This window comes from Bradyrhizobium sp. UNPF46 (genome assembly GCF_006658625.1).
GTDB classification, from domain to species: domain Bacteria; phylum Pseudomonadota; class Alphaproteobacteria; order Rhizobiales; family Xanthobacteraceae; genus Bradyrhizobium; species Bradyrhizobium nitroreducens.
Map to the genome: position 1 here is coordinate 1 of NZ_LFJB01000005.1, position 55,529 is coordinate 55,529.

The 55,529-nt window shown below is 65.8% G+C and carries 53 protein-coding genes and 1 tRNA gene (1 of these 54 running past the window's edge); 23 read left to right on the top strand and 31 right to left on the bottom strand.

Annotation, left to right across the window (positions count from 1 at the left end):
• Positions 1-13: 13 nt before the first annotated feature.
• Positions 14-1,867 (bottom strand): alkaline phosphatase family protein, encoded by a 1,854-nt coding sequence (locus tag UNPF46_RS03340; RefSeq protein WP_142249028.1) that lies wholly within the window; start codon positions 1,865-1,867, stop codon positions 14-16.
• A 1,260-nt stretch (positions 1,868-3,127) separates the two neighbouring features.
• Complete coding sequence (locus UNPF46_RS03355) at positions 3,128-3,409, bottom strand: hypothetical protein (protein WP_142249029.1); 282 nt, start codon at positions 3,407-3,409, stop codon at positions 3,128-3,130.
• Between the two features lie 282 nt (positions 3,410-3,691).
• Here UNPF46_RS03355 and UNPF46_RS03360 point away from each other — a divergent pair, with 282 nt between their 5' ends.
• Positions 3,692-4,120 carry a hypothetical protein gene (locus UNPF46_RS03360; RefSeq protein WP_181769750.1) on the top strand — a complete coding sequence of 143 codons (429 nt, stop codon included), beginning with the start codon at positions 3,692-3,694 and terminating at the stop codon, positions 4,118-4,120.
• A gap of 3 nt (positions 4,121-4,123) precedes the next feature.
• On the opposite strand, the gene UNPF46_RS03365 is transcribed toward UNPF46_RS03360, so the two are convergent.
• Complete coding sequence (locus UNPF46_RS03365) at positions 4,124-4,966, bottom strand: GNAT family N-acetyltransferase (RefSeq protein WP_142249031.1); 843 nt, start codon at positions 4,964-4,966, stop codon at positions 4,124-4,126.
• Positions 4,967-5,067: 101 nt separating this feature from the next.
• Here UNPF46_RS03365 and UNPF46_RS03370 point away from each other — a divergent pair, with 101 nt between their 5' ends.
• The 4 genes from UNPF46_RS03370 (at position 5,068) to UNPF46_RS03385 (ending at position 7,898) form a co-directional block, all read left to right on the top strand.
• Positions 5,068-5,772, top strand: coding sequence for an SDR family oxidoreductase (locus tag UNPF46_RS03370; RefSeq protein ID WP_142249032.1), 705 nt, complete (start codon positions 5,068-5,070; stop codon positions 5,770-5,772).
• A 268-nt stretch (positions 5,773-6,040) separates the two neighbouring features.
• Entirely contained in the window at positions 6,041-6,865 is an 825-nt protein-coding gene (locus tag UNPF46_RS03375; RefSeq protein ID WP_142249033.1) for an outer membrane protein, read from the top strand.
• A gap of 152 nt (positions 6,866-7,017) precedes the next feature.
• Positions 7,018-7,404, top strand: a complete 387-nt coding sequence (locus UNPF46_RS03380) for an ArsR/SmtB family transcription factor (RefSeq protein WP_142249034.1) — start codon at positions 7,018-7,020, stop codon at positions 7,402-7,404.
• 2 nt (positions 7,405-7,406) lie between these two features.
• Positions 7,407-7,898, top strand: a complete 492-nt coding sequence (locus UNPF46_RS03385) for an SRPBCC family protein (RefSeq protein WP_100178803.1) — start codon at positions 7,407-7,409, stop codon at positions 7,896-7,898.
• A 171-nt stretch (positions 7,899-8,069) separates the two neighbouring features.
• Here the strand turns inward: UNPF46_RS03385 and UNPF46_RS03390 are convergent, their stop codons facing one another.
• Genes UNPF46_RS03390 through UNPF46_RS03405 form a run of 4 tightly spaced genes read right to left on the bottom strand, consistent with a single transcriptional unit; the run spans position 8,070 to position 12,424 of the window.
• A complete protein-coding gene (locus UNPF46_RS03390) occupies positions 8,070-9,290 on the bottom strand; it encodes an ABC transporter substrate-binding protein (protein ID WP_142249035.1) in 1,221 nt (406 codons plus the stop codon).
• Positions 9,291-9,309: 19 nt separating this feature from the next.
• On the bottom strand, positions 9,310-10,296 hold the full coding sequence (locus UNPF46_RS03395; RefSeq protein ID WP_142249036.1) for a Bug family tripartite tricarboxylate transporter substrate binding protein: 987 nt from the start codon (positions 10,294-10,296) through the stop codon (positions 9,310-9,312).
• 51 nt (positions 10,297-10,347) lie between these two features.
• Entirely contained in the window at positions 10,348-11,544 is a 1,197-nt protein-coding gene (locus UNPF46_RS03400) for a CaiB/BaiF CoA transferase family protein (RefSeq protein WP_142249037.1), read from the bottom strand.
• Between the two features lies 1 nt (position 11,545).
• The gene (locus UNPF46_RS03405) at positions 11,546-12,424 is read right to left on the bottom strand and encodes an IclR family transcriptional regulator (protein ID WP_142249038.1); all 879 of its coding nucleotides are present in this window, start codon (positions 12,422-12,424) and stop codon (positions 11,546-11,548) included.
• 212 nt (positions 12,425-12,636) lie between these two features.
• Here UNPF46_RS03405 and UNPF46_RS03410 point away from each other — a divergent pair, with 212 nt between their 5' ends.
• Entirely contained in the window at positions 12,637-13,479 is an 843-nt protein-coding gene (locus UNPF46_RS03410; RefSeq protein WP_181769751.1) for a hypothetical protein, read from the top strand.
• Between the two features lie 4 nt (positions 13,480-13,483).
• Here UNPF46_RS03410 and UNPF46_RS03415 read toward each other — a convergent pair whose 3' ends face one another.
• The 4 genes from UNPF46_RS03415 to mhpA all read right to left on the bottom strand — a co-directional run bounded on the left by UNPF46_RS03415 (position 13,484) and on the right by mhpA (position 18,398).
• Positions 13,484-14,695: an ABC transporter substrate-binding protein gene (locus tag UNPF46_RS03415; RefSeq protein WP_142249040.1), complete on the bottom strand. Its 1,212-nt coding sequence runs from the start codon at positions 14,693-14,695 to the stop codon at positions 13,484-13,486.
• A gap of 72 nt (positions 14,696-14,767) precedes the next feature.
• A complete protein-coding gene (locus UNPF46_RS03420; protein WP_142249041.1) occupies positions 14,768-15,970 on the bottom strand; it encodes an ABC transporter substrate-binding protein in 1,203 nt (400 codons plus the stop codon).
• A 46-nt stretch (positions 15,971-16,016) separates the two neighbouring features.
• Positions 16,017-16,868: a fumarylacetoacetate hydrolase family protein gene (locus tag UNPF46_RS03425; RefSeq protein ID WP_142249042.1), complete on the bottom strand. Its 852-nt coding sequence runs from the start codon at positions 16,866-16,868 to the stop codon at positions 16,017-16,019.
• Positions 16,869-16,892: 24 nt separating this feature from the next.
• Positions 16,893-18,398 (bottom strand): bifunctional 3-(3-hydroxy-phenyl)propionate/3-hydroxycinnamic acid hydroxylase MhpA, encoded by a 1,506-nt coding sequence (gene mhpA / locus UNPF46_RS03430; protein ID WP_142249043.1) that lies wholly within the window; start codon positions 18,396-18,398, stop codon positions 16,893-16,895.
• Positions 18,399-18,604: 206 nt separating this feature from the next.
• On the opposite strand from mhpA, the gene UNPF46_RS03435 reads away from it, so the two are divergent.
• Positions 18,605-19,753: an ABC transporter substrate-binding protein gene (locus UNPF46_RS03435; protein WP_142249044.1), complete on the top strand. Its 1,149-nt coding sequence runs from the start codon at positions 18,605-18,607 to the stop codon at positions 19,751-19,753.
• Positions 19,754-19,806: 53 nt separating this feature from the next.
• Entirely contained in the window at positions 19,807-20,991 is a 1,185-nt protein-coding gene (locus UNPF46_RS03440; RefSeq protein WP_142249045.1) for a cytochrome P450, read from the top strand.
• Between the two features lie 49 nt (positions 20,992-21,040).
• Here the strand turns inward: UNPF46_RS03440 and UNPF46_RS03445 are convergent, their stop codons facing one another.
• Positions 21,041-21,832, bottom strand: coding sequence for a DNA-binding transcriptional regulator (locus UNPF46_RS03445; RefSeq protein WP_142249046.1), 792 nt, complete (start codon positions 21,830-21,832; stop codon positions 21,041-21,043).
• A gap of 144 nt (positions 21,833-21,976) precedes the next feature.
• Here UNPF46_RS03445 and UNPF46_RS03450 point away from each other — a divergent pair, with 144 nt between their 5' ends.
• Both UNPF46_RS03450 and UNPF46_RS03455 read left to right on the top strand, forming a co-directional pair.
• A complete protein-coding gene (locus UNPF46_RS03450) occupies positions 21,977-22,960 on the top strand; it encodes a VOC family protein (protein ID WP_181769752.1) in 984 nt (327 codons plus the stop codon).
• A gap of 44 nt (positions 22,961-23,004) precedes the next feature.
• Positions 23,005-23,967: an MBL fold metallo-hydrolase gene (locus UNPF46_RS03455; RefSeq protein WP_142249047.1), complete on the top strand. Its 963-nt coding sequence runs from the start codon at positions 23,005-23,007 to the stop codon at positions 23,965-23,967.
• Between the two features lie 14 nt (positions 23,968-23,981).
• On the opposite strand, the gene UNPF46_RS03460 is transcribed toward UNPF46_RS03455, so the two are convergent.
• Complete coding sequence (locus UNPF46_RS03460) at positions 23,982-24,644, bottom strand: response regulator (RefSeq protein ID WP_100178817.1); 663 nt, start codon at positions 24,642-24,644, stop codon at positions 23,982-23,984.
• Positions 24,641-26,023 carry a sensor histidine kinase gene (locus UNPF46_RS03465; protein ID WP_142249048.1) on the bottom strand — a complete coding sequence of 461 codons (1,383 nt, stop codon included), beginning with the start codon at positions 26,021-26,023 and terminating at the stop codon, positions 24,641-24,643. Before UNPF46_RS03465 ends, UNPF46_RS03460 begins: the two co-directional genes overlap by 4 nt.
• A gap of 193 nt (positions 26,024-26,216) precedes the next feature.
• Between UNPF46_RS03465 and UNPF46_RS03470 the strand changes: the two genes are divergently transcribed.
• Positions 26,217-27,110, top strand: a complete 894-nt coding sequence (locus UNPF46_RS03470; RefSeq protein ID WP_142249049.1) for a DUF3280 domain-containing protein — start codon at positions 26,217-26,219, stop codon at positions 27,108-27,110.
• On the opposite strand, the gene UNPF46_RS03475 is transcribed toward UNPF46_RS03470, so the two are convergent.
• The 3 genes from UNPF46_RS03475 to UNPF46_RS03485 are packed head-to-tail and all read right to left on the bottom strand — an operon-like array spanning position 27,100 to position 30,137.
• A complete protein-coding gene (locus UNPF46_RS03475) occupies positions 27,100-28,131 on the bottom strand; it encodes an L-idonate 5-dehydrogenase (RefSeq protein WP_142249050.1) in 1,032 nt (343 codons plus the stop codon). The genes UNPF46_RS03470 and UNPF46_RS03475 overlap by 11 nt on opposite strands.
• Before the next feature lie 26 nt (positions 28,132-28,157).
• Complete coding sequence (locus UNPF46_RS03480; RefSeq protein WP_142249051.1) at positions 28,158-28,925, bottom strand: SDR family oxidoreductase; 768 nt, start codon at positions 28,923-28,925, stop codon at positions 28,158-28,160.
• 12 nt (positions 28,926-28,937) lie between these two features.
• Positions 28,938-30,137 (bottom strand): mandelate racemase/muconate lactonizing enzyme family protein, encoded by a 1,200-nt coding sequence (locus UNPF46_RS03485; RefSeq protein ID WP_174719078.1) that lies wholly within the window; start codon positions 30,135-30,137, stop codon positions 28,938-28,940.
• 178 nt (positions 30,138-30,315) lie between these two features.
• Between UNPF46_RS03485 and UNPF46_RS03490 the strand changes: the two genes are divergently transcribed.
• A complete protein-coding gene (locus tag UNPF46_RS03490) occupies positions 30,316-31,083 on the top strand; it encodes a GntR family transcriptional regulator (RefSeq protein WP_100178823.1) in 768 nt (255 codons plus the stop codon).
• A gap of 22 nt (positions 31,084-31,105) precedes the next feature.
• Positions 31,106-32,470: an MFS transporter gene (locus UNPF46_RS03495; RefSeq protein ID WP_100178824.1), complete on the top strand. Its 1,365-nt coding sequence runs from the start codon at positions 31,106-31,108 to the stop codon at positions 32,468-32,470.
• A gap of 67 nt (positions 32,471-32,537) precedes the next feature.
• Here UNPF46_RS03495 and UNPF46_RS03500 read toward each other — a convergent pair whose 3' ends face one another.
• The 4 genes from UNPF46_RS03500 to UNPF46_RS03515 form a co-directional block, all read right to left on the bottom strand.
• Positions 32,538-32,774, bottom strand: a complete 237-nt coding sequence (locus UNPF46_RS03500) for a hypothetical protein (protein ID WP_142249052.1) — start codon at positions 32,772-32,774, stop codon at positions 32,538-32,540.
• 97 nt (positions 32,775-32,871) lie between these two features.
• Positions 32,872-34,122, bottom strand: coding sequence for an arsenic transporter (locus UNPF46_RS03505; RefSeq protein ID WP_181769753.1), 1,251 nt, complete (start codon positions 34,120-34,122; stop codon positions 32,872-32,874).
• A 25-nt stretch (positions 34,123-34,147) separates the two neighbouring features.
• A complete protein-coding gene (locus UNPF46_RS03510; protein ID WP_142249054.1) occupies positions 34,148-35,422 on the bottom strand; it encodes an MFS transporter in 1,275 nt (424 codons plus the stop codon).
• 225 nt (positions 35,423-35,647) lie between these two features.
• The gene (locus UNPF46_RS03515) at positions 35,648-38,125 is read right to left on the bottom strand and encodes a hybrid sensor histidine kinase/response regulator (protein WP_142249055.1); all 2,478 of its coding nucleotides are present in this window, start codon (positions 38,123-38,125) and stop codon (positions 35,648-35,650) included.
• 221 nt (positions 38,126-38,346) lie between these two features.
• Between UNPF46_RS03515 and UNPF46_RS03520 the strand changes: the two genes are divergently transcribed.
• The 4 genes from UNPF46_RS03520 to UNPF46_RS03535 all read left to right on the top strand — a co-directional run bounded on the left by UNPF46_RS03520 (position 38,347) and on the right by UNPF46_RS03535 (position 43,001).
• Complete coding sequence (locus UNPF46_RS03520; protein WP_142249056.1) at positions 38,347-39,429, top strand: zinc-binding metallopeptidase family protein; 1,083 nt, start codon at positions 38,347-38,349, stop codon at positions 39,427-39,429.
• Positions 39,430-39,601: 172 nt separating this feature from the next.
• Entirely contained in the window at positions 39,602-41,617 is a 2,016-nt protein-coding gene (locus tag UNPF46_RS03525) for an acetyl-CoA carboxylase biotin carboxylase subunit (protein ID WP_142249057.1), read from the top strand.
• 221 nt (positions 41,618-41,838) lie between these two features.
• The gene (locus tag UNPF46_RS03530) at positions 41,839-42,705 is read left to right on the top strand and encodes an isocitrate lyase/PEP mutase family protein (RefSeq protein ID WP_100178832.1); all 867 of its coding nucleotides are present in this window, start codon (positions 41,839-41,841) and stop codon (positions 42,703-42,705) included.
• Complete coding sequence (locus UNPF46_RS03535; RefSeq protein ID WP_100178833.1) at positions 42,702-43,001, top strand: acylphosphatase; 300 nt, start codon at positions 42,702-42,704, stop codon at positions 42,999-43,001. The genes UNPF46_RS03530 and UNPF46_RS03535 overlap by 4 nt, the downstream gene beginning before the upstream one ends.
• A gap of 145 nt (positions 43,002-43,146) precedes the next feature.
• Here UNPF46_RS03535 and UNPF46_RS03540 read toward each other — a convergent pair whose 3' ends face one another.
• Positions 43,147-44,667 carry a PAS domain-containing hybrid sensor histidine kinase/response regulator family protein gene (locus UNPF46_RS03540; protein ID WP_100178834.1) on the bottom strand — a complete coding sequence of 507 codons (1,521 nt, stop codon included), beginning with the start codon at positions 44,665-44,667 and terminating at the stop codon, positions 43,147-43,149.
• A 142-nt stretch (positions 44,668-44,809) separates the two neighbouring features.
• On the opposite strand from UNPF46_RS03540, the gene UNPF46_RS03545 reads away from it, so the two are divergent.
• Genes UNPF46_RS03545 through UNPF46_RS03555 form a run of 3 tightly spaced genes read left to right on the top strand, consistent with a single transcriptional unit; the run spans position 44,810 to position 47,482 of the window.
• Entirely contained in the window at positions 44,810-45,367 is a 558-nt protein-coding gene (locus UNPF46_RS03545) for a GbsR/MarR family transcriptional regulator (RefSeq protein ID WP_100178835.1), read from the top strand.
• Between the two features lie 16 nt (positions 45,368-45,383).
• Positions 45,384-46,049 carry a DUF4166 domain-containing protein gene (locus UNPF46_RS03550; protein ID WP_142249058.1) on the top strand — a complete coding sequence of 222 codons (666 nt, stop codon included), beginning with the start codon at positions 45,384-45,386 and terminating at the stop codon, positions 46,047-46,049.
• Positions 46,046-47,482 carry a TIGR01777 family oxidoreductase gene (locus UNPF46_RS03555; RefSeq protein WP_142249059.1) on the top strand — a complete coding sequence of 479 codons (1,437 nt, stop codon included), beginning with the start codon at positions 46,046-46,048 and terminating at the stop codon, positions 47,480-47,482. The genes UNPF46_RS03550 and UNPF46_RS03555 overlap by 4 nt, the downstream gene beginning before the upstream one ends.
• Before the next feature lie 4 nt (positions 47,483-47,486).
• Here the strand turns inward: UNPF46_RS03555 and UNPF46_RS03560 are convergent, their stop codons facing one another.
• A complete protein-coding gene (locus tag UNPF46_RS03560; protein WP_142249060.1) occupies positions 47,487-48,341 on the bottom strand; it encodes a LysR family transcriptional regulator in 855 nt (284 codons plus the stop codon).
• Positions 48,342-48,454: 113 nt separating this feature from the next.
• On the opposite strand from UNPF46_RS03560, the gene UNPF46_RS03565 reads away from it, so the two are divergent.
• A complete protein-coding gene (locus tag UNPF46_RS03565; protein WP_100178839.1) occupies positions 48,455-48,877 on the top strand; it encodes a tautomerase family protein in 423 nt (140 codons plus the stop codon).
• Positions 48,878-48,920: 43 nt separating this feature from the next.
• On the opposite strand, the gene UNPF46_RS03570 is transcribed toward UNPF46_RS03565, so the two are convergent.
• Both UNPF46_RS03570 and lipB read right to left on the bottom strand, forming a co-directional pair.
• Positions 48,921-49,634, bottom strand: coding sequence for a DNA helicase (locus UNPF46_RS03570; RefSeq protein WP_181769754.1), 714 nt, complete (start codon positions 49,632-49,634; stop codon positions 48,921-48,923).
• A 198-nt stretch (positions 49,635-49,832) separates the two neighbouring features.
• Positions 49,833-50,570, bottom strand: a complete 738-nt coding sequence (gene lipB / locus UNPF46_RS03575; protein WP_142249061.1) for a lipoyl(octanoyl) transferase LipB — start codon at positions 50,568-50,570, stop codon at positions 49,833-49,835.
• A gap of 115 nt (positions 50,571-50,685) precedes the next feature.
• On the opposite strand from lipB, the gene UNPF46_RS03580 reads away from it, so the two are divergent.
• Both UNPF46_RS03580 and UNPF46_RS03585 read left to right on the top strand, forming a co-directional pair.
• Positions 50,686-50,928, top strand: coding sequence for a FliM/FliN family flagellar motor switch protein (locus UNPF46_RS03580; RefSeq protein ID WP_018647371.1), 243 nt, complete (start codon positions 50,686-50,688; stop codon positions 50,926-50,928).
• A gap of 163 nt (positions 50,929-51,091) precedes the next feature.
• Positions 51,092-51,176: transfer RNA gene (locus UNPF46_RS03585), tRNA-Leu, on the top strand.
• Positions 51,177-51,284: 108 nt separating this feature from the next.
• Here UNPF46_RS03585 and UNPF46_RS03590 read toward each other — a convergent pair.
• The 6 genes in view from UNPF46_RS03590 to UNPF46_RS03615 are tightly spaced (at most 29 nt apart) and all read right to left on the bottom strand, a layout consistent with a single transcriptional unit that may run on beyond the window.
• On the bottom strand, positions 51,285-52,259 hold the full coding sequence (locus UNPF46_RS03590; protein ID WP_142249062.1) for a tripartite tricarboxylate transporter substrate-binding protein: 975 nt from the start codon (positions 52,257-52,259) through the stop codon (positions 51,285-51,287).
• A 24-nt stretch (positions 52,260-52,283) separates the two neighbouring features.
• Positions 52,284-53,000 (bottom strand): GntR family transcriptional regulator, encoded by a 717-nt coding sequence (locus UNPF46_RS03595; protein ID WP_097658863.1) that lies wholly within the window; start codon positions 52,998-53,000, stop codon positions 52,284-52,286.
• A 23-nt stretch (positions 53,001-53,023) separates the two neighbouring features.
• A complete protein-coding gene (locus UNPF46_RS03600; RefSeq protein WP_100178844.1) occupies positions 53,024-53,764 on the bottom strand; it encodes an SDR family oxidoreductase in 741 nt (246 codons plus the stop codon).
• Between the two features lie 24 nt (positions 53,765-53,788).
• Positions 53,789-54,559 carry an SDR family oxidoreductase gene (locus UNPF46_RS03605; protein WP_142249063.1) on the bottom strand — a complete coding sequence of 257 codons (771 nt, stop codon included), beginning with the start codon at positions 54,557-54,559 and terminating at the stop codon, positions 53,789-53,791.
• Positions 54,560-54,574: 15 nt separating this feature from the next.
• Positions 54,575-54,955 carry a carboxymuconolactone decarboxylase family protein gene (locus UNPF46_RS03610; RefSeq protein WP_028140570.1) on the bottom strand — a complete coding sequence of 127 codons (381 nt, stop codon included), beginning with the start codon at positions 54,953-54,955 and terminating at the stop codon, positions 54,575-54,577.
• Between the two features lie 29 nt (positions 54,956-54,984).
• Positions 54,985-55,529, bottom strand: the 3' end of a protein-coding gene (locus UNPF46_RS03615) for an ABC transporter substrate-binding protein (protein ID WP_142249064.1). The gene runs 694 nt beyond the window's last position; 545 of the gene's 1,239 nt are visible here — the last part of the coding sequence; its start codon lies beyond the right edge, outside the window — the gene reads right to left on this strand; its stop codon occupies positions 54,985-54,987.

Below are 55,529 nucleotides of genomic sequence, written 5' to 3' on the forward strand. Positions count from 1 at the left end.
CGAAGCGGCGGGGTTATTTCCCCGCCGTTTTTTGTTTGCCGGCGTCCGCCTCGAGGCCCAGCGTGCGGCCGGGGAAGCCGGCGGCGTCGAAATAACGCTGGCTGCCGACGCGCTGGAAACTCAGTACGGTGGTCAGGCCGCCCTCGGCGGGCTTGGACTTCATCGTGCCGGCATAAGCCTTCGGCACGACACCGTTGGGCAGAGCCTCCGACATCACCCGGCCGACGAGGCCACCGTTCTGCGAGGCGCGCAGGCCCATCAGCCGGGCGGCCGTCATGCCGACGTCGGCATTGCTGACCGGGATCTCGCTGACATAACCGGCTTTGAAGTCCGGACCGATGGCGGCCATGAAGTTCATGGTGTCGCCGCGGCTGAAGCTGCCATGCATGCCCTGGCCCTGGCGCAGCACGGTATCGGCGACCTGCACCGAACAGTTGGTCGGCGCCTCGCCGCAATCGCTGGCATAGGAGCGGAAGTTGACGACGATCGACGGCGTCGGCGTCGCCGCGCTGCCACGCAGATTGATGCTCGACAGCGGCAGCGTACCGGGGAAGCGGCCGAGCGAGTCCTCGACGAACAGGCCGGAGACATAGTCCTGCGCGAGCAGCGCCTTGATGGTCTTCGCGGCGAGCTTCTTGTCCTTGTTCGGGAGATAGACGAGGTCGGAGCCGCCATTGGTGGCGACGACGAGATCGGGCTTGGTGGGATCCTTGCCGAGCACGCCGTTGCCGGCCTTGGGATGCTTGTTGCCTTCGACCTTCGCGTTCTTGTCGTTGGGGTCGAACAGCGGCAGGTCCAGGGCCTTGGCAAGATCGAGCGCCAGGAATCCCATGGGGAGGAAATCCTTGGGCGTGTCGTCATAGCTGACCTTGGCCGAGGGGCTGGTCTTGCTTTCCTTGGAGATCGTCGAGAAGCCGTGGTCGGCCGAGACGATGATGTTGGTCGAGGCGGCGAGGCCGAGCTCGTCGAGCGCCTTGCGGAGCTGGGCGAGGTTGTTGTCGGCGTTCTTGATGCCGGCCATCGAGGTCGGCCCGTTGATGCCCGGCATGATCTGGTTGAGGCTGTCGCCGGTGTTGTGCTGGCTGCCGTCGGGATCGCGCGACCAGAACACCAGCACGAACGGCTTGTTGCGCGCCTTGAACATCGGCAGCACCACCTTGGCGGCGACGTCGGCGAAATAGGCCTGCTGCGCGACGTTGGCCACAATCGTGCCCGGCGTCTTGGCATCACCCGCCTTGGAATTGTCGCCGCGCGGCGGGGTGGCGGTAGGCAGGCCGGCCTTGGTCAGTGCGTCCTTCACCTCGTCCGACAGGGCGACACCGTTCTTGCCGCCGGTGGAGTCGTCGAACACGACCGAATGCAGGCCGGCCTTTTCGGGCTTGTCGGTATGGTCGAACTGGTAGGTCGGGCCGACCTTGCCGATCGCCGCGGTGCTGAGGCCCTTGTCGCGGGCCAGCTTCAGGATGGTCTCCTCGTTGAGATAGTCGCCCTTGAAATGCTCGTCGATGTCACCGAGCACGGCATCGTTCTCGATGAAGGGGACCACGGTGTCGCCGGCGGGGGCGGAGGTGTAGCCGGTCCAGATCGTGTTGGAGAACACGCCGGTGTCGCCGAGATAATGGCCGGTCGACATCGCCGAGCCGTTGGCCATGGTGAAGGTCGGGAACAGCGAGTGCGGGTTCTTGAAATTGACGCCCTTGTCGCGGACCTCGGCCATCGCGGGCGCCGTGTCGGGGTTCACCTTCAGCGCGCGCAGGCCGTCCGGGATGAACAGGATCAGGTTGTGGGGTGTGTTGTTCTGGGCAGAAGCAAGTCCGGTGGACAGCACGGTCAGTCCGGCGGACAGCAACAGCAGTGAACGGCGCATCGAAATCTCCCTGCGAGGCGGCTCGGCCGCAACCCGCGGCCCCCGGGCCGCAACTCGCGGTCCCCGGTTCGTTTAGTTTCGCTACATGACCGTTTTGTTACAAGGCCCGTCGCCGATGCAAGAGGGTTGGGGAGGGGGGGCTTGTTAGTCTCGTGTCCCGGACGCGCTGCAACGCTCTTGGCGTTGCTGCGCAGAGCCGGGACCCAGCGGGCCACACGGCTCGCACCGATGCATGGACCCCGGCTCTGCAGCGCATCGTCGAAGAGACGCTGCGCTGCGTCCGGGGCACGCGAGCGTGGCTTTCGCGCACACTGCCTCCACATCGTGATTGCGAGCGCAGCGACTTGTCTGCCGAAGCCTTGGCGAAGGCGGGAGCAATCCTGAATCTTTCCGCGGTGACGATGTCGATCCCGTCATCCTGAGGTGCGAGGCGTGCGATGCGAACGCATCGCATGCGGAGCCTCGAAGGATGTGCGGCCGAGGTGCAGCCGGGCTGTCGCCCTTCGAGGCCTCCGCTTCGCTCCGGCGCCTCAGGGTGACGGTCACAGATGAGAGCTCGCAGCATCATCATTGCTGACACACGTCCGCATCCTCGCGGCTCATCTCGCCCGAGCTTTGCTTGATCTCCTCACCCTCGATTGAAAAAGGGCGCAGGGAAGACCGGGCGCCTGCTGGCACCCGCGGTCCACTGTGCGAATCCTGCGTAACGAGAAGCTGCACAGCGGCATACAGGTGTAGCCAGGACATCCCGGCCTTCCCTGCGCAGTGGCTTGACGGCTTATGTCGTGCTCTCCCCGGGGAGCGTTGCACTATTGCCCCCGTCGCCTTGCGGATGGCTGACGCGCTTGCCCGGTTGAGCAATACACATCACCACAAGACTTGGCGCACAGACCCCCGGGCGCCAGGACCACACGATTTTGCCGTACGCCGATCACAGCGGTCGTATGCGCCAGGTGTTTCGCTCACGGTTGCCCGCCCTGCAAAATCCTTTGCGCCGATGTGACCTGCGTCCACCGCCGCCCAGCCCGCGTTCGTGACGATCGCGATACGCCCCTCTTCGTTGGGCCGGGTTGCGGCGATGCATACGCCCTTTCCGAATTTCGGTAAAGTAGAATATTTTCGGTCGCGTGGATTGACCGACCAATTGGGTGTTCTGCCTGTCGGGCAACGCAAGGGATTGTGGCCCGGTCGAACCGGCCGTCGGCACAAACGAAAGGCCCACCGTTCGTGACGAACGGTGGGCCCGATCGCGGGCGGTGCTTACCAGCGATAGCCGCCGGTCAGCGTGCCGTTGTTGTTGCCCTCAGGGCCGACATCGCCCTGTGTCGAGCTCGGGGTCGGATGGTTGGTGCCGTTGAGCGCGCCATAGGGCCCCGCGACGCCAGGATAGTATGCGCGCGGCTGAACCGGTTCGTAGGCGGGCGCGGTGCGGTCCCAGCCGGCGCGTGAGCCGTTCCAATCATAGCCCTGCGCCGAGGCTGCCGCCGTGCCGGCGACGAGTGATGCCGTGATCAGGCAGAGGAGTTTTGACTTGTTCTGCATGCGAGATGCTCCTTGCTGTCTCGGGAGCCAACGGTTGCACTGCGGGGGCGTTCCGGAACCGGGCCGGCGGGCGCGATCAACTCCGATCAACTGGTTATGAAGCGCGGGCACCGAACGAAGCGACGTGAGCGGTCGGTCGCGGGCGTTCTTGCCGCACCGGTTCCCGCGTTAATCCCGTGCCTTAACCAATAATTAATTATAGGTTTGCGGGTGGGTGACAGCCCGGCCTAGCGTAGCTGCGGGGAGCCGCGATCGCTTAAGCCAAACGAGTTGGTGCGTATCATGACCTATCGAATGCATGGGGCCTTGCTCGCCTCTTTCAGCGCAGCCGCGCTGCTTCTCAGTTCCACTGACAGTTTTGCCAGACCCGGCGGCCTTGCGGCTGCGCCGTCCGGCCCTGTCGCGCGTCCGCCGATTGCGCCGGGTGCCCGGTTCCACCGGCGCAACCCCTTCGTGTACTGGCCTGGCGGCGGCGGCTTCTACTACGACGGCGCCGGCTACAGCCAGCCGTTCGTCGATGCGCAGCCGCCGGTCTCCACCGACGTCCGCTATACCTACACCTATGACGTCCCGTGGGACTGGTCGCATCGCTTCCCGCCGAACGTCGTGCCGTCCGACCGGCCCTATGTGCCGAGCTGCCCGACGGAGCAGGTGACGGTTCCCGGCCGCGGCGGGGTCGAGCACACCGTCAACATCACGCGCTGCTACTGAGATCTAGCCAAGTTCAAAGCTGGTTACGCCGAAGACCCGGTCGATGCGCAGCGGCGCGATCGGCCCGGTGTACATCCGCGCCGTCTCGAACACGGGCTTGAGCCCGAGCGTGGCTGCGAGAGCGATGGCCTCGGGATTGACGGCGGGGACATCGAGGAAGACTTCGCCGCCACCAGCACTCGGCAGCAAGGCCTGCACGATCGCCTCCGCCGCCGCGCGGTCGTCGGCGACGAGCGGCCCGATCTTGCAGCCGGTCCGGCAGGGCCGGATCACGCCCCATGCTTTGAGCTTGCCGTCACGCAGAAGCGCGCGGCCGACATGGCCCGAGGTGTTGATCCAGGCGCGCAGGAAGGTGCTGCGCCGGGCCGGGAAGACGGTGGCGTCGTCGGTCTCCACGAGCGCAAGAGGGATCGTGTCGAGCGTGACGACATCGGCGGGCGGCTTCACGGGCGCGGCGGCGATGCCGCCATAGCGGATATTGGCATAGGCCAGCTGGAAGCCGGACTTTCTGTAATTGTCCTGCTGTGCGACGACGCCGTCGAGTCCGATCACGCGCGCGCCGGCATGCGCGATCGCCGCGTTCCAGATGCGCAGGCCGTGGCCGGAGCCGCGAAAGTCTTCGCGCACGATGTAGAAGCCGAGGAAGGCGAAGCGCTCGTCGTAATTGACGCAGGAGACGGTCGCGACCGGCTCGCCGTCGATCTCGCCGACGAAGAAGCCTTGCGGGTCGGGAGTGGCAAAGCAGGCGGCGTCGGCAAGGCCTGGATTCCAGCCTTCAGCGGCGGCCCAGTCGACGGCGAGGGAGATCTCCTCGGGGCGGAGATTGCGGATCAGCAAATCACTCATGACGGATCCCTTCGACCATGGACCTGCTGACAGGTCTGGCGGTAGAAGGCCCCATGATAGGCCGGGCCGGCGGCTCGCCTCAACACAAGGGATGATCGGTCATGGCAGCAGAGAAGGTCGCGCTCGTCACCGCGGGCGGCAGCGGCATGGGGTCAGGGGCTGCGCGGCGGCTGGCGGCCGACGGCTTTCGCGTCGCGATCCTGTCGTCCTCCGGCAAGGGCGAAGCGCTCGCCGCCGAGCTCGGCGGTTTCGGCGTCACCGGCTCGAACAAGTCGAATGACGACCTGAAGCGTCTGGTCGACGGCGCCATGACGAAATGGGGACGCATCGACGTTCTCGTCAACAGCGCCGGCCACGGGCCGCGCGCGCCCATCACCGAGATCACCGACGAGCAATGGCACACCGGGCTCGATACCTATCTGCTCAACGTGATCCGTCCGACGCGGCTGGTGACGCCGTTGATGCAGGCGCAGAAGGGCGGCGCCATCATCAACATCTCGACGGCCTGGGCGTTCGAGCCGAGCGCGATGTTTCCGACCTCGGCGGTGTTCCGTGCCGGGCTCGCCGCCTTCACAAAAATCTTCACCGACGCCCATGCGGCCGACAACATCCGCATGAACAACGTGCTGCCGGGCTGGATCGACAGCCTGCCGCAGCAGGATGCGCGCCGCGACAGCGTGCCGATGAAGCGCTACGGCACGGTCGAGGAGATCGCGGCGACGATCGCGTTCCTGGCCTCCGACGGCGCGGCCTACATCACCGGCCAGAACATCCGCGTCGATGGCGGCCTGACGCGCTCGGTCTGAGCCGGGAGATTTGAATCGCGTTCGCGCCTCCTTGTCGTGATGCGACAGGGGCGCGCGTGGTGCGTCGCCGATCAAGGGTGAGGCGTGGCTCTCGGGGCACACTCCTCATCTGTTCGCATGAGGTAAGGCGCACACTACGCCACAGTCCCTATGAACTTCGTCGCTGCCCAAGACGAGCCGCGGCGCTGGCCCTATGCCCTCACTGCGCCGGTTTCTATCGGCGCGCATTCGAAACGCGAGGTCAATCGCGTGGGGCAAGGAGATTGGAATGAACAAGTTTTGGCTGGCGATCGCGTCGGTTGTACTGGGTGCCGCATCCGCGCAGGCGGCCGACCTTGCGGCGCATTACACCAAGGCGCCGGTGATGGCGCCGGTCTATAACTGGACCGGCTTCTACGTCGGCGGCAATGTCGGCGGGCAATGGGGCAGCGCGAACCCGGAGACCACCACGCTGTTTCCGGTGGCCGCCTATTTCGCGAACTCGAGCGTGCCCGCGATCGCGGCGGTCGGCGCCCAGCACATCAACAGCTCCGGGGTGACCGGCGGCTTTACCGCCGGCTACAACTGGCAGGTCAACAACGCCGTGCTCGGCCTCGAAGGCGACATCAACTATTTCGGCTTCAAGGGCAGTGCGAGCCGCACGGGGGTGTATCCCTGCTGCGCGCCTGATAATTTCACCATTAATTCCTCGGTCTCGGCCGATTGGCTCGCCACCATTCGCGGCCGCATCGGCTTCCTCGCGACACCGAGCTGGCTGATTTACGCCACCGGCGGTGCCGCGATCGCCGAGGTCAAGGGCAATTTCAGCTTCACCGATAGTTTCGCGGGCGCGACCGAGTCCGGAACGATCCGCGACACCCGCCTCGGCTGGACGGCAGGCCTCGGCGGCGAATACGCCGTGGGCAACGGCTGGTCGTTGAAGGCCGAATATCTCTACGTCGATCTCGGCCGCAGCAGCGTGACCAGCAACAATCTCAACGTCGGCGGGCCGTTGCCGGCCCAGACCTTCACACATTCGGTCGATCTCAAGTCGAACATCGCGCGCGTCGGCGTGAACTACAAGTTCGGCGGACCCGTCGTCGCCAGGTACTGATCTGTCCCGGTCCCATCCTGGTGCGGAAAGCCCCGGCTCGGCCGGGGCTTTTCATTTTGCAGCTCGGCTCGCGTGCGAAGCCGGCAGATACAAACTAAGCCAATCAGCTAACAATCATTGACGCACGCCGCACGGCGTGTATAGTTAGCTTCATGGCTAACCAATTATCCCAGCTCGACCAGATCTTCGCGGCCCTTGCCGATCCTACGCGACGGGCGATCGTGATGCGGTTGTGTGCCGGCGAGGCTTCCGTCGGCGAGCTCGCCGATCCCTTCGCCATGGCGCTGCCGAGCTTCATGAAACACATCCACGTGCTGGAGACGAGCGGGCTCGTTCAATCCGAGAAATCCGGCCGTGTGCGCACCTGCCGGCTCAGTCCGGATGCGCTGCTCGGTGCCGAAGACTGGTTCCAGCAGCAGCGCGCGATCTGGGAGGCGCGGCTCGACCGGTTCGAAGCCTATGTGATGAAGCTGAAGAAAGAGAAGGAGCAGGCGGCCGGCCGACGGCCGTCCCGCACAATCAAGAAGAAAGGTTCCTGACGATGACGAGTTCCGCCAATCCCGCTCTGTCGCAATGGTCGCTCGACCGCGAGATCGTGATGTCGCGCGTGATCGACGCACCCCGCGATCTGGTGTTCGAGGCGTGGTCCGATCCGAAGCATCTGCCGCAATGGTTCGGGCCGAAGGGATTCAAGGTCGAGACCTTCGAGATCGACGTCCGCGTCGGCGGCGTCTGGCGCTTCAACATGATCGGCCCCGACGGCACGGTCTATCCGAACCGCATGCGCTTCCGCCGCATCGAGCGGCCGTCGCTCATGGAGATGGATCACGGCACCGACCAGGACGACGATCCCGGCATGTTCCGCTTCACCGTCACCTTTGCCGAGCAGAGCAACGGCAAGACCGTGCTGATGATGCGTCAGCTGGCCTCGAGCACCGCGCAGCGCGACGGCATGATCGGCTTCGGCGCCGTCGAATACGGCTATCAGACGCTGGACAAGCTCGCGGCCTATGTGGCTGGCATGAAGCGGTAAGCCAAGGTCTTGGTCGTCATGCCCGGGCTTGTCCCGCCTGCGCGGCCGAAGCCGCTTCGGCGAGGCGAAGGCCCGGGCATCCACGTTATTCGTGCTGCGCGGTTGGGCGTGGATGGCCGGGACAAGCCCGGCCATGACGAGAGGAGTGGGAACGGCGCCTAACCCGCAAACTCACTCCTTCGCCTCGTCCGTCACGATGTCCCCGAGCTTCTGCCAGCGCTGGCCGTCGAACTGCACCATCTGGAACTGCTTGTTGACGCGATAGTCGGTCGGCGTGGTCGTGACCGAGATCCCGGGAAGGGTGAGATCGAGCACGACGTTCTTGAGGCTCGCTGCCTGCCGCATCACGTTCTCGCGGGTCAGATCGTCGCCACATTGCTTCAGCACCTGCACCAGGAGCTGGGCTGTGATGTAGCCATAGACGTTCAGGTTCGAATCCTTGTCGCCGTCGGGATAGTATTTCGCCATGAAGGCGAGATAGCGCTTCATGCCGGGATCGTCCTTCCATTCGGGATCGGCGGCGTCCTTGACGTAACCGACGCTGATGACGCCCTTGGAATTGTCTAGACCCGCCGGCTTCAGCACGGCGCTGAGCGAGGAGGCGTTGATGTCGATGATGTGCAGCACCTTCCAGCCGATCTCCGCGACCTTCTTGATCGCCTGTGCCGCCTGTTTCGGCGTCGTGGCGCTGAACAGCACGTCGGCACCGGCATCCTTCAACCGCAGAATCTGCGAGTCGATGGTCGGCTCGGTGATCTCGTAGGACGTCTCGGCCACGATCATTTTCGCCTTGTCGCCGAGGCCCGCCTTGAGCCCGGCGAGATAGTCCTTGCCGAGGTCGTCATTCTGGTAGAGCACGCCGATCTTCGCGTTCGGGTGGTTCTTCAACAGGTACTGCGCGTAGATCCGGCCCTCGACGAGGTAGGACGGGTTGAAGCCCATGGTCCAGGGAAAGTTCTTCGGATCGGTGAAGCGCGCTGCGCCGGTCGCCGCGAAGAGCTGCGGGATCTTCTTGGCATTGAGATATTTCTGCACGGCGACGTTCGGTGCGGTGCCGATGATCTGGAACGTCAGCAGCACCTCGTCGCTTTCGACCAGCTTGCGGGTCTGCTCCACGGTTTTCGGCGGCGAATAGGCATCGTCGTACTGGATCAGCTCGACCTTGCGGCCGTTCACGCCGCCCTCGTCGTTGATCATCTTCATATAGGCGGCCTGGGTCTTGCCGATCACGGCATAGGCCGAAGCGGGACCGCTGAGCGGCACGGTCTGCCCGACCTTGATCGCGGTGTCGGATGCTCCGACATCGTATTTCTTCTGCGCCTGCGCGGCCGAGATCGACAGCGCGAGGAGCAGCGCGGAGGCTGCGATGTGCTTGATGGAAGCGCTTGTCATGTCCGGTCCCTCCCGATTGTCATTCGCCCTTGAGACCGGCGTCGCGGATCAGCTTGGTCCACTTCTCCGTCTCGGCGTCGATGAACTGGCCGAACTCGGCCGCGGTGCCGGCACGCACTTCGAGGCCCTGTGCGGTCAGCTTGTCCTTGATCCCTGGCTCGGCGAGCGCGCGCAGGATCTCGGCCTGGAACTTGTCGACGATCGCGCGCGGCGTCGTGGCGGGCGCCATGAAGCCGTACCAGCCCGCGGCGGCCACGTTGGGGAAACCCTGCTCGCGCAGCGTGAGGGCCTGCGGATAGAGCGCGCTGCGCTCGGCCGAGGCGACGCCGAGCACGGTGAACTTGCCGCTCTGGATGTAGGGCAGGGCGGTCGGCAGCGCCGTCAGCGTGGCATCGACGCGGCCGGCGAGCAGCTCGGTGTAGGAGGCGGCATCGCCCCGGAACGGAATGTTGAGACCCTTGACCCCGGCGTCGCGGAACAGCAGCTCTCCGGCCAAATGCGGCTGCGAGCCGGCGCCGGGAGACGCGAAGGTCAGCCCGTCCGGTTTCGACTTGCCATAGGCGATCAACTCGGGGAGCGTCTTGAACGGCGCATCGGCGCTGATGATGAGGAACAGCGGCGCGACCACGACCATCGCAACCGGCTGCAGATCCTTGCGGTCATAAGTCAGCTTGCCGAACAGCGCTTCGGCGGTCGCGTAGGGGGCCGCGACGTAGAGAAGGGTGTAGCCGTCGCCCGGCGCATGGGCGACCATGTCGTTGGCGATGCGGGTGCCGGCACCCGGCTTGTTCTCGACGATGAACTGCTGACGCAGGCTGCGGCCGAACTCCTCGGCCAGCAGGCGCAGCGAGATGTCGTTGGAGCCGCCGGGCCCGTAGGGCGAGATCAGCCGCACCAGGCGCGTCGGCCATGCATCTTCGGCCCGGGCCGTCAGGCCCGAGCCGGCAGCGAGGCCACCTGCGAGCGTGCCCAGCAGAGTTCGGCGTGTGACCTTGAATGTTGTCACTGTCTTGTCCTCCCTGTTTTCTTGTCTGTTTTTTTGGTTGTCTTGTTGCGTTCAGATCACCTTTCGCTCGGTGAGCCTTTCGACCTCCTGGTCGGAAAGGCCGAGCCAGTTGCGAAACACCTCGTCATTGTCCTGGCCGACGTCGCCGGCGGCGTGGCGCATTTGCGCGGGATCATTGGTGAAGCGCGGGACGACATTGGTCATGGCAACCGTGCCGAAGTCCCGGTCGGGGACGCGGGTGATGACCTCGCGCGCTTTCACCTGCGGATCGCCGGCGATCTGGTCGATCGAATAGATCGGGGCGAGCGTGCCCTGCGCGGCATTGAATCGCGCGAGGACCTCGTCGAGGGGATGGGCGGCGCACCAGCCGGCGAAGATGCTGTTGAGCTCGGAAGCGTGCGCGACGCGCCGGTCGTTGCTGGCGAAGCGCGGATCGGTGATCAGGTCGGGCCGCTCGATTGCCCGGCAGTTCGCCGCAAAGAGGGCGTTGGTCGAGCCTGCCAGCGTCACCCAGTGATCGTCGCTGGTGCGGAACACGGCGGCCGGCGCCGAATAGCCGTTGGAATTGCCGATGCGGCTGCGAACGGTGCCGAGCTGATCGTGCTCGATGGCGAGCACGTCGAGCAGGCGGAAGGTCGCCTCGGTGAGCGAAAGATCGATCTCCTCGCCGGGCGCATCGGGATCGCGCGCCCGTTTCCACAGCGCCGCGAGCACGCCGACGGCGCCGAACAGGCCGCCGATCGAATCCCCGATCGGGTATCCAGGATGGGTCGGCTCGCCATCGCTTTCCCCCGTGATGTAGGTGAGCCCGCCCATGGCCTCGAAGATGCGGGCGAAGCCGGGCCGCTCGCGATAGGGACCATCCTGCCCGAAGGCGGTGGCGCGCAGAATCACGAGGCGCGGCTGGATCGACCACAGCACCTCCTTCGACAGGCCCCAGCGATCGAGCGTACCCGGACGGAAATTCTCGATCAGCACGTCGAAGCGCGGAACCAGCTGCTTGAACAGCGCAAGTCCCTCCGCAGTGCGCAGATCGAGCGTGGCAAACTTCTTGTTGCGGTTGGCGGCCTTCCACCACAGCGGCTTGCCGTCCTTGAAGGGTGGGAACGACCGCACCCCGTCGCCGGTCCCGGGCATCTCGACCTTGAGCACCTCGGCGCCATAGTCGGCGAGCAGCGTCGCGGCAAAGGGCGCGGCGATGATCGTCGCGATGTCGAGAACTCTCAAACCTTCCAGCGGCCCAGCCATCTCACGTCCCGGTGTTGATCTTCTTGGTCTTGCGCGCGGGCAGCGCGGGCGCCGCTTGTCCGACGATGGCGCGGATGCTGTCGGCCAGCGCCGCAAGGCGCGGACCGATCTCACTCTCCAGCTGCCCCGGCTGCAGCCGGAACGCGGGAATGCCGCAATTGATCGAGAATGATTGTCTGGTCTCCGTGGCGTGGAACAGCGGCGCGGCGACGGCGTGGATCGAGGCCATGTACTCGCCCCAGCAGGTGCAGAAGCCGCGGCTGACGCATTGGGCAAGGCCGGCGCGGTATCTGTCCTGGAAGGCCGACCAGAGCTCGGAATCTTCCGCGGCGATGCGCCGCTCCAGCCGCGCCGCGTCGGGCGGGGGCAGGGTCGATGCTGCGGCGCGGCCCATGGCCGTCATCACGACCGGAATGGGCATGCCGATGTCGGGCGCGTGCGGGCCGACATCACCGGACCGCGCCGTCTCCACATAGATCATCGACGTCGCATCGAGCTGTCCGATCGAGACCGTGCCGCGGACGCTTTGCGCCAGCTCCTGCATCATGGGCCGTGCGAACTGGCGGAATTGCAGATCGGCGAGCAGCGGGTGCGCCAGCCGCAGGGCGCGCGCGCCGACGTGATACTTCGCCCGTGCGGGGTCGTAGCGGAGGTAGCCGAGCTCCGCGAGCGTGTGAGTCAGCCGCGCCACCGTTGGCCGCGGGATGCCGGTCAGCGTCGACAGCTCCATGTTGCCGAGCAACGTGCTGCCTGCCTTGAAGGCTTCGAGCACCACGAGACCCTTTGCCAGCGTGGTGGCGAACGCCGCGTCGTCAGCACTTTCCGCGAGAACCGCGGCCGCGGAGGTGGGGTGAGGCGATCTGGATGGAGGACGAGCCATGCCGTCATATTCGGACGAGCGGCCGATGATTGTCCAATAGATTCACCAAGTGGCGATTATTTGTCCAATATGTGGACAAACTGAAGAGCAGCGTCTTGCTGTGGGCCGCGCATCAAGACCACCCGACCGCACGGATTTTTGTCGCGATTCTCTGGCGTGTTGTGACAGGATTGTTACGGCGAAATGTCAGATCGATTACAGCGGAGCGGTTCATGTTGCAGTGGCAGGCGCGGTCAAATCCCCTCGCGTGGTGGTGGGGCTCCCTGACGCTCGTCAGCGCGGCCAACATCCTCGTCTGGTTCATGCTGTACCGCGAGTTCTATCCGACGCCTTCGGGCAGCCACGGCGGCGCTTCGGATATCGGGCTGATGTTCCTGCTGTGCGCCGGCTACGTGTTCGGCTGCGCGTTCCGCTCGGTGCTGCCGCGCGCCGACGTGCAGCGCATCTGCCTGTTCGACACCTGGCTGTCGAGCGTCGTGGTCGGCCGCACGGTGGCGACCGTGGCCGAGCTCTGCTTCGTCGCGCAATGGGCCATCATCCTGCATCAGCTCGGCAAGATGACGGGCGCCGAGACCGCGGTGAACATCGCGCTCGTGATCGTGCCCATCATCATCATCGCGGAGTGTTTCTCCTGGTACGCGGTGGTGACGACCAACTTCCTCTACAACGCGATCGAGAACTCGCTGTGGGCGGTGACCTTCTTCCTGGCCGGCATCGCGCTGTGCCGCCTGATGCCGGAATTCCAGGGCGTGGTGCGCTGGGCGCTGACCGCGGGCATCGTCGGCATCGCCTGCTTCCTCGCCTTCCTCGTCACCGTCGACGTTCCGATGTATCTCAGCCGCTGGCGGGCAGGGCACGCCGAGGGCAATACGTTCCTCGGCTTCCTCGAGGGCCTGCATGACGTGTCGACGCGCTGGGTCGTGACCCACGACATCGCGCATTGGAAGGGCGAGCTGACCTGGATGTTCCTGTATTTCAGCGCCGCCGTGTGGTCGAGCCTGGCGCTCTGCGCGCTCTATGCGATGGAAGGCTATCTGGCGCTGTATCTGGCGTGAGCGGTTACTTCCCCACCAAACCGCACTTGCTGCGGTCGAGCGGACGGAAGGCCTGGTCGGGCGGGATCGTTGCCACCAGCTTGACGAAATCCCACGGTCCCTTCGACTCCTGGGGTGTCTTGACCTGCACCAGATAGAGATCGTGCACCATGCGCTGATCCTCGCGGATGCGGCCGTTGGGCGTGTACGCATCGGACACCGGTGTCGCCTTCATCTTGGCCATTACGGTCGTGCTGTCGTCGGAATCGGTGTCCTTGATCGCCTGTAGATAATGGCGCACGGCCGAATAGACGCCGGCCTGGATCTGCGAGGGCATCGCTTTCCGCCGCGCGTAGAACGCGTCGGAAAACTTCCGGGCCGCCGGCGAGACGTCCTCGAAGAACGAGGTGACGATGAGGTCGCCGCGGGTTGCCTTCAAGCCGACCGACTCGATATCGACGTTCTGAAACGACATCGGCACGATCTTGATGCCTTGATCGGCGAGGCCGAACTCCTCGGCCTGCTTGATCGCGGTGGCGTTGTCGCCGGCGACGTTGATGGCGAGGATCTTGGCGCCCGACGACTGTGCCTGAAGCAGGAACGAGCTGAAATCGGGCGTGCCGAGCTGCGCCTTGACGCTGCCGGCGACTTTGCCGCCGAGCTCGCCGATGCGCCCGCGCGCCGTCGCTTCGATCGAATGGCCGAAGGCATAGTCGCCGGTGATGAAGAACCACGGCTCCTTGCTGGTCTGCATGATGCCCGAGACCACGGCGGTCGCGGTCGAATAGGCGTCCTGGGTCCACTGCACACTGGTCGGCGCGCAGGCTTCATCGGTAAGCTGGTTGGCGCCCGCGCCGGAGACGAGGAAGATCTTGCCGTTGCCGCGGACCAGCTCCTGCACCGCGAGCGCGGCGCCGGAGCTGCCGCCGTCGGCAATCGCCTGGACGCCTTCGCTGAACCATTTGCGGGCGAGCGATGACGCCAGATCCGGCTTGTTCTGGTGGTCGGCCTGCAGGATCTCGATCGGCTTGCCGTTGATCTTGCCGCCGAACTCCTCCGCGGCCATCCGCGCCGCCTCGACCGAGCCCGGGCCCATGGCGGTGGCGAAGACGCCGTTCATGTCGGTGAGCACGCCGATGCGGATGGCATCGCCCTTGATCTGGGCGTGTGCCGCCGGGATTGCGAGAATGAGAGTGAGTAGCAACGTCGTGATGGATGTCGCGCGGTTGGCTGCCATGGCGTGTCTCGATCTTGATGGGGGCGTGTACGCGGCTGTTGCCGCAGTGGATGAAGGCGCGGTGAAGCAAGCCTAGTTGGCGACCTTGCAGGCGGGGTCCACGGGGCCGAAGGCCTGATCGCCGGGAATGCGCGTCAGGATCTTGTAATAGTCCCAGGGGTATTTCGATTCCGCGGGCGTCTTGACCTGCGCTAGCCAGAGATCGTGCATCATGAGGCCGTCGGCCCGCAGCTTGCCGCCGTGTGCGAAGAAATCGTCGATCGGCGTGTCGCGCATCCTGCCCGCGACTTTGCCGGGATCGTCGGTCCCGGCTGCCTTGACGGCATTGAGATAGTGTGTGACCGCGGAATAGACGCCCGCCTGCCACATCGTGGGCATGCGCTGCATCTTGGCGAAGAAGCGCTTTGACCAGGCCCGCGTCTGGTCGTCCATGTCCCAGTAGAAGGCTGTTGTCAGCAGCAGGCCCTGCGCGCTTTGCAATCCGAGCGCGTCGATGTCCGTGATCAGCGCAAGCAGGGCGGCCATCTGTTGTCCGCCCTGGAACAGACCAAATTCACCGCCGGTCTTGATCTCGTTCACGTTGTTGGGTGGGCCGCCGGCTATTCCGATGATCTTCGCCTTCGAGGCCTGCGCCTGCAGCACGAAGGACGACATGTCGGTGGTTCCGAACGGCGGCCGAGCCGAGCCGAGCACCTGTCCGCCTTCGCGCTTGATCACGGCGGTGGCGTCACGCTCCAACGCGTGACCGAACGCAATGTCGTCCGTGAGGAAATACCAGCTGTCGCCACCGCGCTTGACGACCTCCTGGGCGGTGCCGACCGCGAGCGCGTGGGTGTCGAACACCCACTGCATGGTGTAGGGCGAGCAGAACTTGCCGTGAAAGTCTGCGGTTCCGGTCGCTGTCACGATCAGCAGCTTCTTCTTCTCGCTCGCGACCGTCTGCGCCGCGAGCCCCACCGCCGACACCGGAACGTCCACGACGAGGTCGACCTGTTCGGTGTCATACCATCGCCGTGCGATGGCAGCGCCGATGTCCGGCTTGATCTGATGGTCGCCGACGATCAGCTTGATCGGCTTGCCCAACACGCTGCCGCCGAAATCGTCGATGGCCATTTGCGCCGCGGTCACGGAGCCCTGACCGGTCGGTGTCGAGGAGGGGCCCGTCATGTCCGACAAGACGCCGATCTTGACCTGGTCGTCCGAGATCTGGGCCTGGGCGACCGTGGTCGCCAGGATTGCCGCTGTCACGGCGAACGCGCGCGCCAGGCGATGCATGTTGTTTCCTTCCCTGTGATGCGTCCCTTTGTGGGATCGCTTTGACTCAGGCCGGCTCGGCGATGACCGTGTTGCGCAAGGTGCCGATGCCGGAGATCTCGACTTCGACGGTGTCGCCCGGGCGCATCCACAGCGGCGGCGTGCGCTTGGCGCCGACGCCGCCCGGCGTTCCCGTGACGATGACGTCGCCGGGGACGAGCGGGCAGATCGTCGAGATGTAGGCGATCAACTCGGGGATGCCTGTGATCAGCAGATCGGTGGTGGTGTCCTGCACCACGGTGCCGTTGAGCCGCGTCTGCAAGGTGAGCTTCGACGGGTCCGGAATTTCGTCCGCCGTCACCAGCCACGGGCCGAAGCTGCCGCTCTCCGCAAAAGTCTTGCCGGAGAGGAACTGGCTGGTGTGGCGCTGCCAGTCGCGGATGCTGCCCTCGTTGTAGCAGGCATAGCCGGCGATGTGGTCGAGCGCGCCGCTCGCCGGGATATGCCGGCCGCCCTTGCCGATGACCAGCGCGAGCTCGCCTTCATAATCGAAATCGTCGCTTACTTTCGGCTTCACGATCGGCTGGAGATGGCCGACCTGGCTGCAGGGGAAGCGAACGAACAGCGCCGGCTTCTCGGTGACGGTGCGCCCGGTCTCGGCGACGTGGTCGCGATAGTTGAGGCCGACGCAGATGATCTTGCCGGGATCGGGGATGACGGGGGCGAAGGCGATCTCGTCGAGCGGATGATCGGGCGCAGCGGACGCGACGATCTCTGCCGCCTCGGCAACGCGACCGGCTTCGAGCAACTGCCGCAGCGTGGCGCAGGGCGCCATGCGCGTGCCGAGATCGACGACGCCATGGTCCTTGAGGGCCCCGAAGGAGGCGCGTCCGCCGGCGACGAATGAGAGCAGCTTCATAAGATGTCCTTGAGTGTGTTCGCTTCAGGCCGCGGACGGCACGTGGGTGAGGGGCGTGATGGTGGCGACGAGCTGGTCGAGTTCGGCGTCGTTACGGGCGGTGCCTTGCACATAGCGGTCGGGGCGCACGAGCGCGGCCGTGATGCCGTGCTTGTGCAGCCAGTCGCCGATGGCTTCCGCGTCATCGCCCGTGAGGGTCTCGATGCCTGCCTGTGCAAGGGCCGGGCGTGAGGACAGGGCGGCCGCTGCGACAAGCAGCACATGGCTGTAGCCGACCCGGTCGTCGCTGCGGCTGCCGTCCCGAAGCTCGAACTGCGGCGCGAGATCTCCGGCGAGAGGCTGGTTCCCGATCGTCAGCCCCGGGCCGAGCAGGGGCTTCTTCACCTCGAGCTTCACCGGCGCGTTCTCGCGAGCCTCGCCCGCGGCAAGGCCGGCTTCGATCGCCTTGGTGTTGATCACGCCGCCGAGACGGATGGCGAGCTCGATGAATTGGCGCACATGCGGCAGGCGTTCGCTCTGGTAGGTGTCGAGCAGGTCGGCCGTGGCATTGCCCCGGACGACGGCGTCGAGCTTCCAGGCGAGGTTCGCGGCATCGCGGATGCCCGCGCACATGCCCTGGCCGAGGAAAGGCGGGGTCTGGTGCGCGGAATCGCCCGCGAGCAGCAGTCGTCCGTTCCGCCATTGCCGTGCGATGACGGAATGAAAGGTGTACACCGCCGCGCGCTCGATCTCGGCATCCTCGGGCGTGATCCAGCGCGACAGCAGGTCCCAGACTTTCGCGGGTTGCGTGACGTCGTGAGAATCCTCGTCCGGCAGCACCGTGATTTCCCAGCGCCGCCGCGTGCCGGTGCCGCGCACATAGGTCGCGGGCCGCCTGGGATCGCAATGCTGGAGGCTGTAGTCGCCGAGGTCGTCGCGCGCGCGCTTGAGCTGTACGTCGATCACCAGCCAGCGCTCGTGGAAGCCGAGGTCGTCCATGCCGGAGCCGATGAAGCGGCGGACCAGCGAGCGGGCACCGTCGCAGCCGATCACGTAAGCAGCGCGGACTTCAGTGAGCTGTCCGTTCGAGAGGTCTTCGTAGCGCACGCGTACGCCATGGTCATCCTGATCGAGCGCGAACACATCGCAGCGGTTGCGCAAGACGACGCCTGGAAAGCGGCCGAGACCGCTGATCAGGACATCCTCCAGATCAGGCTGGTGAAAGCGATAGCTGAGATTCCAGCCCATCGGCGTCGGGGTTTGCGGCCGCGACCAGTCCAGCAGCATCTTGCCGTCGGCATCCAGAAACAGCATGCCGGGGCTGAGGATGACGTGCGGCAGGATCGCATCGGCGAGGCCGATGGTCTGGAACACCCGCATGCATTCGTCGTCGAAATGCACCGCGCGCGGCAGATGATAGCTCCGCGCCTCGCGTTCCAGCACCAGGGTCCGCACGCCGCACAGGCCGAGCAAATTGGCGAGCGTGGCGCCGACCGGGCCGCGGCCGACGATCACGACATCGAACTCTTCGAAGGTGGATTTATCTTGCATGGGGCCATCTCTTCCCCAAGCCATGCCATCCGTTCAACGCCGCCGCGCCAAGTGTCCGCCCAGCGGACGACGACGGCTGCACACCCATCCTGTCCGCCAGCCGGACATTTCGGCAATTGCGCTGTTTCGGACAGGTTCGGCCTGGCTACTTAGGCGCAGGAAAAAAAGTGCAGGTTGTCGATCGAGGCAGCCGCGGAGGAACGACGATGCTGAAATGCGCGGGAGCGGCGTTGCTTGCGATCCGACTGTTGGTGATGCCGGCTCAGGCCGCAGACATCAACGTCGGAATCCTGCTGTCGGCGACTGGCCCGGCCGCGGCGATCGGGAATGCCGAGCGCAACGGGACCAGCTTCGGTGCGACCGAGATTGCGGGCCACAAGGTCAACTATCTGTTTCTCGACGAAGCCTCGGACAGCACCGCAGCGGTCGCCGCGCTGCGGAAACTGTTCCAAGGCAGCCAGATCGACATCCTCGTCGGTCCGACCACGACGCCCGGATCCTTTGCCGTGATCGATCCCGCGGTCGAATACCGCCTTCCTGTCATCACCCTGGCGCCCGTCAACGCGCTGGTCGCGCCGGTCGATGCGCGCAAGCGTTGGATCTTCAAGACGACCACCAACGACGATCACGAAGCGACACCGTTGTTCGCGCACATGAAGAAGAACGGGGTCAAGACGCTCGCCCTGATCGGCTTCGGCGATTCCTACGGTGATGCCTGGAGCAAGGTCGGCGCGGACATGTCTGCGGCCAATGGCATCAAGCTTGTGGCCGACGAGAAATATGCACGCACCGACACCACCGTCAGCGGGCAGGTGCTCAAGATCGTTGCCGCCAATCCCGACGCCGTTCTCATTGCAGCCTCCGGCGCGCCCGCGGCGCTACCACTGCTTCAACTTCGCGAGAAGGGATATGAAGGCAAGGTGTACGGCACGCTCGGTGCGACTTTCGGCGATTTTCGCAAGCTGACCGGAGCTCAGGGCGACGGGATCTTCGTGCCGCTGAGCCCGGCGGTGGGGGCTGCCTCGTTGCCGGATCAGCATCCCGCCAAGCAGGCGGCGCTGGAATTCATTCGCCGCTACGAGGCCAAGTTCGGGCCGGGAAGCCGCAATATCTTTGCGGGCTCAGCCTATGACGCGTTGCTTCTGATCGAGCGCGCCGCGCCCGCGGCGCTCAAGGCGGGAGAGCCCGGGACCGCCGAATTCCGGGAAGGACTCCGCAGTGCCATCGAAGGGCTGAAGGGTGTGGCCGGTTCGCGTGGCGTCTACAACTACGGAGCCAACGACCACACCGGCCTCGACCAGAGCGCGCTGACGCTCGGCCGGCTCGAGAAGGGCGAATGGGTGGCGGTGCCCTGAGCCGTGCGCTTGAGGCGGGCGGGCGTGCTCTTGGCGGATTCGGAGAATAGAGGATGACGGCCGCTCCCGGACAACCGGTCTATGACGTCGATCTCTACAGCGACGAGGTCTTGCGTGACCCATACCCGCATTATCGCGCCTTGCGCGAACTGGGCGCCGTGGTCTGGCTGCCTCGAAACGGGCTCCATGCGGTCGCGCGGTTCGACGACGTCCGTGCAGCGTTGCGGAATCCAGCAGTGTTCTCGTCGGCCCAAGGGGTCGCCGCGAACGATCACGTCAACGAGATCTCGCGAGGCACGACGCTGGCGAGCGATGCGCCCCTGCACGATCGGCTGCGTGCAATCATCGCGGCCCCCTTGCTGCCGCGGGCGCTGCAGGACATCGCACCGCAGATCAGGGCGGAGGCCGGCCTGCTGATCGACGATCTCGTCGCCCGAGGCGAGTTCGACGCGGTCACCGACCTGGCTCAGTATCTCCCCCTGACGATCGTCTCCAAGCTCGTGGGTCTGGAGGATTACGGCCGCGGCAGCATGTTGCGATGGGCTGCGGCGACCTTCAACGTGCTGGGCGGCATGAATGCACGGGCGTGCGCGGCGCTGAAAGACGTTCAGGAAATGCGAGCCTATCTCGGCGGAGAGGAGATCAGGACGCGGCTGCGGCCCGGCAGTTGGGGTGACCGGATATTTGCAGCGGCGGATCGGGGCGAGGTCGAGGCTGAGCGTTGTCCGGTGCTGATGCGGGATTATCTCGGACCGAGCCTTGATACGACCATCTTCGCAACGGCCAACCTCATCCTGCTGTTCGGTCGGCATCCCGATCAATGGGAGCTCGTCCGCAACGATCCGGCCCTGATCCCTAACGCGATCAACGAGGCGTTGCGGCTGGAATCGCCGGTCCGTGGCTTCACACGACACCTCGTGGCGGATGCTACGATCGGCGATCTGGCCGTCCCGCGCGACAGCCGGCTGCTGCTGCTCTACGCCTCGGCCAACCGCGACGAGCGAAAGTGGCAGGATCCCGAGCGATTCGACGTGAAGCGCCGCGCCAACGATCATCTCGGATTCGGCAACGGCACGCATATGTGTGCAGGCCTGCATCTGGCCCGGCTGGAGATGACGGCGCTGCTGGAGGGTCTCGTGGAACGCGTCGCCGGCTTCGAGCTTGGCGAGCCCGTGCTCGCGCTCAACAACGTGCTGCGCGGTCTGGCGTCTCTCCCGGTCCGGGTGACGCGCGCGTAGCTGCCGGCGGGCGCCGTTGTCGCACCCGTAACCAGCGTGAGGCTTGGAGTCAGGCCCCGACGTCGATGGCTGCTGCGGCGCTGCGTATCGGATCGACGAAGCTGGCGATGGCCTCCTCGATCCCCAGCGCCGAGCGAATCCAGATGATGGAGATGCAGCCGAATACGGCCCCGTCCCGCACAATGGGGACGGCGATCGACGCCGTCTTCGGATTGTACTCGCCCTCGCTGCGGATCGCGTAGCCGCGCGCTTGCGTCTCGGCGATCATGCGATCGAGGTGGGCTGCGTCGAGGAACGGGCGGTCGTCGGCCTCGTCGATCCGGCGGAGATGGCTGACAATGAGGTCGCGCTCGCGCGCCGGGCAGGCGGCGAGATAGGCGCGGCCCGCTGACGTCCGGAGCATCGGCAGGCGTTTGCCGATCATGCCGCGGTCGATCGAGAGCGGGCTGCGCGCGTGCGTGGTCTCCTGCACGACCATCGCGGCGTTCTCGTAAGTGGAGAGATCGACCGGCCAGACCAGGGTCTTGCTGAGCTCGGCGAGATAGGGCGCCGCCGCCTGGCAGATCACCACGCCGGGATCGTAGCCGTCGCCGAGGCTCAGCGCGCGCCGGGTGACGCGAAAACGGTCGTCGCTGGCGCTGCGGGCGATATAGCCGAGTTCCTCGAGGGTTTCGAGCAGGCGGTAGACGGTGGGGCGGGGCAGGTCGAGTGCGCGGGCCACGTCGCCGGCGCGGATGCCGCCCGAGCGGTTGACCTCCCGCAGCACGTCGAGCCCGCGCTTGAAGGCGCGGACGCCTTCCGACTGCCGGGGGACAGCCTTGTCCGTCCGCTCCTTGGACACTTCGCATTTCCTCCCTTGTGGCGCATGGTCCCGCGATTATCGTTGCGAACGCGAAGCGATTGCGGAAGGCTACGTTAAGATCGCGCGCGGCCGGTATCAAGTTCGCCGTATTGCGGCACACGCGATGCCTTCGGGAGGTCGTCGATGGAAATCACTGCGCTCGGCTATATCGGAATCAATTCGTCGCAGCTCGACCAGTGGGGCCGGATGGCGACGGGGCTGCTCGGCATGCAGCAGGTCGACCGCGGCGGCAAGACGCGCGCCTTCCGCATGGACGACCGCAAGCAGCGGCTGATCGTCGACGGCAGCAGCGACGCCGGCCTTGCGGTGATGGGCTGGGAAGTTCCGTCCACGATAGAGCTGGATCAATTGGCGGGACGGCTCGAAAGCCACGGCGTCAAGGTGACGCGCGGCTCGCGCGCGCTGGCCGATGAACGACATGTGGCCGAGCTGATCGCGTTCACTGACCCCGCCGGCAACCGGCTCGAGGCCTTCTGCAAGCCGGAGCTTGCGAGCGAGCCATTCAAGCCGGGGCGGCCGATCTCCGGCTTTCGCACCGGCGCGCTCGGCATGGGGCATGTCGTGCTCAACGTGGAGAATGTCGAACTGCTGTTGCCGTTCTACCGCGACGTGCTCGGCTTCCACGTCTCGGATTTTGGACTGAAGCCCTATGGGCTTTATTTCTTCCACGTCAACGGCCGCCACCACAGCTTTGCGATGGTCGGCTCGGGGCGCAAGGCGATGCATCACTTCATGGTCGAGCTCGGCAGCCTCGACGATGTCGGCCAAGGCTACGACCTCGCGCAGCTGGACGAGGGCCGTATCGCCTATACGCTGGGCCGGCACACCAACGACCACATGACCTCGTTCTACGTGAACACGCCGTCGGGGTTCTTCATCGAATATGGCTGGGGCGCGCGCGTGATCGATCCCGAGACCTGGCAACCGCATGAGACGTTCGATGGGCCGTCGCTGTGGGGCCACGAGCGTCTCCATATGCCGGAAGAGCAGCGCAAGCGCCTGCGCGACATGCGGCTCGATGCAGCAGCGCGCGGCGTGCGCGTCGCCGATCCCCGCGTGCCGCCGCTCAACTGCGCATGGCTGGACCAGGTGATCGCGCGCGAATGATCCGCGGCCGCGCGGCAAAAATCTGACGCTCAGGGAAGGACACTATGCTCAAGACTGTATTGCGGGCAGGCTTCGCGCTGCTCGCGCTGACGACGGTTGCCTCGGCCGAACCGATCAAGGTGACGCTGCTCGGCACCGGCGTGCCGACCCCGCGGCCGACCAGCTTCAGCGCCTCGACGCTGGTGGAGGCGGGGAACGAGAAGCTGCTGTTCGACCTTGGCCGCGGCTCGACCATGCAGCTCTACAAGTTGAAGATCCCGCTCGGCGCGATCACCGCGAATTTCATCACCCACATGCATTCCGACCACCTCGTCGGTCTCCCCGACATGTGGCTGACGGGCTGGCTCGCCACGCCGTGGGCATCCCGCAAAGGACCAATGAAGCTCTACGGGCCCAAGGGTACGGTCGCGATGACAGAGAACCTGACCAGGGCCTTCGCCGACGACATCCGCATTCGTATCGATGACGAACACCTCGATCCCGAGGCGATCAGATTTGCCGCAAAGGATATCGAGGCCGGGACCGTCTACGACAACAACGGCGTCAAAGTCACCGCGATCGAGGTCGATCACGGCGAGAAGATCAAGCCGTCGTTCGGTTACGTCGTCGAGTATGGCGGGCACAAGGTTGTGCTGTCCGGCGACACCAAATACGACGAGCGGATCGCGAAGGCGGCCGAAGGTGCCGATCTGCTGATCCACGAGGTCGCGGTGATCGAGCCCGAGTTGCTGGTCAAGAATCCAGTCTACAAGGACATCCAGGCGCACCACACCTCGCCCGAGGAGGCCGGCCGGATCTTTGCGTTCGCCAAGCCAAAACTCGCCGTTTACTCCCACATCGTGTTCGGCACCGTGAAGCCCGTGCCTGACATTCCGGAGGAGCCGCTGATCCTGCGCACCCGCACGGGCTACAAGGGACCTCTGCTCGTCGGCCGCGACATGATGTCGTTTGTGATCGGCGACACGGTTGAGGCGTTTGGGCCTGATGGAACGAAGCTTGCGCCTTAGCGGCAGGTGAGCGATCAGGCCTCGCCGAGATCGGGCTCGGTCAACAGTCCCTGGCGCAGCGCGAGGCGGACCAGCTCGATGTCGGAGCCGACGCCGAGCTTGTCCTTGATCAGCGAATGCAGGTTCGCCACCGTCTTCGGGCTGACATGCAGCGTTTCGGCGATCTCGTCCGTCGTCCTCTCGGCGAGCAGCAGCCGCATCACCTCGAACTCGCGCGCGGTGAGGACGTCGGCGGCCGAGCTTTCGCCGCCGAGCCGGCTCAGCGCGAGCTCGTGGTCGATGTCGGGGCTGATGGCGATCTTGCCGGCGAGCACGTCCATCACCGCCCGCACCAGCGTCTCGGGCGGGCTGGTCTTGGTGACGTAACCCCTGGCGCCGGCGCGGATCGCCTGCACGGCAAAACCCGCATTCTGGTGCATGGTGAAGATCAGGATCCTCGCGCCCTTGTCCCATTGCCTGATGCGGCGGACGGCTTCGATGCCGCCGATGCCGGGCATGCTCAGATCCATGATGACGAGATCGGGGGCCTCGGATTTGTACAGCCGGTAGGCCTCCGCGCCGTCGGCCGCCTCGGCGATCACGCGCAGGCCCGGCTGCTTCTGCAGCACGGAGCGATAACCCTCGCGGACCACGGAATGGTCGTCGACCAGCAGGATGGACGCATCGGCCGCGCTCATGCCGCATGCTCCAGCAGCTGCCGCTCGCCGGCGGCGAGCGGAATGACGACGCGCAGCGCCGAGCCGCCGTGGGGATCGACCTCGAAGCTCATCCGGCCGCGCAAGGCCGCAACGCGCTCACGCATGCCGAGCAGGCCCATGCCGGATTTGCCGGAGGCATCGCTGGGCGGACCGTCGTCGTCGATGGCGAGCGCGATCTCGTCCGCGGCCATCGTCAAATGCACGCCGACCCTGGTGGCGCCGGCGTGCTTGGCGGCATTGGTCAGCGCCTCCTGCACGATGCGGTAGAGATTGGCGCTGATCGCGGCGGGCAGGGTCTCGAAGGCGCCGTCGAACTGGATCGTGAAGCGCGTCTCGCCGCGGCTGCGTCCGTTCCAGCCCGCGACCAGGCCTTCCAGGCTGGCAACGAGGCCGAGCTCCTCGACATCGGGCGGGCGCAGCCGAAACAGCGCGCCGCGCAGCGTCTCCATCATACCGGTCGCGGTCCGCGCGATGCCGTCGCATTCCGAAAGCAAGGCAGGGCAGTCCTGCACGGCGGTCTGGCGGGCGGAGGAGGCGAGGGCGCGGATCGCGGCCAGCGACTGGCCGAACTCGTCGTGTAGCTCGCGCGCGAGATGGCGGCGCTCGTCGTCCTGCAGCGCGATCAGCTTGCGCGTCAGCTCGCTGCGTTCGGCAAGCGCGGTGTCGAGGCTTTCGGCGAGATGGTTGAAGCCGTCGCGGATGGCGGAGAGCTCGGCGAGATCGAACGGCGGCAGCCGCGCCGAGAGGTCGTTGGCCGCGATCCGCTCCAGGCCGGTGCAGATCAGGCGGGTCGGGCGCAGCGCGCGCGCCAGCGCGGCGTAGACCAGCAGGCACAGCAGCGGCAGCGCGATCGCAAGCGCGATCATCAGGCGGCCGGCCTCATGCCAGGCCTCCGCCGTCTGCACCGCCGGATCGACCGAGACCACGGTCTCGCCGAGCTTGGCGCCGCGCACGATCACGGGTCGTGACGCTTCGCGGCCGGGGTCGAACAGGCTGCGATAGAACGCGGTAAAGGCCTGCGGCGGCGGGCTTGCGGGGGCAGGCGCGCCGCTGCAGAACCGCTGCAGCATCTCGCCGCTCTCGCCGCGGAATGCGAGACAAAGGCCCGGGGTCATCACATAGGCGGCGACGGGGTCGAGGTTGGGAAAGTCGCGCGGGCCGGCCGCCCACTGGATCTTGCCTTGCTGCAGCTCCAGCGACTTCGCCACGATCGCGGCAATGCCGTCGAGGCGCGCATGGGCCTCGCGGTCGGCGGCGATCAGGAAATAGGCGGAGATTGCGGCGAAGCAGGCCGCCGTGATCGCGGCCACGCGCAAGGTCAGCCGGACCTTGAGATCGAATTTCGGGCGGTTCCGCATCTGAAGGATACCTTGCGCGAACGAGCTTGTCGCTTCCATATTAAACGGCAGAACGCCGGCCGCGGAAAGCGTTAGGCGTTACCGCAGTGCAATGGCGTGAAATTTTCCCGGCGCTTGCCGGGACCGCCGCCGTTGCAGGGCCGAAGGCTGCCGCCGAAATTTGCGGACCGCTCGATCCAGCAAGGCTTCGCTCATGCACCTTTCCCGGTTGATTCTCCCTGCTTTTCTCCTGGCTGTCCTTGTGGGTGTCCAGCCGGCCGCCGCAGCACCGGTCGGCGTGTCGATCGAGGATTTCCAGTATCTGGACACGTCCGGCGAGCCGGTCGACCAGACCGCCATCCACGAGAAGCGGCTGGGTGCATTCATGGTCGCGCTGCGGCGGGACGTCGGAGCGGACCAGCGCTATCAGCTCACGCCCGCCGGGCAAGACGATGCAAAATTCAAGGTCGTCGGCGGCGTCCAGAAGACGAGCACGCTGGTGCAGTGGGCGCGCGTCGCCGTGATCGATATCGCGGCCAGGAAGGTCCTGTTCGAGAAGCTCTACACGTTCCGCGGCGACAACGACGAAGCCTGGGATCGCGCCGAAGCGTTTCTCGCCCGCGAGGTCATCGCGGCGCTCGGCACGCCTGCGCCGGTCGCGCTCGCCGTGTTTGATTTCGAGCTCGAGGACATGACGGCCGCATCGGGGAGCACCCTGGCCGCTTCAGACGCGTCGTACCTCGCCGAGACCACCGGCAGTGTGCGTGACGTGCTCGGCCAGTCCGGCCGTTACCGGATCGTCGACGTCGGTAGCGCGAGCGGCGAGGCGGCGAAGGCGCACGCTTTACGAGACTGCGGCGGCTGCGAGGCGGCGATTGCGAAAGGGCTCGGCGCGGATCAATCGCTGATCGGGGTGGTGCGGCGGGTCAGCCGCACCGAATATACGCTCGGCTTCCAGCTGCGCGATGCCCGCACCGGCGCGGTGCTGGCGCGCGGCGACAGCGGCCTGCGTATGGGCGCGGACTATTCCTGGAAGCGCGGCGCGGTACGCCTGGTCAGCGACCGGCTGATCGAGAGTCAGCAGGCCGCCGACGCGGCTAAAAGGTGAGCTGAACCTTCATCGACTGCGAGCGGTCGCTGGCGAGCTCGAAGGCGGCGACCGCGTTCTCGAACGGCATGGCGGCCGTGATCAGCGGCTTCACGTCGATCAGGCCTTCGCCCATCAGCCGCACCGCCAGCTCGAACTCGGGATCGAAGCGGAAGGTGCCGCGGAGCTGCAATTCCTTGGCGACGATGGAGTTGATCGGCAGCGTCATCTCGCCGCCAAGGCCGAGCTGAACCAGCGTCGCGCCGGGGCGCAGCACGTCGAGCGCGGTGCGGAGCGCGGCCTGGTTGCCGGAGGCCTCGAACAGCGTGTCGAACACGCCCTTGCCGGCGCGCCACGGGTCGAGCGCCGAAGCATCGGTCGCAACATTGATGGCATGCGTCGCGCCGAGCTTCCTGGCGACCGCGAGCGGCGCCTCGGCGACGTCGGTCACCACGATCTCGGATGCACCGCCGAAGCGCGAGACCAGAATCATCAGCGCGCCGATCGGGCCGCAGCCGGTGATCAGCACGCGCTTGCCGAGCAGGGGGCCGGCCTGCTTGCCGGCGTGCAGGCAGACCGCGAGCGGCTCGGCGACCGCGGCCTCCGCCAGCGACAGTCTGTCGGCGATCGGCACCGCCTGGGCTGCATCGACCGTGATGAATTCGCGAAAGCCGCCCTGCACATGGGGAAAGCGCATCGCGCTGCCGAGGAAGCGCATGTCGAGGCACTGGTTGCGCATTCCCTCCTGGCAATGCAGGCACTGCCCGCACGGCTTGCTCGGATTGACCGCCACGCGCGTGCCCGCCTTCACGCTGCCGACGCCGTCACCGACGTCAGCTACGACGCCGGCGATCTCGTGCCCCAGCGCCATCGGCTGCTGGATGCGCACGACGCCGAAACCGCCGTGATGGTAGTAGTGCAGGTCGGAGCCGCAGATGCCGCCATTGGCGATCTTGATGCGGACCTCGCCCGGGCCGGGTGCCGGATCCGGATAGCCGTCGATCCGCAGGTCTTTCGGGGCGTGAATGACGACGGCGCGCATGGCCTGCTCCTTCGTTATCTTGGCGATCACATCGCGGCGATCATGCCGCCATCGACATAGATGATCTGGCCGTTGACGTAGGTCGAGGCGTCTGAGGCCAGGAAGATCGCCGCGCCCACCAGCTCGTCCGGCCTGCCCCAGCGCTTGGAGGGGATGCGGCCCATCAGCCAGTTGTTGAAGTCGGTGTTGTTGACCAACGCCTCGTTCATGTCGGTCAGCATGTAACCCGGGCCGATCGCGTTGGCCTGGATGCCGTGCTGGGCCCATTCCACCGCCATCGAGCGGGTCAGGTTCTTGATGCCGCCTTTTGCCGCCGTGTAGGGCGCGATGGTGGGGCGGGCGAGCTCGCTGCCGAGCGAGCCGATATTGATGATCTTGCCGCGCTTGCGCGGGATCATGCGCTTGCCGGCTTCGCGGCCGATCACGAAGGCGCTGGTGAGGTCGGTCTCGATCACCTTGCGCCATTCGTCGGTGGTGAACTCGACCAGCGGCTTGCGGTGCTGGATGCCGGCATTGTTGACGAGAATGTCGACGGCAATGCCTTGTCTGTCGAAGTCGTTGAACGCCGCGACGATCGCCGGCTCGTCGGTGACGTTGAAGGCCGCGCCTTCCGCCTGATGGCCGGCGGCCCGAAACTCCGCGACGGCCTGCTCGACGCGCTTGGGATCGACGCCGTTGATGATCAGCCTGGCGCCGGCCTTCGCCATGCCCTCGGCGATGGCGCGGCCGAGCCCGCGGGAGGAGCCGGTCACGAGTGCGGTGCGGCCGGTCAGGTCGAACAGGGCGGTGCTCATCTCAAAAGATCCTCAAACGTTGGAGCGACGCACGGTGAGATCGGTGCGGTCGAAGACGGCGGGCAGCAGGTCGACGCCAAGACCAGGGCCCTCCATCGGGAAGACGTAGCCGTCCTTGATCACGGGCATCGTGGTGACGAGCTCATTGTACCAGCCCTTGTAGAAGGCGCGCACCGATTCCTGGATCAGCGTGTTGGGCTGGCTGAACGACATGTGGATGGCGGCGATGAAGCCGATCGGGCCGATGCAATCATGCGGCGCGAAGGGCCGGTGATAGGTCTCGGCCATCGCCGCGATCTTGCGGCCCTCGGTGAGGCCGCCGGTCCAGCACAGGTCCGCCATCACGACGTGCATGGCGTCGCGGTCCAGCATGTCCTTGTAGGGGAAACGCGAGCCCAGCGTCTCGCTGGCGCAGACCCAGACGTCGGTCGAGCGGGCGTATTCGGCCAGCGCCTGCGGCGAGTTCATGCGGATCGGGTCTTCGTACCAGGTTGGCTTGTAGGGCTCGAGCGCGCGCGCGATCTGCTTGGCGGTCGGCAGGTTCCACAGCGAGTGGAGCTCGACCATGATCTCCATCTTGTCGCCGACCGCCTTGCGGATCTTCTCGAACGGCTCGATCGCCTTCTTCATCTGCGCGGCGGTGATGTAGAGGCCCTTGTTCTCCTGCGCTGCCGGATCGAACGGCCAGATCTTCATCGCGGAGATGCCGCTCTCCAGCAGGCTTTCGGCGAGCGCGTCGGCGTGGTGCATGAAGCCGTCGAGGTCTTCATAGGGACCCTTGGATGCCCCGAGATTCCAGTTGGCGACCGGGCTGATATTGGTGGAGCGGACATATTGGGTGCCGGCGCAGGTGTTGTAGATGCGTTGCTTGTCGCGGCAGAGGCCGCCGAGCATCTGGTGTACCGGCTGATTGCAGACCTTGCCGAACAGGTCCCACAGCGCGATGTCGATTGCGGACGCCGCGCGATACTCGACGCCGGTCGAGGACTGCGCCATCGGCAGGTTCAGCATGTCGCGATGGATCGCTTCGATGTGCAGGGGATTGCGGCCGAGCAGGCGGCCGGCAAACGTGTCGTGGATTTGCGCTTCGACTGCGCCTGCGCCGTAGAAGGTTTCGCCGAGACCGATCATGCCCGTGTCGGTGTGAACGCGCACCCAGATGACGTTGGAAAATTCCTCGGTGCGCAGCGTCTCGATCGACGTGATCTTCACGGCAACAATCCTCCCATCACCGGCGCCTCGCGCCTGACGTCTCATTTTGCGCTGCAACATGTTGCAGGTCGCGCGAAAGTCTTACGCCGGCTTGTAATATATCACAACATGTTTTAAGCCGGTCACAAATAAGGCGCCGCCCTGCGGGGGGACAATGCAGGCCGACGGGGAGGACAACATGGCACGGCGCAAGCGCACGCTCGAGGTGGTGAGAAACGAGGACGACGGCGAGGGCAAGCCCTCCCGCCACAACCGTCTCAACTTCTTCGAGCTGGCCTACCTGAGGATCGAAGAGCTCCTGGTTCATTGCGAGCTCAAGCCCGGCCAGTTCATGACGATGCTGGAATTGCAGCAGATCACCGGCTTCGGCCGCACACCGGTGCATCACGCGGTCAATCGTCTCTCCGCAGATACGCTCATCATCATTCGACCGCGTCACGGTCTGCACATCGCGCCGATCGATCTTGCGCGCGAGCGCATGCTGCTCGGTCTGCGCCGCGACATGGAGCGTTTCGTGATCCGCCTTGCGGCCGATCGCGCCAGCCTCTCGCATCGCAATCAGGCCCTGCATATCGAGCGTCTGCTGCGCGAGCGCCGCGCCAGCCTGACCCTCGACGAGTTCAACCACATCGACCGCCGCATCGACGCGCTGGTGCTGGAAGCCGCCGGCGAGCCGTTCCTGGTGCACACGCTGCGGCCGCTGCACACGCTGTACCGGCGCATCGGCTACATCCACCACCGCTTCATGCCGGGGCAGGCCGATCTGTCGGGTACGATCGATCGACATCTCGCCATTCTCGCCGCGGTGGCCAGCCGGCGCGTCGAGGACGCGGTGAAGGCGAGCGACGGGCTGATCGACTACATGGGCGAGATATTCACGGGCATGGAGGCGGGGATCGACCCGCGCCTGCTCGATTGCAGCATCGAGCCGCTGCTCGGCACGTAGAGTTTTGAAGAGAGGACCAAGCATGACAACGATGGCGATGCCACAACCGACCGCGAGCGAAGCTGCGGTCCGCTACCTCATCACCAACTACAGTCCCAAGGGCAACAAGGTCGGCTGGCTGATGATGGCCTCGATCCTGGTCGAAGCCTGGGACCTCTATTCGATCGCCTTCGTGCTGATCTTCATCAAGGAGCAGTACAATCCCGATCCGCTGATGCTCGGCCTTGCCGCCGCGGGCACGCAGGGCGGCGCGCTGATCGGTGCGCTGCTCGGCGGCTGGCTCTCCGACAAGATCGGCCGCCGCGTCATGTTCCTGGTGACGATGGTGATGTTCATCGTGCTGGCGCTGGCGCAGGCCTTCGTGCCCGATGTCACCTGGCTCATCGTGATCCGCTTCCTGCTCGGCATCCCGCTCGGCTCGGACATCTCGACCGGCTACACCTACATCATGGAATCCATGGCCAAGGGTGAGCGCGAGGTCATGGGCAACCGCTGGCAGTTCATGTTCGCCGTCGGCGAGGTGCTGACCATCGGCGTCATCGTGATCTTCCTGCTGCTCGACATCCACCACGAGACGTTGTGGCGCGTGACGCTCGGCCTCGGCGCGCTGCCGGCGCTGATCATCCTGGTGATGCGTCACGACGTGCCGGAGACGGCGGTGTGGCTGGTGCAGAAGGGGCGCTACCGCGAGGCCAAGCAGGTCGCGCGCGAGATGTTCAACGACAATCTCGACATGCTGCCGGACCAGGACGTGGTGGTTCCGAAGACCAGCACCCGCGCGTTCCTCGCCGACCTCAAGAAGGATCCGATCCGCTGGCGCGCCACGCTGTATGGCTGGATCGCCTGCTTTGCCCAGGCAAGCGAGTTCTCGACCTTTGCGTTCTACCTGCCGGTGCTGTTCGTGATGGTCGGCGTGTCGAGCGTGCTCGGCATCAATCTGGTGACGATGGCGCTGTTCTCCTTCGCAGCCCTGTCGGGGTGGGTTGGACCGCTGCTGACGCCGAAGATCGGCCATCGCGGCATCGCGATCGCGGGCTTCTCGATCGTGCTGGTGTCGCTCCTGGTCGCCGCGTTTGCGCTCTACACCGACAACAAGATGCTGCTGCCGTTCGCCGCCGCCGGCATGCTCTGGGGCCATTATTGGGACGCGTCGAACTGCATGACGATCCCGACCATGGTCGCCCGGCCGCAATATCGCGGCACCGCCAGCGGCTTCGCCTATATGTTCGTGAAGCTGCCGTCGTTCCTGGCGATCTTCCTGTTCCCGACGCTGTTCGCCGCGATCGGGCAGGCCAACGCCACGCTGTTCGTCGCGATCTTCCCGGTTATCGGATTGCTCGCCGCAATCTTCATCCTGCCGGAAGTCTACGGCTACGAGAACGACTGACGAAGCGCCGCCCGGTCGCGGCTACGGCCGCGATAGGGTCCCGCTTCCGGAGGTTCCTGGCCAGTGACTACGGGCTCAGGAAGACCGGATCGAGTCCCATCCCGTGGCCGAGCAGGCCAAGGACCTGGAGCTGGGCGCCGTGCAGGTCGATCTCCACGATCGCAAACAGGGTCACCAGCACCACGACTGCGAGGAGCAGCAATGGGTGGGACGTTTCCGCCCGGCTCTGGCCGGGTGCGATGAAGCTCTGATACGAGCGACGCAGGGAAAAGCTCCGTGGCAACGCCTTTGACCGGAACTGCATGATGAACCTCCTTGCCGCGCCCTATGAGGTCGCGCGACAAGTTGAAGGATAGCTCCGGCGACGGCGGCGGCATTGATGCGCCGCAAACACCGCAGGTTTATCGGATCGCCGCTGCCAAAGCCGCGATCAGCGCCGGCGGGGTTACCAGCATACCGAGCTTGAGGAAGGGCCAGGCGCCGACCTCGATCTTTTCCCGGCGGAGAGCGACCAGCCAGAGGATGGTGGCGAGCGATCCGGTCACCGACAGATTGGGGCCGAGATCGACGCCGATCAGGAGGGCGCTGACGACGGGCGCCGGCAGATGATCGCTGGCGGCAACCGAGCCGGCGACGAGGCCGACGGGCAGGTTGTTGGCGATGTTGTCGGCGAGCGCGGTTGCAATGCCGACGCTCCAGGCCGCCTGCGGTACCGATTGCGCCACCGCCTGATGCAGCAGCGCGCTGAGCTGCGCGATCACGCCGGTCTTGATCAGCGCCTCCACCATGACGAAGAGTCCGCCGACCAGCGGCAGCACGCTCCAGGACACGCCCCGCAGCACCGGCAATGGCGATTGCCGGCTGAGCAGCAGCACGATCACGGCCGTCACGCTGCCGCAGATGAAGGTCGGCAGGCCAAGCTGCCTGTCCAGCGCCGACGCCGTGACCAGCACGAGTCCGATCGCGACGATGCCGATGGCCGTCAGCTTGCCGCCGCGGCCGAGCCTGGGATGCGGCACGCTGCGCGCAATCGTCTCGTCCTTCAGGGCGCGGTGCTGAGTCAGGCGCAGCACGATATAGGTGAGCAGGATCGAGGCCGCCGAGGGCAGGGCGAACAGGCGCAGCCATTCCGTCAGCTGCGGCATCCGCGCGCCGAACACGACGAGATTGGCGGGGTTGGAGATCGGCAGCACGAAGCTCGCGGCATTGGCGATGAAGGCGCAGACGAACAGATAAGGCAGCGGCTTGGCGCCGGCCGCGCGCGTGGCGGCATAGACCGCGGGCGTCAGCACGATCGCGGTGGCGTCGTTGGAGAGCAGCACGGTGACGAGCGTGCCGACGAGATAGATCAGCAGAAACAACCGTTGCGGCGAGCCGGCTGCATATTCCACCGCGAGCGCGGCAAGATAGTCGAACAGGCCCTCCAGCCGCGCCAGCTCGGCGATCAGCATCATGCCGATCAGGAAGAGGTAGACGTCGACGCCTTTTTCGATGCCGGCAAGCGCATCCTGCCACGGCAGCAGGCCTGCCAGCAGCAGGGCGCTCGCGCCGATCACGGCCCAGACGGCCTCGGGCAGGCGAAACGGCCGGATGATGACGCCTGCGGTGGCGACGACGATGATGCTCCAGGCCCAGATGGCGTCAGACGGCACGTTCAGTCCTTGAGGTGAAATGAGGTCATTCGGCAGCGATAGCGGATGCCCGCGCCGCTGTCTCCCCCCGCCGGCGTGGGCCGCCGTGTCGTGTCTCGGGCAGCGCGAGAAGGCAGATCACGGCGCCGATCGCGGCGACAACGCCGAGGGTGATGAACGCCGCGCTGTAGCCCGCGCCGACCACGACGAAGCCGGCCAGCGTCGTCGAAAGCGCGGCGCCGATGCTCTGGGCGGTGATGACGGCGCCTTGCGCGACGTTGAAGCGGCCGGTGTTTCGCATGAGGTCGGCGACGATGACGGGAAAGATCGCGCCAAAGATGCCGGCGCCGACGCCGTCGAGCAACTGCACGCCGACCAGCCAGAACGGATTGTCCGAGAACGTGTAGAGGGCGCCACGGATCGGCAGGATCAGCAAGGCAGCGAGGAAAAAGCGCTTGTGTCCCCATGTATCGGCCTTGGCGCCAACCAGCATCGCAAACGGCACCATCACCAGTTGCGCCGCGACGATGCAGGCGGACATTAGGCTGGTGCCGAGATTCTTGTCCTGTAACGCCAGCTTCTGCCCGACCAGCGGCAGCATCGCAGCGTTGGAGAGGTGAAACAGGAGCGCGCAGATGGCGAAGACGAGCAGCGGGCGGCAGGTCAGCAGCACCTTCAGCCCCGAAGGCTGTTCGTGTTGCTCGGCGTCATTCGCCCCGTCCAGCCCGCGCGCGAGATCGTGGTCGATCGCCCGTTCGGGAATGGCGAGGATGCTGACGAGACTTGCGATGGCCATGCTGCCGAGCAAATAGAACACGACCGTCGGTCCGAACCAGTAGGCCGACAGTCCGGCCAGGCCCGCCGCGACGGCGTTGCCGGCATGGTTGAGGGTCTCGTTGCGGCCGATCCGTCTGGTGAAGGCGCGATGTCCGAAAATGCCGAGCGAAACGGCGGCGATCGCCGGCGGAAAAATGACGCCGGCCGCTTGCGCGATCCCTTGCGAGATCGCGACCGGCAGGAAGCTCGGGAGCCACGGCAGCGACAACGACGCGACAGTCACGAGGATCGCGGCGACCGCCATCACCGTCCGCTTCGCGCGGGTCGCGTCGACCAGGGCGCCGGCCGGCGTCTGCGCGACGATGCCGGCGATGGTCGCGACCGACATCACGAGGCCGATCCGCGCCTCGTCCCAGTGCTGCTCGGTGAGGAGGTAGACGGCGAGGTAAGGGCCGAGCCCGTCGCGGACGTCGGCGAGGAAGAAATTGGCAGCGTCCAATGCGCGGCCGGCCTGCCTTGCCTGATTGGGGTTTTCGCTCGGCATCGGTTGCTCGGTCGTCGTTGTGTCAATCAGCGCGCGCCAAGCACTCCGCTGTCGTCCCGGACAAGCGTCAGCGCAGATCCGGGATCCATAACCACAGGATGAAGTTTGGCGAAGATGGTCGGTTACCAGCTCACGCTACAACGTCCGTCTCGGAGTATGGGTCCCGGATCGGCGCGCGCTTTTTGTGCGCTTGTCCGGGACGACAGCGGGGTGCTTGGCTCACACTTACCTTGCCACCGACAGCTTCTCCGTGATCGCCTTGCGCAGGATGCGCGAGAGCGATTCCACCGAATATGGCTTCTGGATCAGTTCGAAACCGCGATGGGCGTTTTCGGCCAAGACATTGCTGTAGCCAGACGTGAGCACGACGGGCAGGCCGGGATAGCGCTCGCGGATGATGCCGGCGAGCTCGACGCCGTTCATGCCGGGCATGATGACGTCGGAGAAGACGAGGTCGACGGCGAATTCGTTCTCGCCGAGGATGGCAAGCGCGGCATTGGCATTGGCGACGCGGCGGACGACATAGCCGAGATCTTCCAGCAGCTCGGTCGAGAACTGGCCGACATCGTCATTGTCCTCGACCACGAGCACGCGGTAGCCGCGCCCGGTGGTGGCGGCCTCGCTGGTCAGCGCCGCGGCCTCCTTCTCGGCGGCCGGGCTCTGCGCTTGCGGCAGGTAGATGGTGAACGTCGCGCCTTCGCCTTGTGTGCTCGTGACCGCGATGTCGCCCTCGGACTGTTTTGCGAAGCCGAAGGCCTGGCTGAGGCCGAGGCCGGTGCCCTTGCCGACCTCCTTGGTGGTGAAGAACGGCTCGAAGATCGAATCGAGATGGTCCGGGGCGATACCGCTGCCGGTGTCGGTGACGGAGATGGCGACATAGTCGCCGCCGCGCGCCGATTGCGCGCGCAGGCTCGGGATGCCCTGCACCTTGCGTACGGCGATGGTGAGACGGCCTTCGCCGTCCATGGCGTCGCGGGCGTTGATGGCGAGATTGATCAGCGCGGTCTCGAACTGGGCGATGTCGGCGACGGTGAAGCAGTCGGCATCGTGGATTTCCACCGCGATTTCGATCCGGCCGCCGACCAGTGGCCGCACCAGTTGCGCGACGCCCTCGACCTGGCTGCCGACGTTGAAGATCTGGGGTTTCAGCGGCTGCCGGCGCGCGAATGCCAGGAGCTGGGCCGTCAGCTTGGAGGCACGCTCGACCGTGTCGGAGATGGCGTCGACATAGCGGCGGCGGCGCTCCTCCGGCAGTTCGCGACGGCGCAGGAAATCGGTGGCCGAGCGAATGATGGTGAGGAGATTGTTGAAGTCGTGCGCGACACCGCCGGTGAGCTGGCCGATCGCCTCCATCTTCTGCGATTGCCGCAGCGCTTCCTCGCCGCGGCGGCGCTCGGTGATGTCGACGGCTTCAGGGACGGCGCCGGTGATGTTGCCGTGGCGATCGAGCACGGGGCGCATGCCGAAGTCGAAATCGCGCTCGCCGATGGGGAGGCGCAGGCGCATCTCCAGCCGCACGGCCTCACCCTTGAGCACGGTGTGAAAGGCCTCGTGCACCAGCGCGCTCATGCCCTCCGTCGCGCTGAACCAGGGTGTCTCCCACAGCGGCTTGCCGATCACGTCCGAAGAGCTCGCCTTGATGCCGTCGAGCGCGGTCTTGTTGGCGTAGAGCAGTTCGCCCTTCAGATTGACCAGGCCCTGATACTGGTTGCTGGTCTCCAGGATCGCGCGCAGCCGCGCCTCGTTGGATTCGAGCTCGGCGGTGCGTTCGGCGATGCGCTCTTCCAGCGTCTCGTTGAGCCGCCGGAGCTCGATCTCGGCCTGCTTGGCGACCGTGATGTCGTGGGCGACGCCGATGAAGCCGATATGCTTGCCGGTCGGATCCCAGCGCGGCTGGGATTCCGAGCGCAGCCAGCGCCATTCGCCGCTGGCGTTCTTGTAGCGCGCTTCCAGCACGAAGGGTTTGAGCGACGCTTCACCCTGCACGGATTGCTGGAGCACATGCGGCAGGTCGTCCGGATGCAGCACCTTGCGCCAGTCGAAATCGATGGCCTCCTCGTAGGGCAGGCCGACGAAGTCGACATAGGCCTGATTGGCGAAGGATCGCTTGCGGTCGAGCTTGGTGACCCAGATCGGCACCGGTGCGCTGTCGGCGATCAGCCGAAACCGCTCCTCGCTCTCGCGCAGGGTCTCGCGCGCGAGCATCTGGTCGGTGATGTCGATATGGGCGCCGACCAGGCGGATGGCGCGGCCATCCGTGCCGCGCTCGATCTTGGCGACGACCCGGATCCAGCGGGTCTCGCCGTCATTGGGGCGGATGATGCGGTATTCGGCGGTGTAGTCCTCGCTGGTGCCGGCGAGCGCGTCGATGAAGTGCTTGACGGTGGCTTCGCGGTCGTCGGGATGGATACGGTTGACCCAGTCCTCGTGCGACTCCTCGGCCGCTTCCGGCGGCAGGCCGTGGAGCATCAGATATTCGGGCGAGCGGTGGTTCTTGAAGCCTTCGCGGAAGTCGACCTCGAGGCCGCCGACCTTGCCGATGCGCTGGATGCGCGCCAGCTCGGCCTCGCGCTCCTGGAGCGCGCGATAGGCGTTGTCGCGCTCGCGCGCGACGTCCTCGAGGTGTTGGCGCAGCCTTTCGGCGGCGATGGTCTCGGGCAAGGGATCGTTCAAGGCATCGGCCGTTGTCATGCGGGAGCGCACGTGCCAGACCGATATTCACACAGACGGAGCGTGATGACCATTGCTTAGAGGAAATAGGCTGCCCGGAAAGGCCGGCGGCGAGCCGGAGCGAGGAAACTGCGATCAGGCAACGCCCGGTCTGGCATTTTGTTCCTGACATTGGAACGATGCGCCCGCGGAGGCGTCTTCGCGAGGCGCCACGACGTCCATCGATAAGACTCTCTTTTCGAAGAGGATAAATCTTGAAGCTGTTTGTCTGCCAGTCCTGCGGCAACGTCCTCTATTTCGAGAACCGCGCCTGCGAACGGTGCGGCCACCGCGTCGCCTTCCTGCCTGAGAAGGAGACGATGTCGGCGATCGAGCCCGACGGAGAGGCCTGGAAGGTATTGGCCGGCAAGGGCGAGAGCCGGATGCTGTGCCGGAATGCCGAGTACGATGCCTGCAACTGGCTGACGGATCCAGGCGAGGGCAATGGCTATTGCCGCGCCTGCCGCCACAACGGCATCGTCCCGGATCTGTCGGACCCCGCCCAGCTTGCCGGCTGGCGCGAGCTGGAGGTGGCGAAACACCGTCTGTTCTATTCCCTGATCCGCTGGAAGCTGCCGCTCCGGACCCGGCAAGACGACCCCGAGCATGGTCTGATCTTCAATTTCCTCGCCGACGATCCGCAGAGCGGCGAGAGGGTCATGACCGGCCACGACAACGGCCTGATCACGATCGCTCTCACGGAGACCGACGACATCGAGCGCGAGCGGCGCAGGCTCGAGATGGGCGAGCCCTATCGGACGCTGCTCGGGCACTTCCGTCACGAGGTCGGGCACTATTTCTGGGACGTGCTGGTGCAGGGCGGCGGCAAGCTCGATGAATGCCGCGCGGTATTCGGCGACGATTCCGCCGATTACGGCCAGGCCCTGCAGCGTCACTATGCCGAAGGCGCGCCGCCGGACTGGCAGCAGAACTACGTCTCGGCCTACGCCACCATGCACCCCTGGGAAGACTTCGCCGAGACCTGGGCGCATTACCTCCACATCGTCGACACCCTGGAGATGACCGGCGAGTTCGGCATGGAGGTGCGGCCCAAGGTCGACCGCGACGGGGAGTTGACGGCGCGTATCCGTTTCAACCCCTATGAGGCCAGGGACGTTCAGGCGCTGATTGACGCATGGCTGCCCTTCACCTTCGCCATGAACAGCGTCAACCGCGCCATGGGCGCGCGCGACCTCTATCCCTTCATCCTGTCGCAGGCCGTGGTCGCCAAGCTGGGGTTCATTCATGGCCTGGTCCGGGACGTCGCCAAGTCCATGTCGAGGTCCGGGAAGCCGTAGGTGGTCCGAGGGCTCGTCAGGCCGGTTTCGGTCTTGCGCTGGTACGCCAGACGGCCCGGATTTAGACCGTTGCCTCCGGCCGATTTTGATGTACCACGGGAGCCACACGGCCCTCCCATAGGCCCCAACGGCCGGGGAAGGGTCCCGCCCAAGGTCGAGACTCAAGAAAAGCATGTTCAAACGCATTCTGATCGCCAATCGCGGCGAAATCGCCTGCCGGGTCATCAAGACCGCGCGCCGCATGGGAATTGAGACGGTTGCGGTCTATTCCGAGGCCGACCGCGATGCCCTCCATGTCGAGATGGCCGATGAGGCGGTCCTGATCGGACCGGCGGCTGCGGCCGAGAGCTACCTGGTCATCGACAAGATCGTCGAGGCCTGCCGCAAGACCGGCGCGCAAGCCGTGCATCCCGGCTACGGCTTCCTGTCCGAGCGCGAGGCCTTTCCGCGCGCGCTGGAGGCGGCCGGCGTGGTCTTCATCGGGCCCAATCCGGGCGCGATCGCGGCGATGGGCGACAAGATCGAATCCAAGAAGGCGGCGGCCAAGGCCGATGTCTCGACCGTGCCGGGCTTTCTCGGCGTGATCGAGGACGCCCGCCACGCGGTCAAGATTGCCGACGCCATCGGCTATCCCGTGATGATCAAGGCCTCCGCCGGCGGCGGCGGCAAGGGCATGCGCATCGCCTATTCGACCAGCGAGGTCGAGGAGGGGTTTGGCCTCGCCAAGGCCGAAGCCAAGGCGTCCTTCGGCGACGACCGCGTCTTCGTCGAGAAATTCATCGTCGATCCCCGTCACATCGAGATCCAGGTGCTGGGCGACAAGCACGGCAACGTGATCTATCTCGGCGAGCGCGAATGCTCGATCCAGCGCCGCAACCAGAAGGTCATCGAGGAGGCGCCGTCGCCGCTGCTCGACGAGACCACCCGTCGCAGGATGGGCGAGCAGGCGGTCGCGCTGGCCAAGGCCGTGAACTACGACTCCGCCGGCACCGTCGAATTCGTCGCAGGGCAAGACAAGAGCTTCTACTTCCTGGAGATGAACACCCGCCTGCAGGTCGAGCATCCCGTGACCGAGCTCGTCACCGGCATCGACCTCGTCGAGCAGATGATCCGCGTTGCCGCCGGCGAGAAGCTCGCCATCGCGCAGAAGGACGTCACGCTCACGGGGTGGGCGGTGGAATCGCGTCTCTACGCCGAAGACCCGTTCCGCAACTTCCTGCCTTCGATCGGACGGCTGGTGAAGTACCGCCCGCCGGCGGAAGCGAGCAAGGACGGCATCACCGTGCGCAACGACACCGGTGTGCAGGAGGGCGGCGAGATCTCGATCCATTACGATCCGATGATCGCCAAGCTCGTCACGCATGCGCCGTCGCGCGCGGCTGCGATCGAGGCGCAGGCGACCGCGCTCGACTCGTTCTATGTCGACGGTATCAGGCACAACATCCCGTTCCTGTCGGCGCTGATGAATCATCCGCGCTGGCGCGAGGGCAGGCTCTCGACCGGCTTCATCGCCGAGGAGTTTCCCAAGGGCTTTGCGCCGCGCGTGGCCGAAGGCGAAGTTGCGCGGCGGATCGCCGCCGTCGGCGCCGCCATCGATCATGTGCTTGGTGAACGCAAGCGGCAGATCTCCGGCCAGATGGGCGGCCGCATCGTGCAGCGCGAGCGGCGTCGCGCGGTCTGGCTCGACCGCCAGGAAATTCAGCTCGAGGTCGGACGCGATGGCGAGGCCATCGCGATCCGTTTCGTCGACGCCGAGGGCAAGACCGGCAACGCCCATCTGCTCGCCTCGCCGTGGAAGCCGGGCGATCCGGTCTGGCAGGGCACCATCGACGGCCACTTCGTCGCGGTGCAGGTGCGGCCGATCCCGAACGGCATTCGTCTGGCGCATCAGGGCGTCGAGGTGCCGGTCTATGTCTGGACCGAGACGGAAGCGACCTCCGCGCGGCTGATGCCGGTGACGACGGCCGCCGACACCGGCAAGAAGCTGCTCTGTCCGATGCCCGGCCTCGTGGTCTCGATCGCGGTGAGCGAGGGGCAGGAGGTCAAGGCCGGCGAGACGCTCGCGGTGGTCGAAGCCATGAAGATGCAGAACGTGCTGCGCGCCGAGCAGGACGGCACCGTGAAGAAGATCCACGCCAGCGCCGGCGCGACGCTCGCGGTGGACGCGCTGATTTTGGAGTTTGCGTAAGTCAGCCCACTCTCGTGTCCTGGACGCGATGCAACGCATTAGCCTTGCCTCGCAGAGCCGCGACCCAGATCGTGAGCGGATCACTCGGCAGCATGGGCCCCGGCTCTGCGGTGCATCGCTGAAGGGGCGCTGTGCTGCGTCCGTGGCACGAGAGTGCCATATTTCCGTTGCTCGCTATGACGGAGTATGCTGCGGCCTCCGCGATCCTGTGAGACAGCACCATGGCCTTTCGTTCCCGCCGCGAGAAATTGCGATCCATCCTGTCGGGCTCGGCCTGCATCCATCCGGGTTCGGTCTATGACGCGATCTCGATCCGCATCGCCGAGGACCTCGGCTTTCCCATCGGCATGTTTGGCGGCTCGGTCGCCTCGCTCGCGGTGCTGGGCGATCCCGATATCACGCTGATCACGCTCACCGAGCTTGCCGAGCAGATGCGCCGGATGTCGCGTGCCTCCGCGCTCCCCGTGCTGGTCGATGCCGATCACGGCTATGGCAATGCGCTCAATGTCCGCCGCACGGTGCAGGAGCTGGAGGCGGCGGGCGCCGCCGGTCTCACCATCGAGGACACGCTGCTGCCGGCTGCTTTCGGCGAGGCGAAGACGCAGCTGATCTCGCTCGAGGAGGGCGTCGGCAAGATGAAGGCGGCGCTCGGCGGCCGCAGCGATCCTTCGCTGGTCATCATGGGCCGCACGGGAGCTGCCTCGATCACCTCGATCGAGGATGCGATCAAGCGTGCGAAGGCCTATGAGGCCACCGGCGTCGATGCGCTGTTCTTCACCGGCATCAAGTCGCGCGCCGAGCTCGATGCGGTTACCGCCGCGACGCGCCTGCCGATCGTGCTCGGCGGGGCGCCGGAGGATTTGAGCGCGCTCGACTATCTCGCCAGCCAGCGCGTCCGCATCGCGCTCCAGGGCCATGCACCGATCGCAGCGGCGACGCAGGCCGTCTACGAGACGCTGAAGGCGCTGCGCGAAGGCACGCCGCCGAAGAACCTTAAGGGGCTCGCATCCTTGGAACTGACGGCGCGCGTCATGCGCGAGGCCGACGTCAAGGCGCGCAGCGCCGATCTCCTCGGACTGAAAAGATGAGTCGGGCGATCCTTCAGGTCATGATCCGCGGGCGCGTGCAGGGCGTCGGCTATCGGGCCTGGGTCGAGTATCGGGCGACGGCGAGCGGGCTTGAAGGCTGGGTCCGCAACCGCCGCGACGGCGGCGTGGAAGCGCTGTTCGCGGGCACGCCGAAGCACGTCGCCGACATGGTCGCGCTCTGCCGTCACGGCCCGCCGTCCTCGCGCGTGGACAGTGTGACGAGCGAGACGGCGAGCGTGGAAGAGCTGAACCTGCGCCGGGCAGGGGAGGCGTTTTCGGTGTTGCCGACGGTTTGAGTGCGGCCTCAACGAAAGCCGTCATGCCCGGGCTTGTCCCGGGCATCCACGTTCTTCGTGCGACGTGGCAAGGCGTAAATGGCCGGGACAAGCCCGGCCATGACGACGAGGGGGCTTGGATGCCTCAAGATATCGAGGTGAACACTCACCTCGGCAGCTTCGAGATCGCCTCGCTCAGCTCGTGGATCTCGTACGGCTTGCGCAGGATCGGGAAATCGCCGCGCACGCCGGCGGCGACCTCGCTGTAGCCGGTAGCGAGCAGGATCGGCAGGCCGGGGCGGATCTCGCGGAGATGATGGGCGAGGGTGAGGCCGTCCATCTTGCCGGGCATGACGATGTCCGAGAACACGAAATCGACGCCGTTGTTCTCGATCTCGCGCAAGGCGGCTTCGGCGTCGGCGACCCGGCGCACGTGGTAGCCGAGCTGCTCCAGGAGGCCGATGCTGACGATGGCGACGTCCGGATTGTCCTCCACCAGCAACACCGTGCCGCTGCCTTGGAACGCCGGCTCCCCCGTCGTCGCGTGCGATGGCACATCTTCTCCGCGCGGCAGGAGGATGGTGAAAGTCGTGCCCTTGCCGAGATCGCTTGCGACCTTCACGGTGCCGCCGGCCTGATGCGCGAAGCCGTGGACCTGGGAAAGGCCGAGACCCGTGCCTTTTCCGATCGGCTTGGTCGTGAAGAACGGCTCGAAGATCTTGTCGAGAACGTCGGAGGGAATGCCGAGCCCGGTATCGGCGACGTCGATTGCGACGAAATCGCCGGCGAGGGGCGCCTCGTCCAGCACGACATTGCGCGCGCGGATCGTCACGGTGCCGCCGTCAGGCATCGCGTCGCGGGCATTGATGACGAGATTGAGCAGCGCCGTCTCGAGCTCGGAGACGTCGGCCTTGATCGGCCAGACGTCGCGGCCGATGTCGAAGGCCAGCCGTACGGAGCTGCCGATGCCGGCATCGAGCACCTCGCGGATCGCCGCGATGCGCTCGGCGAAATCAATTGCCTGCGGATTGACGCTCTGCCGCCGTGCGAAGGTGAGCAGCTGGTTGGTCAGCGCCGCGCCGCGCTTGGTAGCGGTCTCGATGGCCGAGATCGCGCGCTGAACCTTGGCCGCGTCGTCGGCGCCACGCTTCAGCATGTGGAGGCTGCCGCTGATGATCATCAGGAGATTGTTGAAGTCGTGGGCGACCCCGCCGGTGAGTTGCCCGAGCGCGTCGAATTTCTGGGACTCGGCGAGCTGCTTCTGCATCGCCTCGAGCTTGATCTGCGTATTGCGGCGTTCGGTGATGTCGCGCGTGATCTTGGCGAATCCGACCAGCTCGCCGTCCTCGTGGATGGGATCGATGACGACGCTGGCCCAGAAGAACGTGCCGTCCTTGCGGACGCGCCAGCCTTCCTCCTCGTAACGGCCCTTTTCCCGCGCAATGCCGAGCGCGCGGGCCGGCTTGCCGTTGGCGCGGTCGGTCTCGGTGTAGAAACGGGAGAAATGCTGGCCGAGGATCTCCGAGGGGGAATAGCCCTTGATGCGCTCGCCGCCGATATTCCAGCTGGTGATGATCCCCTTGGGATCCAGCATATAGAGCGCGTAGTCGGCAACCCCCTCAACCAACAGCCGGAAACTGCGTTCGCTCTCGAACAAGTCTCTCTGTTGACTGAACTTTTCGACCATTCCGGGACCCTGCCTCAACGGGGGCAAACGCCGGAGGGGTCGAATGGTTCCCGGAGGGTGGGATATTTTTAGGCAAATCTTTCGCCTCGCATGCCGACGGCACCCACTTGACAGTGGAACGGTTGCGTCAGATATTTCTGTTATGACAGAAATAACCGGAAAGAAGAAACTCCCCGCCGCCGTTGAGCGCTTCATCCTGCATTGGGGCGACATGGGGGATGAGTGGGGCGTCAATCGCTCGGTCAGCCAGATCCACGGGCTGCTCTATCTCGCGGAGGCGCCGATGACGGCGGAGGACATCGCCGATGCGCTCGGCATGGCGCGCTCCAACGTCTCCAACTCGCTGAAGGAGCTGCTGGCCTGGAACCTGATCCGGCGCGTGCCGATCCTCGGCGACCGCCGCGACCATTACGAGGCCGAGACCGACATCTGGGAGGTCGCCGCCAGGATCGCCGCGCGCCGCAAGGAGCGGGAGCTCGATCCTGCGATCGCGGCGCTCCGGGCCTGCGTGTCCGACGCCGCCGTCGATCCCACCGTCAATCCGGTCGCGAGCAAACGGTTGAAGGAGATGCTCGCCTTCACCGAGCTCGCCGACCACTGGTTCATGCAGATGCTGAAGGTGCCGCGGCCGCGGTTGGTCGCCTTGATGCGGCTTGGCGAGAAGATCGCCAACCTGCTGCCGCTGGGCAAGGTCAAATAGTTTCGAGGAGGGTGCGATGACGTCGGCTCGCTTGTCAGGCTTAGGCGCAACGCCCTCCGCTCACATCAGGCTGCTCGACGACCGCCGCTTCCATGCGCTGTTGCCGGACGAGGATTGGGGCCGACTGCCGCTCGCGACCTGGCGGCGCTTTTCCAAGCGCGTCGCCGACGGCGACAGCGTGGTCTATGTCGGCGTGGTCGACGAGGTCTCTTTCAGCGACATCGGCTGGTGGCTCGCACAAGCCGTGCGCATGATCGGCGGGCCGCTGCCGACCGGCCGCGACGTTGGCGTGCCGATGATCGTCAGCGTCACCGAGGACGCCGCGACCGGCGGCCAGACCTGGACCCGCATCTGCGCGCGCAAGCGCGGCTTTCCGCAAGTGATCCATTCCGCCAAGCGCTTCGCCGGCCCGACCGGGCTCGAGGAGTATGTCGGCTTCGGCATTTCCATGGCGCTGCGTATCGCGGTCGAGGGCGAGGCGCTGACCTTCCGCAGCGCGGGTTATGGGCTCCAGCTCGGACGCCTCTGGGTCCCGCTGCCGCTCTGGCTCACCCCGGGCGATCTCACCGTGACGCACCGCGACCTCGGCGCGGGCGCCTTCCGCTTCACCCTCGATGTCATCCATCCGCGTTACGGCGCGCTGATCCACCAGTCCGCCGTGTTCAGGGAGACCGTGTCATGACCCCGTTGTTGTGGATGCTCATCGCCATCCAGATCGCGATGGGCGTGTTCGACACCTTCTATCACCACGAGTTCACCGAGCGACTGGCCTGGCGTCCGTCGCAGCGTTTCGAGTTGAAGCTGCACGGCATCCGCAACATGCTTTATGCGCTGCTGTTCCTGCTGCTCGGCTGGCTCGAGGTCTATGGCGTGCTGGCGCTCTTGATCGTCGCCGTGCTGGTCGCCGAGATCGTCATCACGCTGATGGATTTCGTCGAGGAGGATTTGAGCCGAAAGCTGCCACCGAGCGAGCGCATCAATCATACGCTGCTCGCGATCAATTACGGCGCCATCCTGGTGCTGCTGCTGCCGGTGCTGATCGACTGGGCGATGCGGCCATTCGGCGTGTCTGTCGTGTATCAGGGCCTGCTCAGCATCGCCGCCACCGCCTGCGCGGCCGGCGCTGCGCTCTGCGGCGTCAGGGATTTTGCGGCGATGCGCCGGCTCGGCCGCATGCGCAGCGTGCCGCCGGCCGGACTCGTCGAGAAACTCCCGGGCCGCAAGACCGTGCTGGTCACAGGCGCCACCGGCTTCATCGGCAGCCGCCTTGCGGCGAGTCTTGCCGGGGCAGGGCACAACGTCATCGCGCTCATCCGCAATCCCGCCAAGGCCGAAATGCTGCCGCCGCCGGTGACGCTGGTCACCAGCCTCGATCAGCTCGCCGCCGACACCCGGATCGATGCCATCGTCAATCTCGCCGGCGAGCCGATCGGCAACGGTCTGTGGACCGAGGCGAAGCGGGCGAAGATCATCGGCTCGCGCGTCGACATGACGGGCGAAGTCGTGAAGCTGATCGCGCGGCTCGACCGCAAACCCGAAGTGCTGGTCAGCGGCTCCGCGATCGGCTGGTACGGATTGTGGGCGGACCAGGTCCTGACGGAATCGGCGAAGTCGCACGCCTGCTTCAGCCATGAACTGTGCGCAGCCTGGGAGAAGGCGGCGCGGCCGGCGGAGGAACTCGGCGTCCGCGTGGTCTATTTGCGCATCGGCCTCGTGCTCGGCACCGAAGGCGGCTTCATCACGCGGATGCTGACGCCGTTCGAATTCGGCCTCGGCGGCCCGCTCGGCACCGGCCGGCAGTGGATGTCCTGGATCGAGCGCGACGACCTCATTCGCCTCATCGCCTATGTCTTGGCGACGCACGATCTCACCGGCCCTGTCAACGCCACCGCGCCGATCCCGGTCACGAATGCAAAGTTCACCGAGGAGCTCGGCCGCCGGCTGCGTCGGCCCGCCGTGTTCCGCATTCCCGGCGGCCTCTTGCGCCGGATCGGCGGCGGCTTTGCCGACGAGCTTCTGCTCGGCGGCCAGCGCGTGCTGCCCAACAAGGCGCTGAGCCGCGGCTTTGTCTTCCGGCACGAGACGCTGCGCAGCGCGTTCGAGGCGATCTTGTGAGAGGTCAGGTGGCGGCGACACTCCGGAACGTCGCCGCTACCGCGCGCAGCGCCGCGAGCTTGGCTGGGTCGCTGACCTTCGAATGCAGCATCACCTTCGAGCGGCCGAGTGTTGGCAGTCTATGCGCGGGTCCAATATCGACCAGGCCGGGCGGCGCGATCCGCCGCGCCAGCGGCGCGATCGCCAGTCCCGCGAGCGCGGCGGCAACCACCGCCGTCACGCCGCCACCGACGAAGCGTTCGCGCCAGGCGATTCCGGCCTTATCGAGCGCGCGCACCGCGATGGCGCGGACGCCGCACGGCGGAGCGAGCGTTGCCAGCGGCAGCGCTTCGCCCTTCGGCAGCGTCAAACGTCGTGCGGCGAACCAGCCAAACTCGTCCTCGGTCAGCTTCTCGCCGCCGCGGCGGCTGCCTTCCTGGCGGACGATCACCGCATCCAGCTCGCCCGCGTCGTAAGCGTCCTGCATCTCGCGCGAGAAGCCGATGGTGACGGCGAGGGTGAGGTTTGAAGACATGGCGTGCAGGCGTTCGAGCAGCGGTACCAGCTCCGGGCCCGCGGCGTGATCGGAAATGCCGAGCGAGAGCGACTGCGTGGCGGGAGCCTCGCCTGATAATGCGAGGTCGTGCGCCGCCATCAGCGCGCGGGCGCGGTCGAGGAAGCTGGCGCCATCTGCCGTGAGCCGGACCGCGCGGGGTGAGCGTTCGACGAGGCGTCTTCCGAGCAGCGTCTCCAGCCGCTGCAGCTTGAGACTGACCGCCGCCTGCGTCGTGCCCAGCGCTTCGGCCGCACGCGTAAAGCTCTGGAGGTCGGCGACCAGCAGGAAGGCCTGCACCGTGGCGATGTCGAGCGTGGTTGTCATTATAGATAATTATCACTGGTATCAATAAAGATAAGATACCAAAATGACGGCCGCGGGTCTAGCTTCTCCTCAACGCCGCGCAACACCCGCGCAGCATATCGAGGAGAACGACCATGCCGCTGATCACCGTGTCCTACACCACCTCCCGCCAGTCGCCCTCGCTGAAGGCCGACATCGCGAACGCGGTGTCCGAGCTCACCGCAAAAATCCTGCACAAGGATCCCAAGGTGACCGCGATCATCGTGAAGTCGGTCGACGCCGATGACTGGTTCGCCGGCGGCAAGTCGCTGGCCGAGCAGAATCTCGCCAGCTACTGGCTCGACATCCACGTCACCGAAGGCACCAACACCAAGGACGAGAAGGCGGCCTATCTCGCCGCGATGTTCAAGCGCATGGCCGAGATTTTGGGCCCGCTGCATCCCGAGACCTATGCCCATGTCGACGAGGTCAAGGGCGACGCCTACGGGTTTGGCGGCCTGACCCAGGAACGGCGCTACATCGCCGGCAAGCTCGATGTCGCGCTGAAGGCAGCGTAGGGCCGCAGGCCGCGGGTGAGCCCTCGCACCCGCGGCCCGACCGTCAACCTATCGCGCGGAACTGAACTTCGGAATTGTTCAGGAAGCACGTCTTGTCGAACAGCGTCAGGTCCAGCGGGTTCGGCAAGCGGACGTCGCTGAGATCGGGGCAGGGCTTGACCGCGGGATCGTAGGATCGATCGATCTGCGATATGCAGACGACGATCAGCCCCTGGTCGCGTGCGAACGATTTCAATGCGCGCACTTGAATGGTCAGATCGGGGTTTTCGCGTCTCTGGTCGAGCAGTTGCAGATAGTCGATCACCACGAACGTGCCGCGTTGCGCTGTGGCCATCTGCTTGACGACATAGTCGGCGCTGATCGCGTCGGAGCAATCGACCTCGAATAATTTGTCGAACTGTGCCGGCTCCACGCCGATTGCGCGCAGGCGATCCAGCACGTCTTTCTCGGTATATTCGAGTGAGAAGAACGCGGCGCGTTGGCCCGACTTCATGGCTTCCACCGCAAGCGCGAGGCTCATCAGCGTCTTGCCTTGACCCGGCCGCGCGCCGACCAGCACGAGGTCGCCGGGACGGAATTGCGGGAACAGCCTGCTGGCGGGCGTCAGCGCGGCGGCTTTCGCTGCGAGCATGCTCCAGGCGGAAAACCCCTCCGTCGCGGCGACGCGGTCGAGTGCGTCGTGCAGCGCAATGCCCGCCTCGCGGGACAGGCGCTTGGCTTGTCGCTTCAGATGATAGATCGGCGCAGAAAGTCTCATCGTCCAAACCTCCCGTTGCGAGCGGAAAGCGCAATCCCTCCTTATGCCCAGTGCTCGAACAGTCGGCCGGTGATCTCATCGCCCGGCATGAGGTCTGCTTTCCCGGCGGAGGGGGGAGGCGTGGGCGGCGCCTGAAACAGCATAGCCGATTCCGCCCGGAGCGGAGAACTCGCGCGGTCGGGCTCGAACAGGAAAATGTCAGGAGACTGATTCCGGCAGCAGCGCGCGGGTCGGTCCGAACAGCTCCTCGAACGCCTGCCGGAGCGCGACGTCGACATCTTCCATGGTCACGAGCTGGCCGAGATCGACCAGCGAGGTGACGCCGTAGCGGGGATCGACGACGCCGCACGGCACGATGCCGGCGAAATGCGCCAGCTCCGGCTCGACATTGATGGCGATGCCGTGGAACGAGACCCAGCGCTTCAGCCGCACGCCGATCGCCGCGATCTTGTCCTCAAAGCCTTCGCCTTTGTCGGGCCGCTTGACCCAGACGCCGACCCGATCCTCGCGCCGCTCGCCGCGGATGTTGAAGGCGGCGAGCGTGCGCAGAATCAGCTCCTCCAGGCTCGCGACATAGGCCCGCACGTCCGGCCGGCGGCGCTTGAGGTCGAGCATGATGTAGGCCACGCGCTGGCCGGGGCCGTGATAGGTCAGCTGGCCGCCGCGCCCCGTGGCGAAAATCGGGAAGCGGGGATCGCGCAGGTCGGTGTCCTTGCCCGAGGTGCCGGAGGTGTAAAGCGGGGGGTGTTCGAGCAGCCAGACCAGCTCGGGGGCTTCGCCCGCCGCAATGGCGGCGACCCGGGCTTCCATGGTGGCCACCGCCTCCGGATAGGGCACCGGCGCGTCCGAGATTCGCCACTCGACGGGCGCCCCGTCTGTGGCCGAAAACGACGTCAAATCGAGCTGTTGGCGAGGGTTTTGCGGCGAATTAACCATTGGCTAACCATAACGTGGTGATCATCTCGGGGGCAAATGCCAAGTCCTTTGTTCAAGTCCTTTGGCCAAGCCCCCAGATCTCAAGTCCCAGTCCCAAGTTGCGGCGGTCCTGACAGTGCCCACTCTCGATAAAGTCACCGTGGATCTCATGGTCGTCCTCGGGACCACCACGATGCCGATCCATCAGGTATTACGTCTTTCCCGCGGCGCCATCATCGAGCTCGACGCCACCGAGGCCGACGAGGTCAAGGTTCTGGCCAACAATCTCCCCGTAGCCTCCGGCGTCGTGCTGGTCGATCGCAACCGGATCGCGGTCGAGGTCAAGCAGATGCTGCCGCGTTCGCCGGGCACGCGATAGCGGTCTTGCGGGCGGCTCGCGGCCGATTCGGGCGAGCGGCCCGAATTTTCCTGCAAAGCTTGTGGAATTCAGGGGCTTTGCAGGCTTGTACCCCTCTGATGGATTTGTTAGATCGGCGCCGTTGATCCGGCTGGCCCTCAAGCCTCAAGCCGGCATCCCCAAAGCGCTCGTGGCGGAACTGGTAGACGCGCTGCCTTGAGGTGGCAGTGAGTAAAATCGTGGGGGTTCGAGTCCCTCCGAGCGCACCAGGCTCATTATCTCTTTCAGATCATTGAGATTTCCGGGCTGGAGCCGGCGAGTGCCGCGCTCCGGTGGCTCAGGGCTCGCGCAACGTCGCGAAAGCACGTCGGGCAAGCCTATTGCGGCTCGATTCCGGCCGCCTTGATGATCCGCGCCCATTTGACGATCTCGGCTTTCAGGAACGATTCCAGCGCCTCCGGCGTGGCGCGCTCGGGCTCGACCGGCGCCATGCTGAGCTCGGCGAAGCGGCTGACCAGCGCGGGGTCCTTCAGCGCCGTCTGCAGCGCGCCGACGAGATGGTCGACCACGGGCTTCGGCGTGCCCTTCGGCGCATAGAGACCATACCACGTCGTCACGTCGAACGCGGGAACGCCGGCCTCTGTCGAGGTCGGCACGTCAGGCAGCGTCGCCACGCGCGTCCTGCTGGTGATCGCGTAGCCCTTGATCGTGCTCGACTGGATATAGGGCGTCGGTCCCGTCGCGGGATCGCAATAGACGTCGATGTGGCCGGCGATGACGTCGTTCAGCGCCGGTCCGCCGCCCTTGTAGTAGATCGGCGTGAGCTTGGTATCGGTCGCGCTCATGAACATCAGGCCGCAGAGCTGCGAGGCCGAGCCGAGACCGACATTGCCGAAGGTGATCTTGTCGCCGGCGCTGCGGATGTGCGCGATCAGCTCGCCGAGATTCTTGGCCGGAAAGTTCGGCCGCGCCACCAGGATCATCGGCACGTCGGTGACGAGCCCGATCGGGGCGAAGTCGCCGACGGGGTCGAATGGCAGCTTGGCGTAGAGGGCAGGGGCGGTGGCCTGGCCGACATGCATCAGCAGCAGCGTGTAGCCGTCGGGGGCCGCCTTGGCGACGCGGTTGGTGCCGAGTGTGCCGCCGGCGCCGACGACATTCTCGATGACGACGGACTGTTTCAGCGTCGCGCTCATGGCGCTGCCGAGGATGCGCGCGATGACGTCGCCGGGACCGCCGGCAGAGAACGGCACGATGACCGTGACCGGGCGGGCCGGATACTCGTCCGCGATCGCCGCGTCACGAGGGCAGAGCAGAAGGAGCAGGAACAGCGATCGTACGAGAAACTTCATCGAACACTCCCTGGCGGCATTGTTCTAGTCGTCGGAAGGCGCCGCCTCCTTGGCTGCCGACGATTTTTCGATCATGTCGAGCGCGGCCACCGCAGCCGCGTTGATGTGGTCGACGCAGCAACGCTCGGCGAGGTCAGGATCGCCGTTCTGGATCGCGCGCCAGATCGCGGTGACCTCGCGCAGGCTCTTGTTGATCCGCTTCGGCTGCGACATCGAGGTGATCCGCAGCAGCTGGATGCGGTCGTGCAGCGGCTTGAGCATGCGCTCGATGAAGGTATTGCGGCAGCCGCCGATCAGCGCCGCATAGAAATCGGTCTTGGCTTCGAGGCTGCCGACGAGATCCTGCTTGGCCGCGGCCGCTTTCAACCGCGTCAGCGCTTCCCCGATCCGGCGCGCGACCTCGGGATCGTGCAGCCTGGCGCATTCGCGGCCGGCAAAACCTTCGAGCACCGCGCGTGCGGCGTAGAGCTGCCGGGCCTCCTCCAGGCTGATGGTGGACACCACGGGACCGCGGTGCGGCACCGTATTGACCAGCCCATCGGCCTCGAGCGCACGCAGCGCTTCGCGGATCGAGGGGCGGCTGACGCCCATCATCTCGCAGAGCTCGCGCTCGACCAGGCGCTGGCCCGGCTTCAGCGTCCCGGACATGATCGCCGCACGCAGCTTCTGTGCCACCATCGCCCGGACGGTCGGGACGTCCTCGATGCGGAGGGTCGACTGCAATTCGCGACGTCTTTCCATGTCCTGGTCCTGGTTGGGAAAAATCAGTACCGGTTTACAGGCAGAATCATCATTTCGGCAATTTGCACGTGGGCGGGCTGGTCAAGGGCGAAGACGATCGACCGCGCGATATCGGCCGGATCGAGCGCCATCCTGAACTGGTCGAAATACTCCTTCTCCTTCTGCTGATCGCCGCGGTAGCGGGTTAGGATGATGTTGGTGCGGGTCAGGCCGGGCTGCAGCTCGGTGACCCGGATCGCGGTGTCCGCCAGCTCGCCCCGCAGGGTCTCGGTGAACATGTGCACGCCCGCCTTGCTGGTGCTGTACGCCGCCATGTCGGGCACGATCCGCACCGCGTTGATGGAGCTGATGTTGACGACATGGCCGGCATTGCGCTGGACCATGCCGGGCAGGATCGCCCGCGTGACGCGCATCAGGCCGATCAGATTGGTCTGGATGATGTTGGACCAGTCGTCTGCAGAGCCGATGTCGAAGCGCGTCCGGCCGCCGATGTCGTGGCCGGCATTGTTGATGAGAACGTCAACCGGCTTGAAATGACCGGGAATGGCATCGGGCAGGCGATCGACGGCCTTGGCGTCGCTGACGTCGAGCTGGATCGGAAACACCGCATCGCCCGCTGTTGCCGCCAGTTCCTGAAGCGCCTTGGCGTCGCGGTCGACCAGCACGACGCGGCGGCCACTGTCGAGCAGCGCCTTGGTGATGGCGCGCCCCATGCCGCCGGCAGCACCGGTCAGCACGACGTTCTGGTCTGATCGTTCAGTCATCGCAGCACTCCCATTCCGATGTTCTCATGCCACCGACCAGCCTCCGTCGATCGGCAGGCTGGCGCCGGTGATGTCGTTTGCGGCCGGACCGCAGAGGAAGACGACCATGGCCGCGACGGCCTCCAGTTCGATGAAGCGCTGCGTCGGCTGGCGCTCGCCGAGATAGTCGGCCGTCACGTCGCTGGCGGGGCGGCCGCTGGTCTCCGCCATCGTCGCGATCTTGTTCAGGATCGCGGGCGTCGGCAGCGTGCCGGGGCAAAGCGTGTTGCAGGTGATGCCGCTGCGCGCTGTCTCGATGGCGACGGCGCGGGTCATGCCCAGAATCGCCGTCTTGGTGGTGACGTAATCGATGCGATCCTCGATCGCGCGGCTCGAATAGATCGAGCCCATGTTGATGATCCGGCCCCAGCCGCGCTGCTTCATCGCCGGCAGCGCCAGGCGGATGAGGTGGAACGGCGCCGACAAATTGACGGCCAGCGCCTCGTCCCAGCGGTCGGGCGGAAACTGCTCGATCGCCGAAAAATGCCTGACGACCGCGTTGTTGACGAGAATGTCGATGGCGCCGCAGCGGTCGAGCAGGTCCGCCATCATGGCCTCGATGGACTCGCGCTGGGACAGATCGACGCCGGCCGCGACGACCTCGACGCCGAAGCGGGCGCGGAGATCATCAGCGGCCTGCTTCGGTGCGACGAGATCGTGCAGGACAATATTGGCGCCCGCACCGGCAAGGCCCTCCGCGATGGCAAGGCCGAGGCCTGCCGTCGCACCGGTCACGAGCGCCCATTTGTCCTTCATGGCCGTCGCGCTCCGCTACGTCTTGTCGAGTTCGGCGAAGACTTCCTTCGCGTTGCGGAACGCATCGACGCCGGCCGGCACGCCGCAATAGATCGCGACCTGCATGAAGACCTCGCGGATTTCCTCCTTGGTCGCGCCGTTGGCGAGCGCGCCGCGGACATGCGTCTTCAGCTCGTGCGGCCGGTTGAGCGCGCAGAGCATCGCCAGGTTGAGGAAGCTGCGCGTCTTTCGTGTCAGGCCTTCGCGGCCCCAGACGTAACCCCAGCAATATTCCGTGGTCAGGTCCTGCATCGGGCGGTTGAACTCGTCCGCGGATGCGATCGCCTTGTCGACGAACTCGTTGCCGAGCACGCTCTTGCGGATTTCGAGGCCGCGGTCGTAGGTCGCCTTGTCCATGTGGTTCTCCGTTTCTTGTTCGGGCGCTATCAGCTTTTGGGCCAGAACGGTTTTGCCAGCGCGAGCTCGGGCGGGAACACCGTCACCGGCACGCCGGCCTGCCATTGCACGATGGTCATGCCGGCGCCGACGCGGCGGCCTTTCTCGTCGAACTTGATCTCGCCCAGCGGGTAATATTTCGAAGGACCGCCATCCATGGTGCGCAGCGCTTCGCCGACGGCGACGCGATCGGCCTTGCCGGCTTTCTCCAGCGCGTCCTTGATCACCCACATGTCGCCATAGGTGGAGATCGCGTTCTGCGTCATCCACGGCTCCTTGTAGCGGGTCTTCAATTCGGCGATCAGCGCCTCATGGCCCTTGGCGCCCCAGCTCGCGACGCAGGTCAGGACGCCCTGGAGCAGCTCGGGGCTGACGGTCTGCAGCATGTCCGGCTCGGCGATCGCGATGCCGAACGAGATGGTCGGAATCTTGCCCTGGCCGAGGCCGAACTCGTTCATCTTCTCCAGCAGCAGCTTGGCATCCGAGATCACGGTCGGCAGGAAGAACAGCAGATCGGGCTTCGCCGAACGGATCT

Excerpts from the sequence above, each read along its gene's own strand:
- UNPF46_RS03565 (WP_100178839.1), top strand. The coding sequence starts at position 48,455 with ATGCCGCTGATCACCGTGTCCTACACCACCTCCCGCCAGTCGCCCTCG.
- UNPF46_RS03475 (WP_142249050.1), bottom strand. The coding sequence starts at position 28,131 with ATGCGCGCCGTCGTCATTCACGCCCCGAAAGACCTGCGGATCGACGGC.
- UNPF46_RS03605 (WP_142249063.1), bottom strand. The coding sequence starts at position 54,559 with ATGAAGGACAAATGGGCGCTCGTGACCGGTGCGACGGCAGGCCTCGGC.
- UNPF46_RS03405 (WP_142249038.1), bottom strand. The coding sequence starts at position 12,424 with ATGGCTCGTCCTCCATCCAGATCGCCTCACCCCACCTCCGCGGCCGCG.
- UNPF46_RS03390 (WP_142249035.1), bottom strand. The coding sequence starts at position 9,290 with ATGACAAGCGCTTCCATCAAGCACATCGCAGCCTCCGCGCTGCTCCTC.
- UNPF46_RS03355 (WP_142249029.1), bottom strand. The coding sequence starts at position 3,409 with ATGCAGAACAAGTCAAAACTCCTCTGCCTGATCACGGCATCACTCGTC.
- UNPF46_RS03570 (WP_181769754.1), bottom strand. The coding sequence starts at position 49,634 with ATGAGACTTTCTGCGCCGATCTATCATCTGAAGCGACAAGCCAAGCGC.
- UNPF46_RS03530 (WP_100178832.1), top strand. The coding sequence starts at position 41,839 with ATGGCCTTTCGTTCCCGCCGCGAGAAATTGCGATCCATCCTGTCGGGC.
- mhpA (WP_142249043.1), bottom strand. The coding sequence starts at position 18,398 with ATGCAAGATAAATCCACCTTCGAAGAGTTCGATGTCGTGATCGTCGGC.
- UNPF46_RS03555 (WP_142249059.1), top strand. The coding sequence starts at position 46,046 with ATGACCCCGTTGTTGTGGATGCTCATCGCCATCCAGATCGCGATGGGC.
- UNPF46_RS03550 (WP_142249058.1), top strand. The coding sequence starts at position 45,384 with ATGACGTCGGCTCGCTTGTCAGGCTTAGGCGCAACGCCCTCCGCTCAC.
- UNPF46_RS03545 (WP_100178835.1), top strand. The coding sequence starts at position 44,810 with ATGACAGAAATAACCGGAAAGAAGAAACTCCCCGCCGCCGTTGAGCGC.
- UNPF46_RS03465 (WP_142249048.1), bottom strand. The coding sequence starts at position 26,023 with ATGCGGAACCGCCCGAAATTCGATCTCAAGGTCCGGCTGACCTTGCGC.
- UNPF46_RS03365 (WP_142249031.1), bottom strand. The coding sequence starts at position 4,966 with ATGAGTGATTTGCTGATCCGCAATCTCCGCCCCGAGGAGATCTCCCTC.
- UNPF46_RS03455 (WP_142249047.1), top strand. The coding sequence starts at position 23,005 with ATGCTCAAGACTGTATTGCGGGCAGGCTTCGCGCTGCTCGCGCTGACG.
- UNPF46_RS03450 (WP_181769752.1), top strand. The coding sequence starts at position 21,977 with ATGGAAATCACTGCGCTCGGCTATATCGGAATCAATTCGTCGCAGCTC.
- UNPF46_RS03470 (WP_142249049.1), top strand. The coding sequence starts at position 26,217 with ATGCACCTTTCCCGGTTGATTCTCCCTGCTTTTCTCCTGGCTGTCCTT.
- UNPF46_RS03525 (WP_142249057.1), top strand. The coding sequence starts at position 39,602 with ATGTTCAAACGCATTCTGATCGCCAATCGCGGCGAAATCGCCTGCCGG.
- UNPF46_RS03595 (WP_097658863.1), bottom strand. The coding sequence starts at position 53,000 with ATGGAAAGACGTCGCGAATTGCAGTCGACCCTCCGCATCGAGGACGTC.
- UNPF46_RS03440 (WP_142249045.1), top strand. The coding sequence starts at position 19,807 with ATGACGGCCGCTCCCGGACAACCGGTCTATGACGTCGATCTCTACAGC.
- UNPF46_RS03510 (WP_142249054.1), bottom strand. The coding sequence starts at position 35,422 with ATGCCGAGCGAAAACCCCAATCAGGCAAGGCAGGCCGGCCGCGCATTG.
- UNPF46_RS03435 (WP_142249044.1), top strand. The coding sequence starts at position 18,605 with ATGCTGAAATGCGCGGGAGCGGCGTTGCTTGCGATCCGACTGTTGGTG.
- UNPF46_RS03490 (WP_100178823.1), top strand. The coding sequence starts at position 30,316 with ATGGCACGGCGCAAGCGCACGCTCGAGGTGGTGAGAAACGAGGACGAC.
- UNPF46_RS03600 (WP_100178844.1), bottom strand. The coding sequence starts at position 53,764 with ATGACTGAACGATCAGACCAGAACGTCGTGCTGACCGGTGCTGCCGGC.
- UNPF46_RS03340 (WP_142249028.1), bottom strand. The coding sequence starts at position 1,867 with ATGCGCCGTTCACTGCTGTTGCTGTCCGCCGGACTGACCGTGCTGTCC.
- UNPF46_RS03420 (WP_142249041.1), bottom strand. The coding sequence starts at position 15,970 with ATGCATCGCCTGGCGCGCGCGTTCGCCGTGACAGCGGCAATCCTGGCG.
- UNPF46_RS03380 (WP_142249034.1), top strand. The coding sequence starts at position 7,018 with ATGGCTAACCAATTATCCCAGCTCGACCAGATCTTCGCGGCCCTTGCC.
- UNPF46_RS03500 (WP_142249052.1), bottom strand. The coding sequence starts at position 32,774 with ATGCAGTTCCGGTCAAAGGCGTTGCCACGGAGCTTTTCCCTGCGTCGC.
- UNPF46_RS03495 (WP_100178824.1), top strand. The coding sequence starts at position 31,106 with ATGACAACGATGGCGATGCCACAACCGACCGCGAGCGAAGCTGCGGTC.
- UNPF46_RS03400 (WP_142249037.1), bottom strand. The coding sequence starts at position 11,544 with ATGGCTGGGCCGCTGGAAGGTTTGAGAGTTCTCGACATCGCGACGATC.
- UNPF46_RS03480 (WP_142249051.1), bottom strand. The coding sequence starts at position 28,925 with ATGAGCACCGCCCTGTTCGACCTGACCGGCCGCACCGCACTCGTGACC.
- UNPF46_RS03610 (WP_028140570.1), bottom strand. The coding sequence starts at position 54,955 with ATGGACAAGGCGACCTACGACCGCGGCCTCGAAATCCGCAAGAGCGTG.
- UNPF46_RS03560 (WP_142249060.1), bottom strand. The coding sequence starts at position 48,341 with ATGACAACCACGCTCGACATCGCCACGGTGCAGGCCTTCCTGCTGGTC.
- lipB (WP_142249061.1), bottom strand. The coding sequence starts at position 50,570 with ATGGTTAATTCGCCGCAAAACCCTCGCCAACAGCTCGATTTGACGTCG.
- UNPF46_RS03535 (WP_100178833.1), top strand. The coding sequence starts at position 42,702 with ATGAGTCGGGCGATCCTTCAGGTCATGATCCGCGGGCGCGTGCAGGGC.
- UNPF46_RS03375 (WP_142249033.1), top strand. The coding sequence starts at position 6,041 with ATGAACAAGTTTTGGCTGGCGATCGCGTCGGTTGTACTGGGTGCCGCA.
- UNPF46_RS03385 (WP_100178803.1), top strand. The coding sequence starts at position 7,407 with ATGACGAGTTCCGCCAATCCCGCTCTGTCGCAATGGTCGCTCGACCGC.
- UNPF46_RS03415 (WP_142249040.1), bottom strand. The coding sequence starts at position 14,695 with ATGGCAGCCAACCGCGCGACATCCATCACGACGTTGCTACTCACTCTC.
- UNPF46_RS03540 (WP_100178834.1), bottom strand. The coding sequence starts at position 44,667 with ATGGTCGAAAAGTTCAGTCAACAGAGAGACTTGTTCGAGAGCGAACGC.
- UNPF46_RS03410 (WP_181769751.1), top strand. The coding sequence starts at position 12,637 with ATGTTGCAGTGGCAGGCGCGGTCAAATCCCCTCGCGTGGTGGTGGGGC.
- UNPF46_RS03425 (WP_142249042.1), bottom strand. The coding sequence starts at position 16,868 with ATGAAGCTGCTCTCATTCGTCGCCGGCGGACGCGCCTCCTTCGGGGCC.
- UNPF46_RS03370 (WP_142249032.1), top strand. The coding sequence starts at position 5,068 with ATGGCAGCAGAGAAGGTCGCGCTCGTCACCGCGGGCGGCAGCGGCATG.
- UNPF46_RS03360 (WP_181769750.1), top strand. The coding sequence starts at position 3,692 with ATGACCTATCGAATGCATGGGGCCTTGCTCGCCTCTTTCAGCGCAGCC.
- UNPF46_RS03460 (WP_100178817.1), bottom strand. The coding sequence starts at position 24,644 with ATGAGCGCGGCCGATGCGTCCATCCTGCTGGTCGACGACCATTCCGTG.
- UNPF46_RS03590 (WP_142249062.1), bottom strand. The coding sequence starts at position 52,259 with ATGAAGTTTCTCGTACGATCGCTGTTCCTGCTCCTTCTGCTCTGCCCT.